Below are 41,916 nucleotides of genomic sequence, written 5' to 3'. Positions count from 1 at the left end.
ATTGGAATCATGCTTACTACAAAACCTATGGTTATTAATAGGGTATAGTCTATTTCTAAAGCAAAATGTGATCAAGAGACAGGTAACATACCCCGTCACACTCAGGGATTGTTTTTCGGCAACCGGTCATTGATGCCAGAACTTACAAATCAGCAGCAGTCGGCCAAATTCTGCCATTCAAGATTTCTCGCTGTCATGCGCTTCAAAGTCCATTTGCCACCAAGCCAGATACTGCGGCCGAATATGATGGCGTTGTTGGCTAGGTCAGTCATTAAGCGGGGTTAATTCACAGGAATTGAATTGGCCAAATTGAAAAACATATCCTTTGATTCCGCGCTTTTAGTTACATCAAGTGTTGATTCTAGAGTGTATCCCCTACTGGCAGTTACCCATGTCAATGTCGCTAATGTTCCCCCGTCTGAACTTTTTTGTACGTAGTAATACGCTGGTATTCCACTTACTTTATCGTTCATAAATTCTGGGGTAATCACTGGAGGTTGGTTGTGTACATGCTCAGTTAATTTAACTAATCCGAGGTTATCGGATTGGTAAAGCCGGGCGATATTTTTTTCGCTCGAAGTGTTTTCCACCTGATTAGATGTTTCCTGCAACATACTTTTACTTGGTATTAAACCAATATATTTACTGTTGGCAGCTAATTCTGTACCTTGTAAATCGACAGGGTGAAAGCCTAGCTTTTCTGTCCATGACTCTGGTAGAGTGCTTTTGTTATTCGCCAATTCTTGCACTTCTGCTTTGATCATTAGGACGGCGTAATCCTCAGCCTCTACATAGCCTTTCGTTTGCATTTGTTGGGCGATGTCGCGTTGCATGTCTAGCGCAGACTTAATATAGTCTTTCGGAAAATTTTGTTGAGCAAGTGGAACAACCTGCACCCCTGCTATGTACTGGTTCGTATCGTCTGTAGCAGAGGATGTTATGCTTATTTCCTTTTCATCCTTTATATAGGCAATGTCATTGTTCTGTCCAGACTTGGCTGAGGATTGGGGTTGTGCAGATTCATCGGGATTGTGCATGCGGTTTTGTTCAGCAGAATATACAGTATTTGAAGAAACGCTATCATCTGCGCTATTTTCTTTAGCTTTGCTAAACAATCCCGGTAAGGTCGTTTGGCCTGACTCGGAAACTTCATTGGAGTATGTGTCCGATTGCCAAAGAATACCAGTAATTGTAGTAGCTATTGCTAATAAAAGTATCAACTTTGTCGATGTCCGTAATGGTAAAATGGAGGGTTTGTGCATATTTTTATTGTGTTTATTTGGTAGTAGCCGGTAGATGTAAAGAGTGTGCCAACGCTAAAAGTCGTTGCCTTATCATAGGTTCGGCTTCAACTGCATTTTGGGATGCTGCTGTCATTTCATAAAAATGATTCCCGCTCGTCCAGTCTAACTCAGCTTGCCCAGCACCATTAGGCTCAACAGAAAGTTGGTAAGTGGCAGGATTTCCCTGAACTTGATCATTTAAACCCTCTGGAGTTACAAACTTTGTATACCCGCCAGGGCCTGATTCGTATTCCATTAAGCGAACCGTTCCTAAATCCGCAAACTCAAAGTAATGGGCGACACCGCTCCAGCGATCACCTACTAAACTTCCTGTGGTTTTTCCGCCCAAGTATTTTGCCTCATTGAATAAAGGGCTTTCTGCCAGCGGCGTAGGGTTAAAAGTTAGCTTTGCTTCTTTAAGCGTTGTCGACAATGTAGCTTTTTTGCTTTTCCAAGAACTAACACCGCTAGCTTCTTCTGATAGGCTTGGCAATGAACCGATGCCAACTTCGACATAGCCTTTTGATTCGAACTTCTTCATTAACTCTGTTTGTGCCCGAAGTGCTTCGTCAGAATAACCAGCTTCCACATCAGATATAGCAATTAATCCTCCTACTTTCTTAGCCAAATTTTGCATTTTTTTAAACCCCTCGTCAGAAGGCTCTGCTGTCGCCAGTATCTCTTCTGGAGTTGACGCAGAAACATTTTCTGTTGCACGACCCGATGTAGCAGGCGCAGCAATCCGACTCGGTTTCTTTTGTTCAACAGGGTTTTTCTTAATGTCGTTCGCTTGTTTCGGAACTGCCTTCGATGTAACCAAGGGAGCTTGGGTATTCCCGCTGCCACCAAATAGTTGCACAATAATAATGGTAACGAGTGCGCTCAGTATACCCCGAAGCCAAAGTTTATTTATAGGCATAAAAATCTCAATCGGTTTATATTGCTAAGATCTCGGATTCGGGGTTTATTTAAAAGCGTTAGCTCCAACCGATTGATCCTAAAAATTGTTTAGGGTGCAGGTTGCAATTGGTAGCTGATGATTTTTTTATAAAGGTATAGCGAATAACAGGCGAACTATTGGGTGGACGTCGGAAATGATTACCCTCTGCTCTCCACAAAGCTTGGGATACCCTATCGTCGGCAGTACTTACAGCAGAATGAATACCTTTGAGTTCGATGTCGAAACGGGTTGGACGAGCTTTTGTATTATTGGTTGTCCTAAATACGTCGCATTGTGTTTTGAGGCCATAGTATACGTAAATGTGAGAAAAAGGGCTTAAGACTCTCGCCCGAAATTCATCTGGATCCCAAGTTATACATTCATTCCTTAACTTACCTGGATTAAGTATTATGTCTTGCGGCAAAGCGCAATGGGCTCGACTAAAGCTTTCAATCACAGCAGAAGCTATATTAGAGTATGCTAGGAAAATTATGCCTGCAATCAGTGAAGAGTTTTTTATTTTTAATATCATTTTTTTGTCCTAAGTTTAATGAAAGGAATAATAAAAGCGACAGATCCAACGGCGCGGCTAATCTTACTACACTCAAGATGAGCTGTAAAAAGATTTTTCATAGGTCTTTTCTATAGCTTCAACTTCCAATTATGGGTGGACTGTTTTGGGCTAAATTATCGTAATGCCTAAGTCCTTCTGGTTATGACATAAAGCCTGCTTCTGAAAATCGTGGAGATTTTTTGCCACAACCCTTATAAACGACTAGGTTCTATTTACAATTTAAAATTAAGAATTCCGGTATTTTCAGCAGAAATATGGGGTTAATTAACCCTCATAATAGAGCAAAATTATTAGATGACGAATGGCAAATATTTCATGGTTTGTTAATATTGCACTAACGGTTTTACGTGGCCTTTGCAGAAACTTTCCGATGCTTTCTGGATGTCCAATTTCTGGAAAACTAAGGCGGGAAGCCTAACGTCTCTTTAGGGTCGCAGTGAGTCTGTGACTTACCTCGATTCATGTGATTAGCACAGGATTCTTTCGTTTTTTTTAGATTATTTACCATATTTCTGAGTGGCCGCTTTAGATTTATTGAAAATCAATATATCCGAACTACACATGAAAATGATAAATGGTTTAAAATCATTAATTTTCAACGACCTATGAAAAACATTTTCATCAGAATTAAAATCGATATTTCCTCTGTAAGCCGCAGCTAGCAAGGTTTTACGAGGGGCAGCATGACAAACCGTTCTTTTGGTTAATTAACCCCTTTTTAAACGGCAAAGATTGATGCAGTTTATTGATCGGTTACCAAAAAACCGCTTTTGAAGCTCAATGCAAAAACAGAACCATGGATGTGCCGAGGAACGAGGCGCATCGTTCTCGTGTTTTTTGTTTCCTCGAACGATGCGCTTCACTTTGTTCAGCACATCCTACTTTTTTAATTTTTACACCACTCCATCCTTCTTCATCATCTGCTTTATCCCCCTGATCGCCTGCCGTGTGCGGTGTTCGTTTTCGATGAGGCCGAAGCGGACGTGGTCGTCGCCGTATTGGCCGAAACCTATGCCGGGGGCGACAGCGACTTTGGCTTCTATTAATAACTTCTTGGAGAATTCGAGCGAGCCCATCTCCAAATAGGCTGGCGGGATTTTTGCCCAAACAAACATCGTCGCTTTGGGTTTTTCTACCGGCCAACCGATGGAGTTCAAGCCTTCGCAGAGGACATCACGGCGCTTGCAATACATGTCGGAAATTTCCCGCACACAATCTTGTGGGCCTTCTAATGCAGCAATGGCGGCAATTTGGATTGGGGTGAAGGTGCCGTAATCCAGGTAGGATTTAATCCGCGCCAACGCGCCGACCAATTCCTTGTTGCCACACATGAAGCCGACGCGCCAACCCGGCATGTTGTAGCTTTTGGACATGGAAAAGAATTCAACGGCAACATCCTTCGCGCCCGGCACTTGCAGGATGGATGGGGCAACATAACCGTCGAACACGATATCGACATAAGCAATGTCATGCACGACCCAAATTTTATGCTCTTTGGCTAAGGCGATAATTTTCTCAAAAAATTCCAGTTCTACGCATTGACTGGTCGGATTGCCTGGAAAATTCAAAATCAGCATTTTAGGTTTCGGCCAACACTCAATAATGGCTTTTTCCAACGCTTCAAAAAAATCGACCCCAGGTATCAATGGCACATGTCTTACGTCCGCACCGGCAATTACCACGCCATAAGGATGTATGGGGTAAGCAGGGTTTGGCACTAATACCACATCACCGGGGCCTAAAGTAGCCAAGGCCAAATGCGCCAGACCTTCTTTTGAACCGATGGTGACAATGGCTTCTATCTCTGGATCTAAATCCACATCGAAGCGGGTTTTGTACCAGTTGGTAATCGCCCGCCTTAACCGTGGAATGCCTTTGGACACCGAATAACGGTGCGTATCAGGCCGCTTGGTGGCCTCGATCAGCTTATTGACGATATGATCTGGCGTGGGCTGGTCAGGATTGCCCATGCCGAAATCAATTATATCCTCGCCCGCCGCGCGTGCCTTGGCTTTGAGTTCATTGACGATATTGAAAACGTAGGGAGGTAAACGGCTTATGCGATGAAATTGTTCCATTAACAGCTCTTATGAAATGCGGATTGTGTGGGGTTAGGAAAACGGTCTAAGGTACTGTTACCCATACGAGATGTCAAATTGGTTTAGCATTACTTGTCAGCAACCTTACATCAGCTCATTTTTATGAATCGGAAGTGTCAATTATACCAATCCCAATAAGTTGTTATTTGAATCCCCTCATCCTAACCTTCTCCCATTGGAGAAGGGATAATACGTGAACTTATTGGGATTGGTATTATTGTAATATTTTGGCTTTTTCAATACGACAAATGAGGAACGCGCTTATTAAAAACGACAATCAAAGAGTTTGGGATGATTCTGATAAAGCTCGCTTCAAAGAAAATCACTCCAAACAATGTCTGTTACTGCGTAAAGTGGTCTTTTATTTTTTCTGGCAATTGGAAATCAGTTTTTCGAAAAAACCAGGGATTAGTGCAACGTAGGAGAAAGCTTCAATCCAGATGAAGATTTGCTAAATACCAATCCAATGCTTCTGTTAGCCCTTCGCGGACATGATAAGTAGGCGCATAAGCTATCAATGTTTGAGCTTTGGAAATATCCGCCAGTGAATGACGCACATCCCCAGCACGAAAATCCCGATAGATTGGTTTGAAATCATCAAGGTGCTTAAAGTGGGTTGCCAAGTTTGCCCTAATAAATTCTAATAACTGATTGAGGGTTGTTCGGTCACCGACGGCAATATTATAGATTTGGTTTATGGCAGAAGCATTTTCCGTTGTCGCAGCATTTAAGTTAGCTTGAACAACATTTTTGATATAACAAAAATCCCTGCTGGTTTCGCCATCACCATTGATAAATAAATCCTCATTACGAACCATTGCCGCTATCCATTTCGGTATAACAGCCGCATAAGCGCCATCAGGATCCTGTCTTGGGCCAAATACATTGAAGTAACGTAGGCCAATGGATTGCAAACCATAACATCTTGCAAATACATCAGCGTACAGTTCATTAACATATTTGGTTACCGCATAAGGGGAAAGCGGTTTACCGATTTGATCTTCCACTTTTGGTAAGCCAGGGTGATCGCCATAGGTAGAAGAGGATGCGGCATATACAAAGCGTTTTACTTTGGCATCACGTGCAGCCACCAGCATATTGAGAAAACCGTCAATATTAGCGGTATTGGTGTTGATTGGGTCTTCAAGAGATCTAGGGACGCTACCTAATGCTGCTTGGTGCAATACAAAGTCAACTCCCTCGCAGGCATGATGACAGGTAGCGAGATTACGGATATCACCATTGATGAACTTGAAATTGACCCATTTCTTTTCACCCACAATACCTTTGACCTGATCTAAATTATGCCGATGACCGGTGGCAAAATTATCGAGTCCAATGACGAGTTGATCGTGATCAAGCAAGGTTTCCAACAAGTTTGAGCCAATAAAGCCAGCGACCCCAGTAATTAGCCATGTCGCAGGCTTATCAAAAAATTGGGCTAACGATGTTTGAGTTATTTTCATATAAAAATGTGACCTAAGAAATTAGAAGCTTTGTTGGGTATTACCGTTGGATGAGCTACACCCGTATGGAGAGCTATTGTAGGCATCTAAATACAAGGGGGTTACAATCGCCACAATTTATAGCCTGCTGCCTGGATGGCAACCGGATCATAAGCAGATTTAACGTCCATAAATACGCCACCAGAATTGAGTTTCGATAAAAGATTATTTAGTGGCATATCCAAATATTCGGTATGTGAAACTGCTGCAACAATTGCATCTGCGCTAGGTAAATCGTCCCACTTCATCAATGGAATCCCATATTCATGAACGGCCTCATCTGATTCAGCGACTGGATCATGAACTGATACATCCCAGCCAAAATTTTGTAATTCATGTACCACATCTGCGACTTTTGAATTTCGCAAATCAGGACAGTTTTCTTTGAATGTCAGCCCTAAAACAATAATTTTTGCTGTTTTGACCGAATTTCCAGCTTGAATCAAGTTCATGCTTGTCTGCCGGGCAATAAATGCAGGCATGCCATCATTAATACGTCGACCAGCAAGAATAACCTCTGGGTGATAACCAACCATTTCCGCCTTATGCGTAAGATAGTAAGGATCAACACCAATACAATGACCGCCCACTAAACCCGGTCGGAACGGCAAGAAATTCCATTTGGTGCCAGCTGCTTTTAGAACCTCCAACGTGTCGATACCTATGCGGTCAAAGATAATTGCCAGTTCGTTCATTAGCGCAATATTCAAGTCCCTCTGGGTGTTCTCGATAACTTTCGCCGCTTCAGCGACTTTGATCGAGCTGGCTCGGTGTACACCCGCAGTAATGATGCTTTCATATAACTGGGCTACTTTTTCCAAGGTTTCCGCATCATCGCCAGAAACGACCTTGGTAATTTTTGTAATCGTTCTTTCCTTGTCGCCTGGATTAACACGCTCCGGTGAATAACCGACATGGAAGTCTTGTTTCCATTTAAGACCGGATTCGCGCTCCAGTATAGGTATGCAAACTTCTTCAGTCGCACCGGGGTACACTGTCGATTCATATACAACAATAGCGCCACGTTTTAAATGTTTGCCGACTGTAATTGAAGACGAAACCAAAGGTGAAAAATCAGGCTGATGTGCAGCATCGACCGGTGTGGGAACGGCAATGACGATAAAATCGGCTTTCTTTAAATTTGTTGGGTCATCAGAAACAGTCAAACCAGTGGCCGCTTGTAAATCTTCGCTGGAGACTTCACCCGTCGGATCACAAAATTTCCGATAGCTCTCGATTTTACTTGTCGACAAATCAAACCCGATGGTTTCACGTTTTTTGCCAAACTCCACCGCTAACGGCAGACCGACATAACCTAATCCAACAACTGCAACTATATTCTGGCTCACACAATTTCTCCTAAATGTTTTGTTTGTTTGGTTGTTAAAAATTTCTCTTAAAATTTATCATTCAATCAGATACAACTCATCATTCTCTATAAATCACTAAAACAAATCCTCGCAAAACGAGCTTAGATTCGGTTGTTTTAAAGTTAATTACTTTCATAGATATTAGCCGATAAATAGCCCATAGCAGAATGCGCTCATTTAGTATTGTAAAGGTTGTTAGAGACATCCCTGATAGCTTCTTGGAAACGCTATTTTTACGAAAGCTTTTTGTGCATCCTAGCAGCATAAATCACTAGTCCGATCATTCCGAGGGAATCTAAGCCTTCTTGAGCCTTCCTTTCAGGGTCATTCACACTTCGCATGCCTAAGATATACATTGAATTAAAACTTCAAGAAGCCAAATCAATAAATCAGCGTAGCGAAACAATTTTTTCACTCCGGTAGATATAATCTTATCTAAAATTTGAAGCTAATTTGCATTTGACGCTAAGGTGTTTGGACACCAAATTCTTTGTTAAAGCCTTTATCGGTCTATCAATTCCGGCATGAACAACTGCAAGAGCAAGCTCAACCTCCCTCAAAATCATGTGGCTGCTAACGAGTTTTTCATCTTGACCCCAAAGTGCTGCATCACCATGCCAAAAATATTTTTCAAGGCAAAGTGTTGTTCAAGATCTCCGGGTTTTAACTGATTGTCCATAAAACAGCCTACGGTATCGTGTTGGCCATTTTTGATAGCAACAAAAACGACATCTTTTTCGAAATTGGCGTATTCCTTACCATCGACATTTATCGAGAAATTATCACCAATCACGTCTGGATAAGTTAATGTCACGAAGATATCCTTACCTCGATTTTCCACTTCACCGAACATTTGAACACCATCTCGCGACATAACCTGTTTTAGCTTAAGTACAGCTATTGCGGCTGCTTCTGGGCTTTCAAATTCAACTAAGAAATCCCGTGTCATTCTCGGTTGGATACTGGTGTGATCAATACCAATGTTTTTCAAGAATTGTCCATGATCTTTCAACCTCCAATAGTAGGTAATTTTCTCATAAGGAACTTGTTGTAGCCCTACAGACACCATCAATCGCGTGTTCGGCAAGTTATCAAGCTCCCCAAGTATAGAATCATAGAGTTCAAGTATCTCAAGAAGGGGATCCGCTCCCTTAGGTACATACCAGCTAGGATTTTTTGCATCGCCCGTATAAGCAGGTGAGCTACACATGTAGTGATGTTGAATGTGCGCGCCGGAGTTGAGGAATAATACCGAAAAATCAGGCTGATGCTTATTCCATAGTGCGATAAAAATATCAGCTAAAAGTCGATCCAGGACAATGGCTTTCGACCAATGTTGTTTCTTTAACGAGCCTACAATACCTTTCAAATAGGTTTTCCAACTACTTAGCTGTGTTTTTGTTAGCAGACCTTCGACAATGGCTAACGCAGTTGCGAAGCCCAATTTCTCCTCGGAATTGTCATTTACCGCTTGCTTGATGGCTTTAGTTATCCGGTAAGCGAAGCCATCCCCACTAACCCTGGTATTTACCCAAGGATCAGGAATCCAAAATGGGGAGTTTCTTGTGTTGTTTACCCCATTAATAGGAGAGACGGCCGCCACGGTAAGCCCTCTATCCTCCAAGATTTCCCAGTGTTGTTTAATGCTACTTTCAACCATGTCACCTAATCGAAAGACCTTGTGATCTTTATAGTCCAAACCTGTCCTTACTGTTGGCCACTGAATCCACGGTTCAAGCTCTTCATACTTCTTTTCAGCAAATGTTGTGTATTGTCCGTGCTTTTCGATAAAGCTTTTAAAGTTATTAAGCTTACCCTGACGAATGTAGTATGAAACAAACTCAAAATTGATCTCATTCATCTCCCAAAATACAAGTTTTTTCATAGTTTCTCTCCTACTAATTCATGATAAAGATTGTCAATCTTGTTAACCAAGCCACTGACTGAATAATGTTCTTCAACAAATTGTCTGGCGCGAGTGGTTGTAACGGTGTGATCGGTTTGTAGCATCTGTGCATATGCATCCGCGATCTGGATGGAATCTGCGGCTACAAGCAGCCCACGCTCGTTCTTACCAATCAAATCGATAACCCCGCCGACGCACGTTGATACTACCGGAATGCCGCATGCAAAAGCTTCCAGGATTGAAACTGGCGTACCTTCATTATTGGAAGTCAGCACTAAATAATCGAGCGCTCCATAGAAGTCGCTAGGGTTTGTTATATTCCCAGCGAAGATTAAGCTTGGAATATCACTGGCATACTGTTTAAGCCCATCAACATACGACTTTTCCCCATCCCCAATGATGACAAAATGTACATTGCTATCAGGGTTTCGAACCCGAAACTCACGGGCACTATCGATAAACAGACGATGATTTTTTATCTCGGCAATGCGCCCAACTATGCCAAAAACCTTGCTGTCATTTGTTATATGTAGTTCTTTTCTTAAAGTAAATTTATTTAACGAATTCGCGAAACTAATATCTATCCCTAAATTGATTTGTCTATGCTGAGACCTACATCCGACTTTATAGGTATCGAGAATTTCAGTCTGCTGTTGAGGGCTAATAGTGATTATGACATCTGTTCCAAAACGTGCCAAGAATCTCTCAATCCACAAAAAAATCTTTTCTTTGATAGGCGAAAAATATCCATGAAAAGTATGTCCATGAAAAGTATGGACTGTTTTGATCTTATCTCCATGAACCAGATTGTAGCTCATAACGGCAATGCGGCCTACCAACCCAGCCTTGGACATGTGGGTATCCACGATGGAGGGTTTATAGCGACAAAGCAGCTTATAAATATCCCTAATCGCTATAAAATCGTTCCGAAAATCGATACTGCGCTTAAGCGACTTCAGATACTGTACTTCTAGGCTGTGATCAGTTGCAAACTTTGCCATATCATCCTCGTCATCCTCAACAAGACCGCAAACTAATAACCCAGACCAACCAATGTGATTTAGGCCTGCTGAGAGCCAAGTGACATGCTTTGTTGCCCCTCCAACATTAAGGCGGGTAATGATGGTTAATACTTTCTTATTCACTTTCATATCCTAACTATTCAAATCATGCCTGAAACAGCAGTACAACCGACTTCGCTCTGACCGCGCCAAGAGTGACACAAGGTTTTGCTAAGCTTGCGTCCTCAAGTCAATTGACAGGCTTGTTTGTTCCATATGGCAAAGCAAAATACCAAGAGATTTTAACGGTGGTTTCAATTTCCCACTCATCAAAACAAGCTAACACCGTTTCATTATCAGAATGACCACACCAACCAAGTTTATAGCCGTTAGCTTCCAATTGATTTGGTACGCAATGTTACGAAAACCTCTAATTATAATCAAAAAGCTCCTTCTCCCTTCAGGTAGAGGCTTTATAGTAGCTCTTAATAATTATAAAACCACTATTAAAATCAATTATATAAAGTCATTCTGAAGAAGGTATGAGTTGATGGCGTGTGGGCGACAAATTGACACCAATCCCGCGCCAATACCAAATTTCGCTAAATTAAGGCTCGGAGAGCAATGGTGTTTGCCAATGCGATGTAAAATATCAGAAGCATTGATGGATACTGCACTTACAATATCTCGTAAAGCCACACATTATGTCGTACTCTCTGATATGACTTCTTGGTAGACCTCTTCAAAACGCGATAGTGTTTTTTCTATTGAAAATTCGTGTACTACTCGTTCTTTAGCGCACTGTCCCATTTTCTGGCGCTGTTCAACAGGCAAAGCAAGCATCTCCAAAAGCCCATGCGCCAAGGCATGCTCGTTTTCTGGTTCAACTAAGATGGCGGTTTTATCGGCTAAGATAGCTACGTCACCTACATTGGTCGCCACGCAAGGCAAGCCCATTGCCATTGCTTCCGCCAATGCATTTGGAAAACCTTCGTTACGTGACGGCATACAGAATATATCCATGGCAGCAAGACATACTGGTATGTCGCCATGTTCGCCCAACAACACAAAATGCTGATGTAAATTACGCTCAGTTAGCCAAGCCATTAACTGTTTATTATTAGCATCACAATAACGACCCACTAGTAAAAATTTCGTCTGAGGGAAATGAGCCACAACAATTGCTGCGGCTTTAACAAAGTTTTCTTGTCCCTTCTCGGGATGGAATCGCCCGACCAACCCGACTACAGTATCGTTCTCGGAAAAACGACAACTCTGTTTTAGTGTGGCTATTTGCGCTTTACTTGCAGTAAAGTCGGCAAAATCAAAGCCATTATGAATCACAACCATGCGCGTGGCATCATAGCCGTAGCCAATATGCACCTCTTTGGCAGCTTCGGCGACACAAATAATTTTTTTGGGTAACCAATGCGAGAATAAGACGCTGATCCGCACAACAGCGATGGTCAACTTGTTTTTTTTGGGTACTGCTGAACAGCGTATATTCCAGACGATATTGCGTTGTCCCGCCAAATAAGCGACCAAGCCACCGATTAGGTCGGCATGATACATCCACGTTTGCACGATTTGCGGCTGATATTGACGAATCAAATTTCGTAATTGCCATAACCCAGTGCAAAGACCTAGCGGTGATGTCGACATGTTTAAAGCATGTACTGTTACGCCCTTATTACGCAACATTTGACCTATAACCTCCAGCGAGGTTAGAGACACCACAACGATATTATCTTTGTTTGCAATATCAAATTCAATTAAACGTTTGAGCACAGTTTCTGCGCCACCAACAGTAAGCCCAGTGATAATATGCATTACTTTCAATGAGTAACTCCAATTTCTGCAAAGCAGACATTCCAATTATTTTTCATATATAAACTTACTTTCCAGATAGAGCCTAAACGCACATAGCGTATGTATGTAACACTAAATATTAAACGTTGTTTTATCTTACGCAGAGCATTGCATTACTCAAAGCCTGTTAATTGAAGCTATAGCTTACCGTTCAATCCCATCAAGTAGCCATGGTAGTATCAAGATATAGCCCAAATTGTCTAGTGGGGATCTCTAAAAATCCCCTCTCCCTTTGGGAGAGGGTTAGGGTGAGGGTTGTAAATGTTTGTTTTTAAAGCCCTCATCCCAACCTTCTCCCAGAGGGAGAAGGAGTTTTTTGAATTTTTAGAGATCCCCTAATGTGTATTGTTATCAAGCCTGGCTAATGTATTCTGCATGACATATCTAGCTCTCTCATTGTCAACGAACGCATTCCGTACTCCTGGCTCAGGGTTTGATAGTATTTTAATAGTTTCTCAAGATTGATGAGATTGGCTTGTGTGTGATTACCAAAATTGTGAGGATGCCACCATAAATGGAAAACACGATTTTCTCTCGCTGCCTCAAGCATGCCAGATTTCGCTCGATTTAAATGCGACCTATCAAGCAACGAGTAACCCGACACAGGACGGAGAAATCTGCTGCCAGGAATGTTTATGAGTTGCCCTTTTGGGGTGTTAGTGGGTAATGGACAAGTGTGGTTGCCAGTTAAGGGCAGGTAAGAATCGGCAATTCGCAAGGCACGCAATAGTTGGGCATAACCCTCTTTTACCAAGTGTCCATCCTGATATAACTTATGATCCTGATTCCCTCGATAGGCACTAATCCCCGCATCCCATAATACTTTTAGATATTCATCGAGAACTTGATTGCGTGGAAATACTAAACTGGTTGGCTGGACTCCGTATTCTCCAAAAATTTCTTTAACACATTCTATGTCTGCCACAAACTGCTCGACAGTGGCACCCTCTTCATTACAGTAAAAATGGCTATAAGTATGGCTTGCAAGCTCTTGACCGTTACTTGCCAGTATTTGTTCGACCAGAGGCCGTGCAAAGAAAAGCTTCGGCAATTCGCGCGCCAAGGCTGAAACCGAGTAAGTTGAGCAATTTCCCCTTGTATAACGGGGCATTATGGAAGGTCGCAAGTTAGACCATTGTTTGAAATCTTTGCACATGAGCATACCAACAGTAGCCCATGTTGCGTTAACATTATACTGTTTAAATAGCTTCAGTATGGCTGGGATTGCCTGCCACTCACCTAAAACATTGGCACCGTAATTTTCAATAGTTTTAGAGTCAGTTACCCCCCAGAACATCTCAAAATCGATGGATATAACTAATGCGGGCATTTTGCTTTCTGCTGGTTAATTAATTCGGATAATTATAAAGCTTTTTGTTGCTTAATGGTTTATCTAGTCGCGCTTTAATCTCCAAGTCTTAACGCGCCTAAAAAAAATTCATGGCTCTATTTGCCGCAACATTTACTTGGGTTGTTGGCTTGGATTAGCAATTCCGACTTTTTTAAAAAGCAAATCCCATTTCTGCAGTACCTTATCCAAGGAATAACGAGCAATAACGGATGCACGAGCGTTACTTCCGAGCGTGTTTCTTAATGCGTCATCCGTCATTAATTTTTCTAAAGCGAGTTCTAGCTCTGCTTCGTTATTTAAGGGTATCAATAGAGCAAACTCACCATTTGAGCTGATTTCTCGCGGCCCACTAGGGCAATCGAAAGTTACACAAGGCAGGCCAATCGCCATAGCTTCAAGTAACCCCATAGGAAACCCTTCATGTCTTGATGTGGAAACAAAAATATCTGCTTCAACAAGCTCTTTTCCAATATCAGATATTTGTCCTAACAGTTCAATATGCTCAGTGAGGCCAAGATCAGTAATTTGTTGCGTTAAAGCATCCTTGAGAGGCCCTTCCCCAGCAATACGAAGAGACCAGTTAGGATGTCGTTTTACTAAGCGGGCAAATACTCTAATAAGGGTGGCAAATTGCTTTCCTTCAATAAGCCTACCAACACCTAATAGATGTTTGTTTGCCGATTTGCCGCCAACATGCTGGAGATGTTGAATTTCTTCAGAAATGGGATTCGGCATAACTTCTATATTGGGAAGTTTCCAGATCAGCGCATTGCATTTAGATTTAACTGAATCAGTGAGTACTGTTAGGGTATCTGCGAATGGGTAGGTAAAAAAACAGCCAACCTGGCAAAAATAAGACCTTGAATACGGTTTAACAAAAGGATCGGTGTGTTCGCAAACGATAATAGGTATCCCTAAGCCAAATGAAGCCAAAATAACTGCTATGTTGACATTGGCCAATAAAGAGACAACCACGCCTGGATTCTCCGAACGTATAAAATCACGGAGTGTTCGTAAACGGATAATCTGATTACTGAGTGTACGTTTTGTGTTTGAGACTAAATCAGCTAAATATACAAGCTTGACTGCTGGCGACAAGGGAAAGAAACAGTCGCCACGCCCGGAGAAAGTAGGCATCAGTGTGACTTGGTTGTCACGATATGCCCATGTGTTAGCAAGAGTACATGCAACTCTTTCGGCTCCACCTCCTGACATTGATGAAACAAAAATCAAAATTTTCATTTTTTCTTGATTGAAAATAAGTACATTAAATAAAAATTTTTATCACAGGTTTTAAGCTTAAAAATTAATGCTGGGAACACGCCTACAATTTAAAGCCTATGATAGCTAAATTATAAGGAGTTACTGTTTTATGCCATTTTTTAGCAATTGTTTGATTTGGCCGGCAACAGGCAAAAGCTTTAATTTTACTTGTAGCAGCCAATGCCAGTATATATCCATGGCATTATCCAGCACATTTACTTCCTTAGCCGAAAAGTCACTAATTGCCTGATCGAATGAAATAATATCAGGTGCAAACTTGCTAATATCGTGGTCAAGTTTTTTTATATCACTATCAGAATAGCCGTTGTGATGGAGACTAACCGTCCATAGGCCAAAAGGCATCGGTTTGAATCGCCATATTTGCTGGGGAATCCATAATGCTCCTAGTCTTTTTACTGGCCGCAAGTAAAAGCCGTCACTAATCACGTTAATGTTTAAATCCAGTAATGCCTTTACCGTATTTTCATCAAAGGCATGGGCCGGTGCAATCCAAGCATCTGCGCGGACGTTGTGTTCTGCGAAGATAGCCAGCCCCTTTTCGAGTTTAGTTCGTTGCTCGTCGTAGGGCAATCCGGCAAACTCGCTATATTGGTTTTTTCTCATAAGACCGGCGTTGCACGTTGAGTAGAGATGCTGGTATCCATGAATGGCAATAACCCAGCCAGCAGCCTGCCAAGTCCTGACACGTTCCCAAAAATCTTCCTGTGGGGATGCAGTAACTAAATTCGGATCCTGGTTATCAGGTACAACTGCGACAATCGGCTTGATATTGTGCTTAATCAAAATGGCCTCAATTTGCTCCCAGACAATCCAGTTCATTGTCGGGCAAAAATCATCAAACCGGAGTATGTATTTAGCGTTCATCAAATTTATGTTTAATCTATATTTTTAGAAAAAATCCCACCTGGGATGCATTGGTATCTACACAAGCAACTGCCCCTTCTCCTTCGAGGGAGAAGGCTGGGAGGGATGTAAATAGTTGATTTTATTCTCCTCACCCCAACCCTCTCCAGCAGGAGAGGGAGTCCGTTGCTTTTTCAACTCGTTGTTTTTATTAAGTGAAACTGATAATGTTTACTATTTTTACATTTTTTAATTCTCTAAACAGAGTGTCAATAGGGCTGGTTTTCCTAGGCTTCTTCATTGGTGTCAGTGAAATATGCGAATGCTAAGGCAGACTGATAGCCAATGGTCTCAAAGAAATTATGGCTAAATAATAACGTAGGCAAAATACATAATGATGTATAAGTAAAAGAGCTTTTATGGTAAAAAGCCCAGTATAACAATGACATCATAAAGAAACCTATCAGCCCGAAATTTGCCAGCACTTCTAGCAATTCATTGTGAGACGATACGCCGCGGCCAATTGTTTTTGATACAGAGAAAATTCCATTGCCTATGATGGGAGCATCAAAAAAACTGTTAATTGCAAGGACGATCACATGAGACCGTTCCTGAGCGCTGCCTTCACCGCTGTCAGCCCTGGATGAAAATTTATCTAGCAATTCCTTTACAAAATCAAGTTCGAAATAGTGAGCGGCTAACAATATTAAAAGGCCGGCAAATATGACCGATACCAGAAAGCTTATATTCCTTAACACAATAAGCTTATAAACCACATAAAGCGTTAAAAATAGTATCGCCGCACGCGATTGCGTCAACAAACAAACAGCTAACGTTATCAGCAATGCAAGCCCTTTTATTATTACAGGTGCTTTGCTCTTAGACTCAAACGTAATATAAAGCCATATCAAAGCTATTGCCGCTGTCATATTGGCATTCAAAAAACCACCAGGGCGCTGTAACAAATTTCCTTCGGTTGTTAAAGATTCATATTTTTTGTGATCCCTAACATTGAAATCGATAATTCCATAACTCTCAAGAAAAAGCCCAGCCAAAAGGATTACAAGGCATAACAACGGTAAAATAATAAAAATTTTTGAATTGCCCACGGCTCGATAGGTTACGCCCACGATCAGAAAGCCAACAATCCCTCGAAACAGATCCGCATATTGGCGCAGGGTGCCTTCAGTGCCTCCAAAGGCATTGAATTGGTATTCTGAAGAAACCAGGATCTCCCGAAGACAATACGCCAATAAAAAACAAGTGTATAAGAAAAACACCAGACATTTATCATATTCAAATTTAATCGATTCTGCGCCAGTGTAGCGATACTGCTGCAGTACAACCCATAAAAAAACTAAAAAACCAGCTAGATGCGATAGGTTCATGAGTAATGGAAAAAGAGAATATAATCCTGTTCCACCGACTAGGGCTAACAAAAAAGAGAACAAAATAAGCAGTTTATTTAGCATTGGCTTTTCAATATAACCATTTCGCGTAAGCTACCAAAACTTCCTCAAAACTAACCTAAAGTGCATGGAACTTTGAAAAAAATTTGAATTATTAAAGGTTTCTTTAATTTGATTAAGCCATGTAAACAAGGAGTTATTTGTTTTCATGTAATACGTCTTCAAACAGTTTCTCCCACATGGCAACAATTCGCTCTCTAGAAAATCGTTCTCTAACCTCTGCAGCCCGTTTCGAGAAACGTTCTATGAGCAAGTCATCGCTCATCAATCGATCCAGAGCAGCAGTTAATTCAGCCACATTTCCAGGACGCACCAACAAACCGTCAATTTCATGACGGATTATGTCACGAGGCCCAGTGTCACAGTCGAAGCTTACCGCTGGTAAACCGTATGCCATCGCTTCGACTAAGGTCATTGGAAACCCTTCAAAACGGGAACTCATTACAAACAAATTAGCTTTTTCGTACCATTCATTGATATTGCCAGCCCGGCCAGGAAGAAAGATACAATTTTCTAGCTTAGATTCAAAAACTTGTTTCTCTAACAGTGGTCGCAAGGAACCTTCGCCGAGTATCACCAGAACCCAATTGGGGTGTTTATGTGCAAGACTATAAAATCCCTCAATCAGCCAATCAAATCCCTTTTGAGTATTCAGTCGCCCAACGGCAAGCAACAGTTTCTTGTCAAGAGGATAAGTCGTATTTGGGTTGATTTGAGGATCTTCGGTGGTCAAGGGCCAATGGACAGAGTTCGGAATCACCAAAACTTTTTTGGCATTCGTATTGCTCTTTATCCATTCTTCACCCTCACTGGCCAAGGCTGTCACAACATTCAATAAGCCATAAGTGTAACGGCGTAAAGTTTCCCATAAAAACCCCATTGGTAGACGTGGGGGGTGGATGTGTTCTACACCGACTGTGTGAATGGACACCCCCCAAGCTGCCATTGCCAGCAATACATTGGCTGTAGTCATCATCCCCATAGCTAGATCCGGTTGAATCTGACGTAGTATCTGTCGCAGCCTGATTACGCGGCGAATGTTGTTTACTAATCCCGCCAACGCATTACTGCTTACGTCAGCGCTGTTCAAAGAAATTCGATTAATCAAGGGACTCAGTTCGTAGACATCGTCATCCTTCGACACCAAAGTTACCAAGGTAACCTGCCAGCCCTTGCCAGCCCAATAATTTGCAAGATTGGCGGATACCCGTTCGGCACCTCCATCTCTCATGGAATGTATAAAAATCAGTAGATGCATATTGAATTTATTTAAGTTGTTTGTTTTGATTTAGATAAAGAGGTCGCAAACCAATATAGCAAAAATAATGAAACCATGTACATGATTCCCGACGAAAGAAGTATAGCTTTCACCCCTAGCAAAGGAATCAAAAAGTAATTTGCACCTGTCTTAACAAACAGGTTGGTAGCTCCACTAATAGCTATTAACTTCTGCTTTCCGTGGCTCGCTAATAAGGTGACCAAAGCCAACGAGGGAAAATAAAAAGGTACCTGACCCAATCCATAACGAAAAATATCTGTCACAACTATAGTGTCGGCTACTGTGAATGCACCACGCTCAAAAAGCAATTTCACTATCCACGGAGCGAGCCACCAGCTAATAATCATAGTGACAACGCCTATTGCTAACATTAACCACACCCAAAACATGGCAACTCGTTGGAGTTGTTCAGTATTTTTTGATTTCATTCTGGAGAAAACGGGCAATGTAGCACGACCTATTGCGGTAGCGCCGAGACCAAGAATTAACGCTAAAATACGGTTGGCGTAACTAATAGTTGTTATGGCTCCGACACCTAATTTAGCAGCAAAAAATTGGTCAATAATGCCGTTAAAACTTCCAAGTCCAGAACCAATTAGCATGACACCAAAACCCTGCCAAAATGAAGGCCACTGGGATGACCGACTGGTAAAACGAGGTATTTCTAATTCTCTGTTCCACGCTAAAGGTGAAGCAAGGGCAAGAGAGTGCATCATGAATCCTGCCAATGTCCCCCAAACCAAGGGTTCTACGCCATTCTGCGGGATGGCTAGCACTGCCACCAAAATCGCTATTGCAGGCACGCTTTCCAGTAACGTATTGGCATGCCGCCCAGAAGATAACATCCATGCAGAAAAAAGACTTACGAGTAAGCCTAATGGGGCTAACGCCGCCATCATAGGCACTATGGCGGTGGCAATGCTTACCGTAGGCGCTGAAAGCCCCAGCCACGATGAGCGTAGCAATACGGGCAGACCAAACCAAGCAAGAAGAGCCAAATTGACGCCCAGTACTAAAGCAAAAGCAAGAAGCTCGGCTCGGAAACGACTAAGCTCTGCTGGCGTATTTTCTCGAATACGTACCGCGAGTGGGACTAGTACATACGTAAGAATGCTAAACCAAACACTGACAGGCCAGCTAAGTAGGTTAAAAACAAAAAGATAGGCATCCACCTCGTTACTTATGCCATATCGATAAGCTATTGCCATTTCTTTGGCAGCACCTGCAATTTTTCCCAAGAAGACAAATAAAGCAACCCAAATCATGCCCCGAGCAATTGCAATATGATCGGAATTTAAATTGCTTATTCGCTTCTGGATTCCGCCAAAAATCTTCATGTATTACAACAGATCAAGTAACTACTTGTAGATATCCTAGAAACCTTCAACAATTCTATAAATAGTAGGGTTAGGCCATTAATAGAGCACTCAAGGGGAAAAATGAATAGAATGTTAAAAGGTCTGTTGTTTGATTTTTTACATTCCAACACGAGATGCGTTATGTCTATCATGAAAATGGTGGCTTTTAGGTTTGAATGAAAACAATGGATAAATTTTATAGAGCGAATTTTTATGTTTCACTATATGATGCCGCGCATTTTTATTAAATTATTCACGATTTAAAAAACTACAGCTAAATCAATAAATCTCAGGATGATAATCAGAGGATTTGGTGAATGGTGAAGTTCTTTACTTTACTTTTCCTTACTATGGCTCACTGAGGACTGTCCTGTAATAATGCGTCTTCTATCATCCACAAAGCGTTTATTTACAGATACCTTTTGCCTACTTTTAAAAATATTCCTTACCGATCTTCTATCTATTGCCCCATTTTTTTGTAAGCGTTGACCGAGTAAATCAGACATAAGTCCGCCAGAAGAGCGATAGAATTCTTCTAAATCGTGACCAGAGGGGATATAGCGTCTTTCTACTCCAGACCTTCGATCTTCTGATTTCCTTTGGTTTTCAACTCGCCTGTCTAGGACTTTCGTAACACGAAGATAACGAGATATTTTCATTATTTTCCAGGAATGAGTCATGAGCCAATAATGGCTGGCAAAAATACCTATGAAAGACCAGAATAATATCGGTTCTTGAGCGCCAAGATAACGGCTTGCTATTAATCCTATAACGGATAAAGCAATTGAACTAATAAGTATTAAAATGAGGGTAAAGTTATTGCTGTAACCAGCAATGTTAAAAATATGATGCAAATGCTCCCTATCTGGATTAAATGGGGATCTACCTTTTCGTATGCGTCGCAACATGATGCAAACAGAATCGAACAGCGGCAGAGCCATGATCCATAGAACGGTTGATGGCGTAATCAGCTCATTTTCTCCCTGTGACGCATCAATGGCAAGCCAGCATACGGTAAAGCCAAACAAGGTGCTTCCGGTATCGCCTAAAAATATTTTGGCACTCGTGCGTCCGAAAATCCGCAAATTCATTGATAGGAAAGCCAATATGCAGGCAACAAAAACCAAGCAATAGCTAAAGAGGACGCTATCATTACCCATCCACGCCACCATCGCTAGCGATGAAATTGATATAAGGGTCAAACTGCCAGCCAAACCGTCAATTCCATCAATCATATTGAAAGCGTTAATACCTCCTACTACGGCAAAAACAGTAAAAGTTGTCGCGTAAATGCCAAGAGAAATCCCCCCAAAACCTAATAAATTTCCTAAGCTGTTGATTTTTATATCAGCATATTCAGCCATTATAAGTCCGGCAGCAATTTGGGCAACCATCCTGATTTTCACACCAAGGCCTTTGTAATCATCTATCAAGCCCACAAAAACCAATAACGTAATTGCAGAAATAAAGGCTGATTGGTTGGCTAACGGGTTATTATTCGAAAGGAGTGTCACCAATATAGATAAATAGATTGCCAAGCCCCCAATAAGGGGAGTGGGGTTTTTATGTTGTTTTCTATGGCAAGGTTTGTCCGTGAAACCTATTTTTAAAGCATAAGGGTACAAAGCCGCTATAAAAACAAGCGTTGCAATCAGAGGGATCAAGAAAAAATTTAGAAACATAGGCATATTACTTTAATGGGTTTTAATTACTAACTTTTGTCGTTTTAACCTATAAAAAACCACTTGTCGCACGCCATATTTGGAACGTAGGCAACGAACTTAGGGACTTTTGAATATATATTGAGATACGAGAACATTAAGGAGAAAAAGTGTTCCACAATTCTTCGCTATATTCATTAAATTTCGCTTAATTATACGGAATTAAGGATTGAAAAATATCCGTATAAATACCTATAGGGGATCTCTAAAAATTCAACAAACTCCTTCTCCCTTCGGGAGAAGGTTGGGATGAGGGATTTAAAATCAGACATTTACAACCCCCCTCTCCCAGAGGGAGAGGGGGGGTAGAGATCCTCTATACTCTATTTGAGATGAGATGGAGCCAAGCTGATAGCCTTATAGGACAGTATAAAATCACTTGTTAATTGTAGCTAATTACCTCACAAGCCTCCGTGCGTTTTGGGTTCTCGCGGTAGCAAAAAAAGGGGAACAGTTATTAGAAGCCCTCCACACCAACGTGATGAGAGACCATTGGAGTCTTTATGAGAACGTTATCCCCAGCCAACTGCATTCCCAATTAAAGGCTGAGGCCTATACCGTGTAAGGCTACAATAGCTTGTTTCGGCATTTCTTGGCACGATTGCAGCTCAAATCAAAGTGCTACTACAGCAAGAGCCAGGAAATGCTTAAATATTCCGTCATGCTATTAATGCTGAAATGGAACGGAGATTTAGAAGGGTGGATTTATTTAATAATGCCAATTTATGTTATTTGTACCTAATATCCTTAACAACGGCGATAGTGTCACTGAATTCAGAGGGTTTACTTATCATAAGGGAATCTCTAAAAATGCCCTCTCCCTCTGGGAGAGGGCTAGGGTGAGGATTGTAAATACTTGATTTTAAACCCCTCATCCCAACCTTCTCCCGAAGGGAGAAGGAGTTTTTTGAATTTTTAGAGATCCCCATAAATGATGGCCTAGGCATTAGGATTGCGGCAGGTGAACTATATGAAAGGTCGATAACCCTTACCGTAAAAGGTGCGCCAGTTTTAACGATGAATTCGATTATAAGATCTTCGTCAATTAAGTCAACACTGTTTAGCTTCCAATGAGATTGTGGGGATTGTGAAAATAATTGTCCAGCGACTTTTGAGTAAAGGACATCAATCCCCTCGATAGTGACCTTTATCTTGGGAGCATGCCTTGGCGATTTAATCCTTACCCTAATCTTTCTTTTGTCCGAGTTTTTATCAGCTATAGCGCTGTCTTCTAGCGTTTCGATTGTGGGCGATGGCAAGGTTAACAGCGGTGCTGAAGCCGCCCACAGGGAAGGGGAGTTATCACCGAATAGTTCTGACAGTTGCCGTTTCGCTTCGATATTAGGAAAATAAGTCGAAGTCCATTCATCAAGTTGTTTGTCCGATGATAACCAAAAGGCTTGCTGCTGCGTACTGTTAAGTGCGTAAAACAAAGTATTTTGGTGTGGGCGACTTGCATCAAAACCAGAAGTTAATGAACCTGCTATCAGGGCGGCTAAACCTAACATTAGCGAGGATTTTACTAGCAATCTTCGCAATCCGATCTCTTCCATAAGAGGCGTTAGAAGGCCCAATAAAAGCAACAGGAAAACAATTACCACACCGATCATTTGCGGTGTTAAACCAATAAATAAATTACTTATAAAGGGCGCAAAGATAAGAATGCTGGGAATACTGCCAATAAATAACAACAATGCATTAGTTGGTTTTTGGGTATTTTTCTTTTTTAGAAAAACAACACTTACAAGCAAGAGCATTGTCGCTAAAGGCCAGTAAAACAAAAAACTCACCCCTGGTAAGAAAACGCTACTCACCATTAACAAAACTAACCAATAAACCATAACCCCAAAGGCAAATTCGATAGGCCGCAACCATTTGCACAAATAAGCTTGCAAAAAACTAAACGAACCAATATTGAGAAAAACAAAAGCCAGCAAATACCAGTGGCTATTATAAGTGTCACCCTGAATAAACGACTCATATTCGGGGTGTAATTGACGGATAGCTAACCATAATAAATGACTAGCCACTGCCATCCCGAACAGGATGAACGGAAATACGATAGCCCCAGCAACCATAGAACTTAATCGTACTGTTTTCGTTTTCAAGGCTAACGTTAATACCGTAGCACACAGTATCAATAAGATACCGTTAAGTGGCATAATCCAGTTCACCGGATAATTTACCAAACCTAGTCCAGGAAAATCAAAATAAACGTAATCTGTTGTTTTCAAATCAGTTAAAGAAACATTGCCAAAATGTTTGACCAAGTTCAGCATGATGTCGCCTTCGTGCTGTAAAGTACCTTGATCTAAGAACTCAGGACGATCCAGTTGTGTGTGGTAACTTGTAAGGCCTTCAATCGCTGCAAAATTCATTCCCGGAATGCCTTTGCGTTTAAAAACGGTAAAGTCGGTATCGTTCGGTAAGTGCTTATAAACCTCATAAAACAAGGAGGTTGCCGATAAGAAAGGGACGGTAGCAGCCAAGCCTTCAATCAGCTTGCCATTACCTTGACTGGTTTCAAACATCATGAAAGCGCCGCGATTGCCTCGGTACTCAAAGTTCAGTACCAGTCCGACATCTTTTGCCCAAGGATGTTGCTGAATAAATGCTTCTGCACCAAGTAACCCTGTTTCTTCACCATCGGTAAAAATACAAATCAAGTCATTTTGGAGTGTGGGTTGCGTTTTAATGGCTCTTAGCGTTTCAAGAATTGCCGCAACTGATGCGCCATCATCGGCGGCACCAGGTCCTGTGTGTACTGAATCGTAATGAGCTGATAGCAGTAACGATTTACCCGTATGTACCCCAGGGATTCGCACAAGTACATTATGGATTCTGCCTGCCTGTTTTTTTTGCGGAGATACCATCAACGTCGATTGTATTTCTGGCTTAAAACCCAATGCTTTTAGCTGAGTTACCAAATATTGACGGATTTCGGCATTCTCATGACTGCCAGTGGGATGTGGTTTTGAGCCGATTATCCGTACATGAGACATGGCACGGATTGATGAAAAAACAGTTGAGGGTGCAGAAAGTGAAGATGGATTGGGTGGATAAGTGTGATAAACCCCAATGCCTATCAGGATTAAAACTCCAATCAGCAAAATAATTGCTTGTTTGGGTGATGTGTTTTGTAGTGACTGATGTTCTTTTAGCATCTTGACACCAAGGGCTTTAGGCGATTTTTACTGATTTTAACTGCTTGAAGTGACTAACCGAGAAGATCCTTTTTGGTTATTTGCACTCACGACCATAAAATCTAAATTAATCAAATCTGCAAATTCGATTCTAGCTTGTTGGACAATTGTTTGCGCGAGTTCTGCAGTTTCAACAGCACAAAATCCAGTTGGCCCCCAGGAGGTTTGACCTATTGCAGCAGCACCTTGCTGCGCTAGCCAATCCATCGCCTTGGCGACTTCCTTGCTGGCGTAGATGCCGCCTTGGGCTGGAGAGAAATGTTTTCCTACAGCGGATTGTAAGTGAGAAATGACTTCCCCGAATTTAAAAAGATCATGCTCCGCTACGGCAGGTAAGCCTTGCATCAAAAGTAGATAACAGAAATGTTCTGCTTCCTGTTGTGGGAACGCCGGAAGAGCTTCAAATGCGGCTATTTCTTGTGCACCATGTAAACCTTGCCCCCGCCGATCAAACACTAGGATAAATCGCCAGTCTGCTGTCACATCCAGATGGACGAGTACAGGTGGAGTAATGGTATTTTCGCCACGACCGCCATCAACAACCAAACCACCATGTTCAAATACACCGATGCCTATGCCTGAGCGCAACCCCCTATCCATTACCGAGGCAATGTCTCGTACGGTAAGCCCTAAACCATAGTAAGCATTTAATGCCGTACCAATTGCCAAGGCCATTTGCGTCCCCGACCCCAGACCTACATGCTCAGGGATTGCGGCTTCAATGGTTATGTTAACTTGGTCGGATACGTTTAACGCATCGCATAACTGGGTTAAACAACGGCCGGCACGTTGTGCAGAAGGACCGGCAATACAGCGTTGATCTGCATGAGTCAAGGTTAGCCGTGTGTTGATTTCGTTCAGCGCGATGCCAATGCTGCCAAAATGACGCCCTAATGATCCGCTAAGGTCGATAAAACCCATGTGCAATCTTGCCGGAGCGTTAACTGATATTTTGGTGGATAGGGACATTAAATGACTTTTTAACTAAGGGTTTTAAAATTTACATAATTAATCTTGGCACAGCAGCCAACAACTTCTGTGTATAAGGGTGTTGCGGAGTTTTACAAACTTGTGCTGTTTTGCCGCGTTCTACGATCTTGCCTTTGTACATCACCACAGTTTGATCGCTTAGGTATTCCACTACGCCAATGTTGTGGGTAATGAATAATAGGGTCAGGTTGCGCTGCTGACGGATGCTCAACAATAATTGCAGGATTTCCGCTTGAACGGAAACATCCAATGCACTGGTAATTTCATCGCAGACAATAAATTCAGGATTCAGCGCCAACGCCCGAGCCAGACCGATACGTTGGCGTTGTCCGCCGGAAAATTCGTGTGGATAACGCCAGAGAAAATCGCGCTTAAGCTGCACGCTTTCCAGAAGTAACGCGGCGAGTTCGATACGTTCTTCATCATTGCCGCCAATACCGTGTACTTTCATCGGTTCGGTTAGCGTAGTTTCGATGAGCAAGCGTGGATTCAGCGAGGACTGTGGGTCTTGGAAGGCAATCTGCATTTTTCGCCGCAAAGGACGCAATTCGTGTGCGGAAAGCCCGGTCAATTCCTGTCCATCTATTTGGACACTTCCAGAAGTTGGCTTTTCCAGTTGCAGCAACGCCCGACCTAAGGTGGTTTTGCCGCAACCAGATTCGCCTACTAATGCGACGATTTGGCCTTGCGGAATATCTAACGAGACTTCATCAACTGCGCGAACATAGTCAACTGTGTGGCGGAACAGGCCTTTTTTAATGGGAAACCAGACTTTTAGGTCGCGGATTTTCACCAGCGGTGTTTGTTCTGCCGTCGATAGCTCATCCAGATTTTGAGTCGTAGCCAATACTGGCTTTGATAAGTTTTCCGGCAATGCAGCCAGTAACTGCCGAGTGTATGAATGCTGGGGCTTACGCAACACATCTATGCAAGCGCCGACTTCCACCAACTTGCCTTGCTGCATTACGCCAACCCACTGCGCCATCTGGGATACTACGCCAAAATCATGAGTGATAAAAAATATGCTCATGCCAGTATCGTCCTGCAATTTTCGCATCAGCCGCAAAATTTCAGCCTGCACGGTGACATCCAGTGCTGTGGTGGGTTCATCGGCAATCAGCAATTGCGGCTCACAAGCTAAAGCCATCGCTATCATTACCCGCTGCCGCTGCCCACCTGACAACTGGTGCGGATAATCCCTAAATCGGCGAGCAGCATGGGGCATTTGAACCTGTTCTAATGCTAAAATCGTCCGCTGCTCGGCTTCTGAATCGCTCATGCCTGGATGATGTAGTTGCAACGCTTCGGTGATTTGCTCGCCGATGCTCAATACCGGATTCAATGAGGTCATCGGTTCTTGGAAGATCATTGCGATTTGTGATCCCCGTACAGAGCGAATCGCTGGATCGTCCAGTTTCAATAAATCCTGACCGTTAAATAAGATCTCCCCGCTTGGATGTGTGGCTATATCTTGCGGCAATAAGCGAATTACTGAGAGTGCGCTGATGGATTTGCCACTTCCTGATTCACCGACCAGGCAAAAAGTTTCGCTCTTGGGAATGCTAAAACTGATGCCATCAACCGCTCTTACTTCACGCCCGCCCGATTGCAGATAGGTATGCAGATTGCGGACTTCCAGCAATGGCTGGGACATTAGTTTACGCCAGCCTTGCGAGAGAGCTGGGGATCAATGGCATCGCGAAAGGCTTCGCCGATTAAGTTATACGAAAACACGGTCATAAAAATCGCTCCGCCTGGAAAGGCCGCCATCCACCAGTTAAAAGTCGATGACTTGACCGCCTGATCCAGCATTTGCCCCCAAGACGGCGCATCCACTACGCCAAGTCCCAGAAAACTTAAGGTAGCCTCAGACAGAATTGCACCGGCTACGCCAAAACTTACCGCTACCAGTAAGGGTGCGACACCATTTGGCAACATGTGTCTGAACAGGATTGAACTGAGTGGTAAGCCGCTGGCTACTGCTGCCTGCACATAATCTTGTTTGCGTAATTTCAGGAATTCCTGACGCACATAACGCGCATAGCCAGACCAGCCGGTGATGCCGATAATCACCATCATCATGTATAAGCTACGACCAAAAAAAGCCACAAAGGTCAGCAACAAAAACAGGGTGGGAATATCTTCAAAAATCTCCACCAACCGCATCCCCAACATATCGACAATACCAGAAAAATAGCCCATCAAACCACCGACAATCACACCAATGAACAATGCAATACCGGAAGCGATTAGGCCAATGCTCAGCGAAATTCGGCAAGCATGGATCATCCGGCTTAGCACGTCCGCGCCATTTTCTTCGGTACCCATTAAGTGAGTATGACCTTCCGTTTTAAAGGGCGCTTCCAAACCCTTGCTGCCTAAATCGCGCAAGTAATCGGTTGGTGCATAGGGAATGGGCGGCATTATCCGCCAATCTACGTCGGTGTAAGTGATTGTGCGGAAATCATCGTAGATTACCAAAACCGGCGGTTTGAGAAACATATTGACCAGCAAGGCGGCAACGGCACTGCCTAGCAAAAACAGCAAGATGCGCTTGCCGGAACCAAGTCGCAACCGATAAACAGCCAACGCAATAAAGAACGTTGCCAACACCCACGCGTCTTCCACAGACAGGTAGCGCAACACTGGTGCGGAGATGATGCCGTCTTTACTTATCAATAACGGCATGGAGTTAGCCAGAAATGGCGCAAATACGGCGGCAAACACTAATAATGCAATCCAGGCTAGGCCCACTTTTACGCCTACTCCATCTAGCGTTTTGCGCCAGATGTGGGCGGAGAAGGACTCACGACTTACAGTGGTCTCAGTCATAACTTACCCGCGGGTCGGCCAAGGTATAGCAGAAATCAGCTATCAAATAGCCTATTAGAGTTAGAAAACCGCTTACCCAGGTAATCGACAAAACCAGTTCACGATCGCGGCCTTTTACCGCTTCCACTGCAAGCTGGCCCATGCCATTAATGCTGAAAATATTTTCCACGATCAAAGAGCCAGCCAATAAGCTAGGCAAAAGCCCTGCTGATATGGTAATCAAAGGCAGTAAACTGTTGCGGAACACATGCCGCCATAATACGTCATGTTCCGCCAAGCCTTTGGCTCGAGCGGTACGAGCATAGTCGGAATTTAGGTTTTCCAGGATCGAAGTGCGTGTCAACTTCGCCAGTGCTGCAAAACTGCCGTAAGATAAACAGATGACCGGCAATATCAGATGCCATACTCTGTCCAGTAAGAAGCCACGCACAAAACCAGTTTGTTCCCAATGTGGTAAGAACGGCATATCCTGAGCCTCGCGGCTGCTAATACCCGCAGTCGGAAACCACTGAAAGTGCTGCACATTACCAAAAAAACCCAGTAGCAGCACTCCAGCCAGCATGGTTGGAATAGACCACAAGGCCAGCATCGACATACCCATTCCCACATCGAACGAGCCGCCGCGATTGGCTGCCGACTTCATGCCTACAAAAATAGCAATTAAGTAAGTGAAGGGAATAGTGACCAGGTTAAGCAATAAAGTAATCGGAATGCGTTCGGCGAGAATGTCTGATACGGGTCTGCCGTATTGAAAGCTAGTCCCTAAATCCATGCCTTTGCTGAAAGAAAACTCCCCGCGATTGCCTTGTTCATCAATTGTAAAACCGATAGGTGAGACATTGTTCAACCAACGCAAATATTGTACTGGCGCAGGTTTATCTAAACCGTAACGTTTGTTGTAATAGTTCAATAAGGCCTGTTTTTCCTGCGGTTTCATGTCCGTACCGCCGATCAGCGTTTGTGCGCTTATCCCGCCCGGCGACATCGCCATCACCGTAAACACCAAGATAGTAATTCCCAATAGCGTAGGAATCATTAGTAACAAACGACGTAGCAGGTAAGTCAACATCGTATAGCCCTCGTTTTATTGCGTGTATTTCTGTTGGGCGACAGGAACGTAGTTCTCCAACGGCAATGACCCTAAGTTCAACCCCAACTTGGTCATTTGCAGATTGTGGATACGTTTGTCAACAAACAGCAAACTTTTTCGGCGCATCATAAAGGTGTAAGGCTGATCTTCGTAGAGAATTCGTTCCGCACTTTGCCACAAAGGCATACGTTTGCTTTCATCGACGGTGCGACGTGCTTGCTCAATCAGCTTATCCAGTTCAGGATTTTTGTAGCTGATGTAATTATCGCCGTTACTGATTGCCTGAGAACTGTGAAAGATCTGGTACAAATCGGTTTCAATCCCGCTAGTCCAAGCCAACGTTATCGCATCAAAATCTTTTTTACCAAGGTTTTCCAACATCACTGGCCATTCTTGAGGGAATGGAATCATCCGAACTCCGGCCCGGGCATACAAGTCTTTCAACAGTAACACCATGCGTTTGGTATCCTCGTTTGCTTGGAAATAAGTCAACTTAAATTCGAAGGGTTTGCCCGACTTATCTTCCAATACCCCGTCGCCGTTGCGGTCTTCATAGCCCACCTCGGTTAGCAATGCCTTGGCTTTGGCCAAATTAAATGGGTAAGGTTGCAGGCTGCCATTGTGTTGCTTGCTGGTATTGCTGAATGGGCTAACCGCAGGTTCTGCATAATTTAATTGTACATCCTTGATAATACGGCTTACATCCGTCAGGTAAGTCATCGCTTGTCTGACCCGCTTATCTGCGAAGCGCGTCGGTTTACCTGCACGTTCCTGGTTCCAGCCAATGTAGCTGTAACCGACTGTTGGCGGCATGTACTCAAAATTCTGGCTTTTAGCGATAAGTTGCTCGTCTTTTTTCAGCTCTTGGTACTCTACCGGACGCGCCGAATATGAGTCGATGTCGCCGTTGCGGTAAGTGGTAAGTCGTGCGCTATCGTTCTGGATGACCTTCCAGAGGATACGGTTAAAGGAAGGCGGTACGTCACCCCAGTAACGTTCATTACGCACCAGCTCTATATTACCTTTATCGGGTGTCCAGTTTTTGGGGTCAGTCAGTTTGTAGGGGCCACTACCCAGCAGCAAGCCTTTGGATTGGTTAAATTTTTGGGGTTCTTTCACATAGCTTGCATAGAAGTGCTTAGGTAAAATAGACATGCCGCCAGCCAGCGACAACGCCTCAAAATAAGGCTCTTTGAAGGTGAATACCACTTCATACTTACCGTTTGCTTTCACAGCCTTAATTTTTTCCAGATACGCACGTTCACGCGGTGCCTGGATAGCTTCGGTCATAATGAAATCGAATGAAAAAACCACATCCTCTGCCGTTAATGGCTGGCCGTCGGAAAAACTCACATCGTCACGCATCTGGAAACTAATCACCAAACCATCGTCACTAATCTTCCAGCTTTTGGCAATTAAGCCCTCCCACTCTAAGGTGTCGGGGTTGCGGGTGATTAGGCTTTCCAACACATTACTTTGCACATTGGAAGCATATAAGTCACTGGAAACCAAGGGCGTAATGGTCTTGATGTTGGTCGAAAAAGAATCAACGCTCCAATCGCCCTGGGCATAATCAGGCAGGCGGGAAGCCGCTAAGGCGCGTTTGAAGGCTTGGGCAACGTCTCCGTTTGCCTCAGTGGAATTTGTAGTCGGTTTGTTAGATACTGCCCCAGAAGCAACGGCAACGCGCAATTCGCGCATATCCTTGGATTGTTCTGACATTGCGGTTTCCATCTCGGTCAATTTCAGCCATTGTCGATCAATCTGGTACATTGCCAGCAAAAGCAATAATATCAATAAGCTAAGCAGCGAATAGAGAATCCAGTCCCGGGCGGTCAGTTGTTTTTGCATGTTTTCAATATGTCTGATGAATCATCATGGTTGTTTTTGCAATATTTCTGTCAGCAAAGCGAGGATAGCATAAAACCAGCAAACTCAATCGGATACAGTTAAAACTTGAATCTATTGGATAGCAGTGTAAATCCAGCCAGCCCAATGATATGTCGCTTTGTTTACTCCTCACAAGCGTAAGCAAATGGAAGGTAGACAAAAGACTGGACATCAATATATAGCTCAGGGATACTTTCGCTTATTTTAACAATAAATAGTCGAGGACATAACAATGGGTTTTATGCAGGGCAAACGGGTTTTAATTGTTGGGTTGGCGAGTAACCGTTCCATCGCATGGGGTATCGCACAGGCTATGCACCGCGAAGGCGCGGAACTGGCGTTTACATTCCAAAATGACAAGTTGCAAAGTCGGGTTGAGGATATGGCGGGACAGTGCAATTCTAAAATCATTATTGAATGTGATGTCAGCATTGATGAGCATATCGACACGGTGTTTACTGAACTGGGCAAGCATTGGGACGGTTTGGATTGTATCGTCCATTCGGTCGCGTTTGCGCCGCGTGATGCACTGAATGGCGATTATGTCGATGTCACTACCCGAGACAATTTCAGGATTGCCCATGATGTTAGTTCTTACAGCTTTACTGCCTTAGCGAAAGCGGGCAGGGCGATGATGGCGGGTCGTAACGGTTCCTTGTTGACCTTGACTTATCTAGGCGCGGAACGGGCAATTACCAACTACAACGTCATGGGCGTTGCCAAAGCCAGTTTGGAAGCCAATGTCCGTTATATGGCGGTGGCCTTAGGGCCAGAAGGTACGCGGGTTAACGCGATTTCCGCAGGCCCTATCCGTACCTTGGCGGCATCGGGAATCAATGATTTTAAAGCCATGTTGAACAAAGCCGCAGATACTGCGCCACTCAGGAAAAATGTGACGATTGAAGAAGTCGGCAATGCTGCCGCGTTCATGTGTTCCGATCTGGCATCGGGGATTACCGGGGAAATCACTTACGTAGATTGTGGCTACAATATTGCGGGGTTGGCGGCGGTTTGATGGGGTAATCGGTGTAAAACCAAGATGTATAAGCTGCTCGATAATATAAAATAGCTTGTTAACACATTGAAAATATTTAAAACGTAAATATGATGCGCACTATTTTTAATTTTTACTATACACCTGAAAAGGTGTCTACTATACGTTAGCCATTACAAGGAGGCATGGGTTGAACCGACAATTACAAGATGATCTGCTATCAATGCAAGAGGAAGATCAACGCATCCTGCAAGAATTGATTGATAGTGGAGAACTCGGCACTGTTGAGTATCACCCAAGAATTAAGGCGATCCACGAAAAGAACAACTTACGTATCAAGGAAATCATAAGTCGTCATGGGTGGCCTACAATAAGTGCGGTTGGCAAGGAAGGCTCAGAAGCAGCGTGGCTGATTGCTCAGCACGCGGTATTGGATACAAAGTTCATGGACGAATGTTTAATCTTGATACGGGAAGCCGTCCATCAAGGTGAAGCAGAAGGATGGTGCTTGGCCTTTTTACAAGATAGGGTACTTACTATGTCTGGTAAGCCGCAAATATATGGAACTCAGCATGACACTGACGAAAATGGAGTTGCTTTTCCTTTGCCTATGAAAGAACCAGAAAAAGTTGATTTGCTGCGCCAAGAAGTAGGGCTTGAGCCTCTATCGGAAGCAACTAAACGCATTCAGGAAAGACAAAATGCAATTAGGAGTAATCGTGAAACCAATGGCTAACATTACGCTCAAGAGGGACGCGCCTTTTCGTGGCGGTTTTGAAGGTTTGTTATTTTTCCGGCTTCGGTGGCTTCGCCAATCTTCCGTGACAGGCGCGCCCCTTAGCTTTACGTTAGGCCACGCAAGGTAGACTCTGTGGCTTGCCAGCAGAATCAGCGCCTGTAGGCGTGAGCCAAACAGCCACCTTGAGCCGGACGCGGCATGTTGCCCCCTTCGTAGGGTTTCAACGTGGTCCAACAATGCCACCGTCGGGAAAACGTGAGCAAGGTAGCCTGGATGGAGTGTAGTGGAATCCGAGGTTACGTGCCTCAAATGTCACATAACCGCTCACGCGGCAAGTAGTTCAAAAGTATTACCATCGATAAAACGTGAATGACGGGTTAGCATAACCCGTCATGTGGAAGCCTTGGAGGGCCTAGTAGTAAGAGTCAATGAACCAATTTGTTGCCATTACTTGGCACCATATCAAAAATCAGTGGTTTCCCAGTGCCTCTTTAAACGCATATTTATCCATGTCTGCCAAGCCTTTGCCGGTGGCTTTCCGTTACCATTTAGGTGAACGATCACAGATATTTTGAGAGGATCTTTATAGAACAAACTACAGCTATCTATGATTGAATAAGACCCGATAGTTAATTTAAGCCATCTCCACAAGTTTCTTTACAGCCTTTGCTGCCAGAGGACTCAATCCTTCACCATTTGCTTGGAAATGCTGGATAATTGCCTTTTTCATACGCGGATCCCACGACCGCAGGATATGTTTTTTTACGCCTTCGGCAGCGATTTCTTTATCGCTTTCCGCATTAAAGAAATCGGCAATATCATTTGCCATTGAGACCAGTTTTTCGATGTGCATTAAGAGTTAGATGATTTAATCAAGGTTGGATAAGTGGTGTGGTTCAAGCGCTCGGGGTGGGTGTACACCACATGCTGATTGTCGCGGACAAATCCGACTAGGGTAAGTCCAGCTTCATCTGCTAGGCGTATGGCTAATCCAGTTGGTGCGGACATTGCAGCTAATAGGGTAATACCGACGCTAGCGGCTTTTTGTACGAGTTCATAGCTGGCACGGCTGGTAATAACTACAAATCCTGCCGCTGGATTCTTGCCTATACGTAACAACAAACCAATGAGTTTATCAAGGGCATTATGCCTACCAACATCTTCCCTGACATATTGCACACCTTGCCCTGGCACAACCCATGCGGCGGCATGTACAGCTCCGGTAAGTTGATTAAGTTGTTGATGATGGTTTATTGCCGTCAATGCGGAAATAAGTTCTGCCGCTGGAAGGTTTAATTCGCCTTGCACGGGTTTAGGATGACGAATAGCTTGTTGCAAGGTGCTGGCGCCACATAACCCACAACCAGTGCGTCCAGTCAAGTTCCGGCCTTTGCCGGATAAATGACTGAAGCGGGATTTGGGAATTTCCATCCGCACTTCTATGCCGTTGGAACGATTATAGACGTGGATAGATTGCAGTTCGGAGGCTGTTTCGATGATGCCTTCGGTGATACTGAAACCCAAGGCAAAGTCCTCCAAGTTAGTCGGAGTGGACAGCATGACGACATGGGGTGTGCCGTTATAAACAAGCGATATCGGCACTTCTTCTGCGATATAATCTTGTTGTACGGAACGTATGTTGCTTTTCCAGCGCTCCACCTTGCTTAGTTGATAGCTGGGCCATCCCAATTCAGGGGTAAGCTCTGGCATGACGACATTACTGGACATCATCTATTCCTTGGTGAGCAGTTCCAATTGCCGTTCGGAAAACGCTTGATAATTTTGTTGCCATTCTGAAGGATGGGTAACTTTGCTGACTTGCACGGCCGTCACCTTATATTCTGGACAATTCGTTGCCCAGTCTGAATTGTCTGTGGTAATGACATTTGCACCGGATTCAGGAAAATGGAAGGTTGTGTATACTACTCCAGGCTGAACCCGCTCGCTAATCTTTGCGCGTAATACAGTCTCACCAGCGCGGCTCTTAATGCCTACCCAGTCTTGGTCTTTCAGTCCACGATCCTCGGCATCATGAGGATGAATTTCCAGCAAATCTTCGGAATGCCAGGCATTATTTTCAGTTCGCCGTGTTTGTGCACCAACGTTGTACTGCGACAGGATGCGTCCGGTCGTCAGGATAAGCGGGAATTTTTGGGTTACTTTTTCGTGCGATGCAACAAATTCTGTCAGCATAAATAACCCTTTACCATTGTCACGCATAAAGGTTTCTACGTGCATGGTGGGCGTACCTTCTGGTGCTTCATCCGTGCAAGGCCATTGAATACTGCCTAGTTGGTCAATCTTGTCAAAACTGACACCTGCAAAGGATGGAGTAAGTCGAGCGATTTCTTCCATAATTTCTGAAGGATGGCTGTAGCTCATTGGATAACCCATCGCATTCGAGAGCATCTGGGTGATTTCCCAATCTTCATAGCCAGCCAAGGCGGGCATTACTTTACGAACGGGCGAGATACGGCGTTCCGCATTGGTAAAAGTGCCGTTTTTTTCTAAAAATGATGATCCTGGCAGGAACACATGGGCAAACTTAGCCGTTTCGTTGAGAAATAAATCCTGAACGATCACGCATTCCATAGAGCGCAGTGCGTGGTGTACATGCTGGATGTCGGGATCGGATTGGGCAATGTCTTCGCCTTCGACGTAAAGCCCAAGGAAGCTGCCGTCAGAGGCGGCATCAAACATATTTGGGATACGAAGCCCAGGTTCGGGTTGCAATTGAACGCCCCAGTTTTGTTCAAACAATTGGCGGGTGGCCTTATCAGATACATGGCGATAACCTGGATATTCGTGAGGGAATGAACCCATATCACACGAACCCTGGACGTTATTCTGACCGCGCAATGGGTTAACGCCAACACCCTCACGTCCGAGATTGCCGGTCGCCATTGCCAGATTGGCAATGCCGATAACCATGGTTGAGCCTTGGCTGTGTTCGGTTACTCCTAAGCCATAATAAATTGCGCCATTATTTGCGCTGGCATAGAGTTTAGCTGCTGCACGTATATCGGCGGCAGGAACGCCAGTTATGGCTTCTGTCGCTTCCGGTGCATGGCGTTTATCGGCAATGAAATTCCGCCATTTGTTGAAAGATTCAATATCGCAACGGGATTTGACGAATTCTTCATCGACAAGGTTCTCAGTCACAACAACATGGGCAATCGCATTAATCAGGGCGACATTGCTGCTGGGGCGTAGCTTTAAATGATAATTTGCTGCTACATGCGGAGTCCTAACCAGATCAATCTCGCGGGGATCGACAACAATTAACCTTGCGCCTTCCCGTAAGCGTTTTTTCATTTGAGAACCGAATACCGGATGCCCGTCTGTCGGATTCGCGCCGATCACCATGATGACGTCGGCTTTCATCACTGAATCAAAGTTTTGCGTACCGGAAGATTCGCCAAAGGTTTGTTTAAGGCCATAACCCGTGGGTGAATGGCAGACACGAGCGCAGGTATCGACGTTATTGTTGCCAAATCCTGCCCGGATAAGCTTTTGAACCAAATAGGTTTCTTCGTTAGTGCAACGTGATGAAGTGATGCCGCCAATGGAATCCTTGCCATGCTCAGCTTGTATGCGTTTCAACTCGGAAGCCGCATAATTGATAGCTTCTTCCCAACTCACTTCCTGCCAGTGGTCTTTGATGCTTTTGCGGATCATGGGTTTGGTGATGCGGTCTTTGTGGGTGGCATAACCGAATGCAAAGCGGCCTTTTACGCAAGAATGTCCATGATTGGCTTTGCCATCCTTATTTGGCACCATGCGGATCACTTGGCTACCTTTCATTTCCGCGCGGAACGAACAGCCGACACCGCAATAAGCGCAAGTCGTGATGATGGCATGTTCTGGTGTGCCGTGATCTATCACGGATTTTTCCATCAGCGTCGCGGTCGGACAAGCTTGTACGCAAGCGCCACAGGAAACGCATTCAGAATCCATGAAAGGCTGGTTTTGACTGGGCGATACCTTGGAATCAAAACCGCGTCCGTCGATAGTCAACGCAAATGTACCTTGGGTTTCCTCGCAAGCTCTTACGCAGCGTGAGCAAACGATACATTTGCTCGGATCGAAGGTGAAATAAGGGTTGCTTTCATCTTTTTTTGCTTGCAGATGGTTCTCGCCCATCGGGTTGTAACGCACTTCCCGTAAGCCTACTGCGCCAGCCATGTCTTGCAATTCGCAATCGCCGTTAGCCGCACAAGTTAAGCAATCAAGCGGATGGTCGGAGATATAAAGCTCCATCACGCCACGGCGCACATCAGCAAGTTTCTTATTTTGGGTGGTGACGACCATACCTTCCGCCACCGGTGTGGTACAGGAAGCAGGCATTCCTCGGCCGCCCTTGATTTCCACCACGCACAAGCGGCATGAACCGAATGGTTCGATACTATCTGTTGCACATAATTTAGGGATGTCTATGCCGATGCTTGATGCCGCTCGCATTACCGAAGTACCGGCTGGCGCGATCACCTGAAAACCGTCAATTTCAAGATTGACCATTTGAGTGGCTGGGCTGGCAGGGGTGCCAAAGTCTTTTTCTGTAATCATCGACATTGTGAATACCTCTTAAATTTAGTTCAGGCAGCGTTGGCTTGGTCTGCTATGCCAAAATCCGCAGGAAAATGGTTTAATGCGCTCAATACGGGATAAGGTGTCATACCGCCCAACGCACATAGCGAGCCGTTTAACAACGTGTTGCAAAGATCGCGTAACAATGGAACATTTTTATTAAGGTCATTGCCTTTCATAATGTCCTCAATGACTTCCATGCCGCGCGTGGAGCCAATACGGCAAGGCGTGCACTTGCCGCAAGATTCAATCTTGCAAAACTCCATGCTGTAACGCGCCATTTCGGCCATATCGACAGTATCATCGAAAGCAACAATACCGCCGTGCCCCAATACCGCCCAGATTGCGGCAAAAGCCTCGTAATCAACGAGCGTGTCAAATTGTGATTCGGGCAGATAAGCACCTAAAGGACCGCCGACTTGTACGGCTTTGATCGGCTTACCAGATGCTGAACCACCGCCAAAATCATAGAGCAATTCACGTAAGGTGATGCCAAAAGCCAGTTCAATCAAGCCAGGATATTTTAAGTTACCAGCAATCTGAATAGGCAATGTGCCTCGTGAGCGACCCATGCCGAAATTCTTATAATACTCGCCGCCTTTATCTAAAATGGTAGGTACAGAGGCCAGGGAAATAACATTATTGACAACAGTTGGTTGGCCGAATAGTCCGCTAACTGCTGGTAAAGGCGGTTTGAAGCGAACCAAACCACGTTTACCTTCCAGGCTTTCCATCAGCGAAGTTTCCTCTCCACAGATATAAGCACCAGCACCTAAGCGAACTTCCAAATCGAATTTTTTGCCGCTGGCAAGGATGTTGTCTCCTAAGTAGTTATCCTCATAGGCTTTGGCAATAGCTGCATTTAGTGCTTGGTGCGAGTGTGGATATTCACATCTAAGGTAAATATAACCTTGAGTCGCACCCACCGCAACTCCTGCAATCGTCATGCCCTCAATCAAGACAAAGGGATCACCTTCCATAATCATGCGATCAGAATACGTACCGGAATCACCCTCGTCAGCATTGCAGATAATGTATTTTTGTTCTGATGCCGTATTCAGCACGGTATTCCATTTGATACCCGTGGGGAATGCCGCACCACCACGACCGCGCAAGCCGGAATCGGTGACGTGTTTGACAATATCAGCACCGGTCATGACCAAGGCATTTTTCAAGCCACGATAGCCGTCATTTGCCAGGTAATCATCAAGATTGACCGGATCGGTAATGCCAACGCGGGCAAAAGTCAGGCGTTCCTGTTTTTTAAGATAAGGTAGTTCTTCCGTCAATCCTAATGCCAGCACATGTGCGCCGCCCGTCAGGAAATCGGTATCAAATAAGCTTGCTACATCGTGGGGTTGTACTGGGCCATAAGCAATTCGTCCCTTATCCGTGCTGATTTCCACTAATGGTTCTAGCCAGAATAAGCCCCTTGAGCCGTTACGCACTAAATTGATGCTAATATTGCGTTTTTCTGCTTCCTTAGTGATGGCGGCGGCAACTTTGTCCGCCCCTAAGCACAGGGCAGCAGAATCACGAGGTACGTAGACAGTAATGCTCATGATAACGACCCTATTTGCTGAATGGTATTATCAAACGATTCGGCAGAAACCCTGCCATAAACTTCATTGCCAATCTGCATGGAAGGTGAGCAAGCACACAAACCTAAGCAATAAACAGGCTCCAACGAAAATGCGCCGTCTGTCGTCGTCTCATGATAATCAATACCGAGACGTGACTTGACATGTTCTTCCAATGATTTAGCACCCATTGCCTGACAAGATTCTGCCCTGCACAGATGAATGGTTGTTTTGCCAGGTGGGGTGTCACGAAAGTAGTGATAAAAGCTGATACAACCATGAACTTCGGCACGGGAAATATTTAAGGCATCGGCGATAGCTGGAACTGTTTCAGCAGGGACATAACCCAGTTCATCTTGAATGCCATGCAGGATCGGCAATAACGCGCCAGGTTTGTTTTTGAGGCTGGCGATTACTTCTTGCACTTTTTTGTTCATAACGCTTGATCCTTTCATACACGTCTCATTTAAGGCTATGCCGCTCAGGAAAACGGTCATTTTTCCCTTGAAAATAAGGCTAAGTTATAACTGTAATTTTAACACACCAATCGAATAGTGTAAAAAACACATAATAAAATATTCAATGGGACATTAACTTGGTTGGATGAGTTCATGCTTTGCGCAAAAAACACACTTATGCTGAAACAAACGGATCAGCTTGTCACTTTTTAAATTATTATCTGCATTGATCCACATTGCATCAGTATTGGGGGCCTCTAAAAATCCCCTCTCCCTCTGGGAGAGAGCTAGGGTGAGGGTTGTAAATGCTTAATTCTAAGTTCCCTCATCCCAACCTTCTCCCTCTGGGAGAAGGAGTTTTTTGAATTTTTAGAGATTCCCTATTGTTATTACCCTTCAGTTATGACCTATTCGCGTATAAAAAGTTGAAAATGCGTTTAATAGGACGATAGCAGCAAACAAAAGTGGTATTTATTTAGAATAAATCTACAAATTTCTATAAAATCTACCTTATTATCCTAATCTGTACATCAAAAAGTCTAAATGGACCTAAATTTTCTCGATTTTGAACAACCCATCGCTGAATTAGAAGCTAAAATCCGTGAGCTTCGTAATGTCGAATCCGACAATGACATCAACATTTCAGATGCTTTAAAACAACTGGAAGATCGGTGCGAAGGGCTCACCGAGTCGATTTTTGCCAATCTTTCCGACTGGCAGATTTCCCAGCTCTCACGACATCCAGGTCGGCCTTATACGCTGGATTATATTGAACATATCTTTACCGATTTCATCGAGCTGCATGGGGATCGTACTTATGCCGATGATCCCGCTATTGTTTGTGGAATGGCAAGGTTAGATGGGCAACCCGTCATGGTCATCGGACATCAAAAAGGCCGCGATACCAAACAGAAAATCTACCGTAATTTTGGAATGCCTCGTCCAGAAGGTTACCGAAAGGCATTACGGATTATGAAAATGGCTGAGCGATTTAGATTGCCGATTATCTGTCTGATCGACACGCCGGGTGCGTATCCGGGCATTGGTGCAGAGGAACGGGGGCAAAGTGAAGCCATCGCCAGGAACTTGTTTGAAATGTCCAAATTGAAAACCCCCATCATTTGCACGGTAACAGGTGAGGGCGGTTCTGGTGGTGCGTTGGCAATTGGTGTCGGTGACCGTCTTATAATGTTGGAATACAGCACTTATTCAGTGATTTCACCCGAAGGCTGCGCGGCTATTCTCTGGAAAAGCCCCGATAAAGCACAGTTGGCGGCGGAAGCGATGGGCATAACCTCAGACCGCATCCGCGAATTGGGCTTACTGGATGAGGTGGTTAGGGAGCCGTTAGGCGGGGCGCACCGTAATTGCCAATTGATCGCTGCAAATTTGAAAGATGCCTTGATTCGCCACCTGACAGATTTACAACAGCGAACTATTGATGATTTGTTGGCAATACGTTACCAGAGGTTGATGGGCTTTGGGTCTTTTGTTGAGGAAGTGGTTAAGTAGATGTAGGGTACGCATCGCGGACCTTATTGACTTTTACCGAGTGCCCTCAATTAAAATCGTCATTCCGGCAAGGACCGCCGGAATTTCGCATGACGGGGTATGTTACCTGTCTCTTGATCACATTTTGCTTTAGAAATAGACTATACCCTATTAATAACCATAGGTTTTGTAGTAAGCATGATTCCAATA

The 41,916-nt window shown here is 43.9% G+C and carries 32 protein-coding genes and 1 pseudogene; 5 read left to right on the top strand and 28 right to left on the bottom strand.

All coding sequences use genetic code 11. The features are described 5' to 3' along the window. Positions 1-132 precede the first annotated feature (132 nt). Positions 133-285, top strand: coding sequence for a hypothetical protein (locus ABL924_RS07045; RefSeq protein ID WP_349026367.1), 153 nt, complete (start codon positions 133-135; stop codon positions 283-285). Here ABL924_RS07045 and ABL924_RS07040 read toward each other — a convergent pair. From ABL924_RS07040 to wecA, 17 genes are all read right to left on the bottom strand, one after another. Next, positions 282-1,262 carry a hypothetical protein gene (locus ABL924_RS07040; RefSeq protein ID WP_349026366.1) on the bottom strand — a complete coding sequence of 327 codons (981 nt, stop codon included), beginning with the start codon at positions 1,260-1,262 and terminating at the stop codon, positions 282-284. The two genes, ABL924_RS07045 and ABL924_RS07040, sit on opposite strands and share 4 nt — an antisense overlap. Before the next feature lie 13 nt (positions 1,263-1,275). Then, a complete protein-coding gene (locus tag ABL924_RS07035) occupies positions 1,276-2,202 on the bottom strand; it encodes a hypothetical protein (protein ID WP_349026365.1) in 927 nt (308 codons plus the stop codon). A 58-nt stretch (positions 2,203-2,260) separates the two neighbouring features. Beyond that, complete coding sequence (locus ABL924_RS07030; RefSeq protein WP_349026364.1) at positions 2,261-2,755, bottom strand: hypothetical protein; 495 nt, start codon at positions 2,753-2,755, stop codon at positions 2,261-2,263. 935 nt (positions 2,756-3,690) lie between these two features. Continuing rightward, positions 3,691-4,875 carry an alanine transaminase gene (gene alaC / locus ABL924_RS07025; protein ID WP_349026363.1) on the bottom strand — a complete coding sequence of 395 codons (1,185 nt, stop codon included), beginning with the start codon at positions 4,873-4,875 and terminating at the stop codon, positions 3,691-3,693. A gap of 452 nt (positions 4,876-5,327) precedes the next feature. After that, entirely contained in the window at positions 5,328-6,362 is a 1,035-nt protein-coding gene (locus tag ABL924_RS07020) for an SDR family oxidoreductase (RefSeq protein ID WP_349026362.1), read from the bottom strand. A 101-nt stretch (positions 6,363-6,463) separates the two neighbouring features. After that, positions 6,464-7,750 (bottom strand): nucleotide sugar dehydrogenase, encoded by a 1,287-nt coding sequence (locus ABL924_RS07015; RefSeq protein ID WP_349026361.1) that lies wholly within the window; start codon positions 7,748-7,750, stop codon positions 6,464-6,466. Between the two features lie 583 nt (positions 7,751-8,333). Continuing rightward, positions 8,334-9,656, bottom strand: a complete 1,323-nt coding sequence (locus ABL924_RS07010; protein WP_349026360.1) for a hypothetical protein — start codon at positions 9,654-9,656, stop codon at positions 8,334-8,336. Then, positions 9,653-10,822: a glycosyltransferase gene (locus ABL924_RS07005; RefSeq protein ID WP_349026359.1), complete on the bottom strand. Its 1,170-nt coding sequence runs from the start codon at positions 10,820-10,822 to the stop codon at positions 9,653-9,655. The genes ABL924_RS07010 and ABL924_RS07005 overlap by 4 nt, the downstream gene beginning before the upstream one ends. A 106-nt stretch (positions 10,823-10,928) precedes the next feature. After that, the gene (locus tag ABL924_RS07000) at positions 10,929-11,078 is read right to left on the bottom strand and encodes a hypothetical protein (protein ID WP_349026358.1); all 150 of its coding nucleotides are present in this window, start codon (positions 11,076-11,078) and stop codon (positions 10,929-10,931) included. Between the two features lie 302 nt (positions 11,079-11,380). Next, positions 11,381-12,508, bottom strand: a complete 1,128-nt coding sequence (locus ABL924_RS06995; RefSeq protein WP_349026368.1) for a glycosyltransferase — start codon at positions 12,506-12,508, stop codon at positions 11,381-11,383. A gap of 400 nt (positions 12,509-12,908) precedes the next feature. Beyond that, positions 12,909-13,877, bottom strand: a complete 969-nt coding sequence (locus tag ABL924_RS06990) for a polysaccharide deacetylase family protein (protein ID WP_349026357.1) — start codon at positions 13,875-13,877, stop codon at positions 12,909-12,911. Positions 13,878-14,009: 132 nt separating this feature from the next. Further along, positions 14,010-15,140 carry a glycosyltransferase family 4 protein gene (locus ABL924_RS06985; RefSeq protein ID WP_349026356.1) on the bottom strand — a complete coding sequence of 377 codons (1,131 nt, stop codon included), beginning with the start codon at positions 15,138-15,140 and terminating at the stop codon, positions 14,010-14,012. A 120-nt stretch (positions 15,141-15,260) separates the two neighbouring features. Continuing rightward, positions 15,261-16,046: a DUF2334 domain-containing protein gene (locus ABL924_RS06980; RefSeq protein ID WP_349026355.1), complete on the bottom strand. Its 786-nt coding sequence runs from the start codon at positions 16,044-16,046 to the stop codon at positions 15,261-15,263. A 266-nt stretch (positions 16,047-16,312) separates the two neighbouring features. Further along, the gene (locus tag ABL924_RS06975; RefSeq protein WP_349026354.1) at positions 16,313-17,497 is read right to left on the bottom strand and encodes an O-antigen ligase family protein; all 1,185 of its coding nucleotides are present in this window, start codon (positions 17,495-17,497) and stop codon (positions 16,313-16,315) included. Positions 17,498-17,630: 133 nt separating this feature from the next. After that, complete coding sequence (locus ABL924_RS06970; RefSeq protein WP_349026353.1) at positions 17,631-18,752, bottom strand: glycosyltransferase family 4 protein; 1,122 nt, start codon at positions 18,750-18,752, stop codon at positions 17,631-17,633. An 11-nt stretch (positions 18,753-18,763) separates the two neighbouring features. Further along, on the bottom strand, positions 18,764-20,110 hold the full coding sequence (locus ABL924_RS06965) for a lipid II flippase MurJ (protein ID WP_349026352.1): 1,347 nt from the start codon (positions 20,108-20,110) through the stop codon (positions 18,764-18,766). Between the two features lie 356 nt (positions 20,111-20,466). After that, positions 20,467-21,819, bottom strand: a complete 1,353-nt coding sequence (gene wecA / locus ABL924_RS06960) for a UDP-N-acetylglucosamine--undecaprenyl-phosphate N-acetylglucosaminephosphotransferase (protein ID WP_349026351.1) — start codon at positions 21,817-21,819, stop codon at positions 20,467-20,469. 456 nt (positions 21,820-22,275) lie between these two features. Between wecA and ABL924_RS06955 the strand changes: the two are divergent. Then, a pseudogene (locus ABL924_RS06955) lies at positions 22,276-22,594 on the top strand (hypothetical protein); the annotation flags it as partial. Here the strand turns inward: ABL924_RS06955 and ABL924_RS06950 are convergent. Genes ABL924_RS06950 through ABL924_RS06925 form a run of 6 tightly spaced genes read right to left on the bottom strand, consistent with a single transcriptional unit; the run spans position 22,581 to position 31,818 of the window. Continuing rightward, complete coding sequence (locus ABL924_RS06950; protein WP_349026350.1) at positions 22,581-25,016, bottom strand: M20/M25/M40 family metallo-hydrolase; 2,436 nt, start codon at positions 25,014-25,016, stop codon at positions 22,581-22,583. The pseudogene ABL924_RS06955 and the gene ABL924_RS06950 sit on opposite strands and share 14 nt — an antisense overlap. A gap of 36 nt (positions 25,017-25,052) precedes the next feature. After that, positions 25,053-26,024: a beta-ribofuranosylaminobenzene 5'-phosphate synthase family protein gene (locus ABL924_RS06945; protein ID WP_349026349.1), complete on the bottom strand. Its 972-nt coding sequence runs from the start codon at positions 26,022-26,024 to the stop codon at positions 25,053-25,055. Between the two features lie 31 nt (positions 26,025-26,055). After that, positions 26,056-27,699, bottom strand: a complete 1,644-nt coding sequence (locus ABL924_RS06940) for a dipeptide ABC transporter ATP-binding protein (protein WP_349026348.1) — start codon at positions 27,697-27,699, stop codon at positions 26,056-26,058. After that, entirely contained in the window at positions 27,699-28,877 is a 1,179-nt protein-coding gene (locus ABL924_RS06935; RefSeq protein ID WP_349026347.1) for an ABC transporter permease, read from the bottom strand. Before ABL924_RS06935 ends, ABL924_RS06940 begins: the two co-directional genes overlap by 1 nt. Continuing rightward, positions 28,870-29,946 (bottom strand): ABC transporter permease, encoded by a 1,077-nt coding sequence (locus tag ABL924_RS06930; RefSeq protein WP_349026346.1) that lies wholly within the window; start codon positions 29,944-29,946, stop codon positions 28,870-28,872. The genes ABL924_RS06935 and ABL924_RS06930 overlap by 8 nt, the downstream gene beginning before the upstream one ends. 15 nt (positions 29,947-29,961) lie before the next feature. Beyond that, the gene (locus ABL924_RS06925; protein ID WP_349026345.1) at positions 29,962-31,818 is read right to left on the bottom strand and encodes a peptide-binding protein; all 1,857 of its coding nucleotides are present in this window, start codon (positions 31,816-31,818) and stop codon (positions 29,962-29,964) included. Positions 31,819-32,089: 271 nt separating this feature from the next. Between ABL924_RS06925 and ABL924_RS06920 the strand changes: the two genes are divergently transcribed. Together ABL924_RS06920 and ABL924_RS06915 are read left to right on the top strand one after the other, a co-directional pair. After that, entirely contained in the window at positions 32,090-32,872 is a 783-nt protein-coding gene (locus tag ABL924_RS06920; protein WP_349026344.1) for an enoyl-ACP reductase, read from the top strand. Between the two features lie 169 nt (positions 32,873-33,041). Next, positions 33,042-33,587 (top strand): DUF6624 domain-containing protein, encoded by a 546-nt coding sequence (locus tag ABL924_RS06915; RefSeq protein ID WP_349026343.1) that lies wholly within the window; start codon positions 33,042-33,044, stop codon positions 33,585-33,587. 637 nt (positions 33,588-34,224) lie between these two features. Here the strand turns inward: ABL924_RS06915 and ABL924_RS06910 are convergent. From ABL924_RS06910 to ABL924_RS06890, 5 genes are read right to left on the bottom strand one after another with little or no spacing between them, the layout of a single operon-like run. After that, complete coding sequence (locus tag ABL924_RS06910; protein ID WP_349026342.1) at positions 34,225-34,443, bottom strand: formate dehydrogenase subunit delta; 219 nt, start codon at positions 34,441-34,443, stop codon at positions 34,225-34,227. Further along, positions 34,443-35,321, bottom strand: coding sequence for a formate dehydrogenase accessory sulfurtransferase FdhD (gene fdhD, locus ABL924_RS06905; RefSeq protein ID WP_349026341.1), 879 nt, complete (start codon positions 35,319-35,321; stop codon positions 34,443-34,445). Before fdhD ends, ABL924_RS06910 begins: the two co-directional genes overlap by 1 nt. Then, positions 35,322-38,162 carry a formate dehydrogenase subunit alpha gene (gene fdhF, locus ABL924_RS06900; protein ID WP_349026340.1) on the bottom strand — a complete coding sequence of 947 codons (2,841 nt, stop codon included), beginning with the start codon at positions 38,160-38,162 and terminating at the stop codon, positions 35,322-35,324. A gap of 23 nt (positions 38,163-38,185) precedes the next feature. After that, positions 38,186-39,739, bottom strand: coding sequence for an NADH-quinone oxidoreductase subunit NuoF (locus ABL924_RS06895; RefSeq protein WP_349026339.1), 1,554 nt, complete (start codon positions 39,737-39,739; stop codon positions 38,186-38,188). Then, entirely contained in the window at positions 39,736-40,194 is a 459-nt protein-coding gene (locus ABL924_RS06890; RefSeq protein WP_349026338.1) for a formate dehydrogenase subunit gamma, read from the bottom strand. The genes ABL924_RS06895 and ABL924_RS06890 overlap by 4 nt, the downstream gene beginning before the upstream one ends. Positions 40,195-40,758: 564 nt before the next feature. Between ABL924_RS06890 and accA the strand changes: the two genes are divergently transcribed. Further along, the gene (gene accA, locus ABL924_RS06885; RefSeq protein ID WP_349026337.1) at positions 40,759-41,727 is read left to right on the top strand and encodes an acetyl-CoA carboxylase carboxyl transferase subunit alpha; all 969 of its coding nucleotides are present in this window, start codon (positions 40,759-40,761) and stop codon (positions 41,725-41,727) included. Positions 41,728-41,916: the final 189 nt, after the last annotated feature.

This window comes from Methyloglobulus sp., assembly GCF_040079455.1.
Taxonomy (GTDB): Bacteria; Pseudomonadota; Gammaproteobacteria; order Methylococcales; family Methylomonadaceae; genus Methyloglobulus.
The sequence above is the reverse complement of the archived record's forward strand: the minus strand, read 5'-3'. Positions and strand labels throughout refer to the sequence as shown.

What these genes read in the sequence shown, in the direction of transcription:
- ABL924_RS07045 (WP_349026367.1), top strand. Translation starts at nt 133, where the DNA reads ATGCCAGAACTTACAAATCAGCAGCAGTCGGCCAAATTCTGCCATTCA.
- ABL924_RS07040 (WP_349026366.1), bottom strand. Translation starts at nt 1,262, where the DNA reads ATGCACAAACCCTCCATTTTACCATTACGGACATCGACAAAGTTGATA.
- ABL924_RS07035 (WP_349026365.1), bottom strand. Translation starts at nt 2,202, where the DNA reads ATGCCTATAAATAAACTTTGGCTTCGGGGTATACTGAGCGCACTCGTT.
- ABL924_RS07030 (WP_349026364.1), bottom strand. Translation starts at nt 2,755, where the DNA reads ATGATATTAAAAATAAAAAACTCTTCACTGATTGCAGGCATAATTTTC.
- alaC (WP_349026363.1), bottom strand. Translation starts at nt 4,875, where the DNA reads ATGGAACAATTTCATCGCATAAGCCGTTTACCTCCCTACGTTTTCAAT.
- ABL924_RS07020 (WP_349026362.1), bottom strand. Translation starts at nt 6,362, where the DNA reads ATGAAAATAACTCAAACATCGTTAGCCCAATTTTTTGATAAGCCTGCG.
- ABL924_RS07010 (WP_349026360.1), bottom strand. Translation starts at nt 9,656, where the DNA reads ATGAAAAAACTTGTATTTTGGGAGATGAATGAGATCAATTTTGAGTTT.
- ABL924_RS06995 (WP_349026368.1), bottom strand. Translation starts at nt 12,508, where the DNA reads ATGCATATTATCACTGGGCTTACTGTTGGTGGCGCAGAAACTGTGCTC.
- ABL924_RS06990 (WP_349026357.1), bottom strand. Translation starts at nt 13,877, where the DNA reads ATGCCCGCATTAGTTATATCCATCGATTTTGAGATGTTCTGGGGGGTA.
- ABL924_RS06985 (WP_349026356.1), bottom strand. Translation starts at nt 15,140, where the DNA reads ATGAAAATTTTGATTTTTGTTTCATCAATGTCAGGAGGTGGAGCCGAA.
- ABL924_RS06980 (WP_349026355.1), bottom strand. Translation starts at nt 16,046, where the DNA reads ATGAACGCTAAATACATACTCCGGTTTGATGATTTTTGCCCGACAATG.
- ABL924_RS06975 (WP_349026354.1), bottom strand. Translation starts at nt 17,497, where the DNA reads ATGCTAAATAAACTGCTTATTTTGTTCTCTTTTTTGTTAGCCCTAGTC.
- ABL924_RS06970 (WP_349026353.1), bottom strand. Translation starts at nt 18,752, where the DNA reads ATGCATCTACTGATTTTTATACATTCCATGAGAGATGGAGGTGCCGAA.
- ABL924_RS06965 (WP_349026352.1), bottom strand. Translation starts at nt 20,110, where the DNA reads ATGAAGATTTTTGGCGGAATCCAGAAGCGAATAAGCAATTTAAATTCC.
- wecA (WP_349026351.1), bottom strand. Translation starts at nt 21,819, where the DNA reads ATGCCTATGTTTCTAAATTTTTTCTTGATCCCTCTGATTGCAACGCTT.
- ABL924_RS06950 (WP_349026350.1), bottom strand. Translation starts at nt 25,016, where the DNA reads ATGCTAAAAGAACATCAGTCACTACAAAACACATCACCCAAACAAGCA.
- ABL924_RS06945 (WP_349026349.1), bottom strand. Translation starts at nt 26,024, where the DNA reads ATGTCCCTATCCACCAAAATATCAGTTAACGCTCCGGCAAGATTGCAC.
- ABL924_RS06940 (WP_349026348.1), bottom strand. Translation starts at nt 27,699, where the DNA reads ATGTCCCAGCCATTGCTGGAAGTCCGCAATCTGCATACCTATCTGCAA.
- ABL924_RS06935 (WP_349026347.1), bottom strand. Translation starts at nt 28,877, where the DNA reads ATGACTGAGACCACTGTAAGTCGTGAGTCCTTCTCCGCCCACATCTGG.
- ABL924_RS06930 (WP_349026346.1), bottom strand. Translation starts at nt 29,946, where the DNA reads ATGTTGACTTACCTGCTACGTCGTTTGTTACTAATGATTCCTACGCTA.
- ABL924_RS06925 (WP_349026345.1), bottom strand. Translation starts at nt 31,818, where the DNA reads ATGCAAAAACAACTGACCGCCCGGGACTGGATTCTCTATTCGCTGCTT.
- ABL924_RS06920 (WP_349026344.1), top strand. Translation starts at nt 32,090, where the DNA reads ATGGGTTTTATGCAGGGCAAACGGGTTTTAATTGTTGGGTTGGCGAGT.
- ABL924_RS06910 (WP_349026342.1), bottom strand. Translation starts at nt 34,443, where the DNA reads ATGCACATCGAAAAACTGGTCTCAATGGCAAATGATATTGCCGATTTC.
- fdhD (WP_349026341.1), bottom strand. Translation starts at nt 35,321, where the DNA reads ATGATGTCCAGTAATGTCGTCATGCCAGAGCTTACCCCTGAATTGGGA.
- fdhF (WP_349026340.1), bottom strand. Translation starts at nt 38,162, where the DNA reads ATGTCGATGATTACAGAAAAAGACTTTGGCACCCCTGCCAGCCCAGCC.
- ABL924_RS06895 (WP_349026339.1), bottom strand. Translation starts at nt 39,739, where the DNA reads ATGAGCATTACTGTCTACGTACCTCGTGATTCTGCTGCCCTGTGCTTA.
- ABL924_RS06890 (WP_349026338.1), bottom strand. Translation starts at nt 40,194, where the DNA reads ATGAACAAAAAAGTGCAAGAAGTAATCGCCAGCCTCAAAAACAAACCT.
- accA (WP_349026337.1), top strand. Translation starts at nt 40,759, where the DNA reads ATGGACCTAAATTTTCTCGATTTTGAACAACCCATCGCTGAATTAGAA.